The 57,065-nt window shown below is 41.1% G+C and carries 63 protein-coding genes (2 of these 63 running past the window's edge); 46 read left to right on the top strand and 17 right to left on the bottom strand.

All coding sequences use genetic code 11. The features are described from left to right. A protein-coding gene (locus tag AUO94_RS06335; protein ID WP_058386423.1) for an FAD-dependent oxidoreductase crosses the window boundary here: on the top strand, positions 1-329 show its final stretch. The gene continues 1,228 nt to the left of window position 1, outside the view; only the last 329 of its 1,557 coding nucleotides appear in the window; its start codon lies off the left edge, out of view; the stop codon is at positions 327-329. Positions 330-652: 323 nt separating this feature from the next. Here AUO94_RS06335 and AUO94_RS06330 read toward each other — a convergent pair whose 3' ends face one another. After that, on the bottom strand, positions 653-1,174 hold the full coding sequence (locus tag AUO94_RS06330) for a YceI family protein (protein ID WP_058386422.1): 522 nt from the start codon (positions 1,172-1,174) through the stop codon (positions 653-655). 201 nt (positions 1,175-1,375) lie between these two features. Here AUO94_RS06330 and murB point away from each other — a divergent pair, with 201 nt between their 5' ends. The 4 genes from murB (at position 1,376) to AUO94_RS06310 (ending at position 5,542) form a co-directional block, all read left to right on the top strand. Further along, on the top strand, positions 1,376-2,293 hold the full coding sequence (murB, locus tag AUO94_RS06325) for a UDP-N-acetylmuramate dehydrogenase (RefSeq protein WP_058386421.1): 918 nt from the start codon (positions 1,376-1,378) through the stop codon (positions 2,291-2,293). Between the two features lie 163 nt (positions 2,294-2,456). After that, on the top strand, positions 2,457-4,823 hold the full coding sequence (locus tag AUO94_RS06320) for a penicillin acylase family protein (RefSeq protein ID WP_058386420.1): 2,367 nt from the start codon (positions 2,457-2,459) through the stop codon (positions 4,821-4,823). A 36-nt stretch (positions 4,824-4,859) separates the two neighbouring features. Continuing rightward, positions 4,860-5,213, top strand: a complete 354-nt coding sequence (locus tag AUO94_RS06315) for a fluoride efflux transporter FluC (RefSeq protein WP_058386419.1) — start codon at positions 4,860-4,862, stop codon at positions 5,211-5,213. Beyond that, positions 5,210-5,542 carry a fluoride efflux transporter FluC gene (locus AUO94_RS06310; RefSeq protein WP_058386418.1) on the top strand — a complete coding sequence of 111 codons (333 nt, stop codon included), beginning with the start codon at positions 5,210-5,212 and terminating at the stop codon, positions 5,540-5,542. The genes AUO94_RS06315 and AUO94_RS06310 overlap by 4 nt, the downstream gene beginning before the upstream one ends. A 50-nt stretch (positions 5,543-5,592) precedes the next feature. On the opposite strand, the gene AUO94_RS06305 is transcribed toward AUO94_RS06310, so the two are convergent. Both AUO94_RS06305 and AUO94_RS06300 read right to left on the bottom strand, forming a co-directional pair. Continuing rightward, positions 5,593-6,012 (bottom strand): universal stress protein, encoded by a 420-nt coding sequence (locus AUO94_RS06305; RefSeq protein WP_058386417.1) that lies wholly within the window; start codon positions 6,010-6,012, stop codon positions 5,593-5,595. 12 nt (positions 6,013-6,024) lie between these two features. Beyond that, on the bottom strand, positions 6,025-7,491 hold the full coding sequence (locus AUO94_RS06300; protein WP_058386416.1) for a SulP family inorganic anion transporter: 1,467 nt from the start codon (positions 7,489-7,491) through the stop codon (positions 6,025-6,027). 321 nt (positions 7,492-7,812) lie between these two features. Between AUO94_RS06300 and AUO94_RS06295 the strand changes: the two genes are divergently transcribed. The 3 genes from AUO94_RS06295 to AUO94_RS06285 are packed head-to-tail and all read left to right on the top strand — an operon-like array spanning position 7,813 to position 11,371. After that, positions 7,813-8,169: an ArsR/SmtB family transcription factor gene (locus AUO94_RS06295; RefSeq protein WP_058386415.1), complete on the top strand. Its 357-nt coding sequence runs from the start codon at positions 7,813-7,815 to the stop codon at positions 8,167-8,169. Then, the gene (locus AUO94_RS06290; protein WP_058386414.1) at positions 8,162-10,231 is read left to right on the top strand and encodes a heavy metal translocating P-type ATPase; all 2,070 of its coding nucleotides are present in this window, start codon (positions 8,162-8,164) and stop codon (positions 10,229-10,231) included. Before AUO94_RS06295 ends, AUO94_RS06290 begins: the two co-directional genes overlap by 8 nt. A gap of 21 nt (positions 10,232-10,252) precedes the next feature. Further along, entirely contained in the window at positions 10,253-11,371 is a 1,119-nt protein-coding gene (locus AUO94_RS06285) for a GNAT family N-acetyltransferase (protein WP_058386413.1), read from the top strand. Between the two features lie 137 nt (positions 11,372-11,508). On the opposite strand, the gene AUO94_RS17235 is transcribed toward AUO94_RS06285, so the two are convergent. Next, entirely contained in the window at positions 11,509-11,664 is a 156-nt protein-coding gene (locus AUO94_RS17235) for a lmo0937 family membrane protein (RefSeq protein WP_143039509.1), read from the bottom strand. A gap of 172 nt (positions 11,665-11,836) precedes the next feature. Here AUO94_RS17235 and mntR point away from each other — a divergent pair, with 172 nt between their 5' ends. From mntR to AUO94_RS06260, 5 genes are all read left to right on the top strand, one after another. Next, on the top strand, positions 11,837-12,268 hold the full coding sequence (mntR, locus tag AUO94_RS06280) for a transcriptional regulator MntR (RefSeq protein WP_058386412.1): 432 nt from the start codon (positions 11,837-11,839) through the stop codon (positions 12,266-12,268). Positions 12,269-12,280: 12 nt separating this feature from the next. Then, positions 12,281-13,141, top strand: a complete 861-nt coding sequence (locus tag AUO94_RS06275; protein ID WP_058386411.1) for a CvfB family protein — start codon at positions 12,281-12,283, stop codon at positions 13,139-13,141. Positions 13,142-13,194: 53 nt separating this feature from the next. Further along, positions 13,195-14,082, top strand: coding sequence for a DUF1002 domain-containing protein (locus AUO94_RS06270; protein WP_058386410.1), 888 nt, complete (start codon positions 13,195-13,197; stop codon positions 14,080-14,082). A 366-nt stretch (positions 14,083-14,448) separates the two neighbouring features. Beyond that, complete coding sequence (locus AUO94_RS06265; protein WP_058386409.1) at positions 14,449-14,730, top strand: GNAT family N-acetyltransferase; 282 nt, start codon at positions 14,449-14,451, stop codon at positions 14,728-14,730. A gap of 388 nt (positions 14,731-15,118) precedes the next feature. Continuing rightward, positions 15,119-15,676 carry a DUF4064 domain-containing protein gene (locus tag AUO94_RS06260; RefSeq protein ID WP_058386408.1) on the top strand — a complete coding sequence of 186 codons (558 nt, stop codon included), beginning with the start codon at positions 15,119-15,121 and terminating at the stop codon, positions 15,674-15,676. 81 nt (positions 15,677-15,757) lie between these two features. On the opposite strand, the gene AUO94_RS06255 is transcribed toward AUO94_RS06260, so the two are convergent. After that, positions 15,758-16,249, bottom strand: coding sequence for a GNAT family N-acetyltransferase (locus AUO94_RS06255; RefSeq protein WP_058386407.1), 492 nt, complete (start codon positions 16,247-16,249; stop codon positions 15,758-15,760). 97 nt (positions 16,250-16,346) lie between these two features. Here AUO94_RS06255 and AUO94_RS06250 point away from each other — a divergent pair, with 97 nt between their 5' ends. Then, positions 16,347-16,793, top strand: coding sequence for a GNAT family N-acetyltransferase (locus AUO94_RS06250; protein WP_058386406.1), 447 nt, complete (start codon positions 16,347-16,349; stop codon positions 16,791-16,793). 93 nt (positions 16,794-16,886) lie between these two features. Next, positions 16,887-17,279 carry a hypothetical protein gene (locus AUO94_RS06245; RefSeq protein WP_058386405.1) on the top strand — a complete coding sequence of 131 codons (393 nt, stop codon included), beginning with the start codon at positions 16,887-16,889 and terminating at the stop codon, positions 17,277-17,279. Between the two features lie 152 nt (positions 17,280-17,431). Here the strand turns inward: AUO94_RS06245 and AUO94_RS06240 are convergent, their stop codons facing one another. After that, positions 17,432-18,559: an MFS transporter gene (locus AUO94_RS06240; RefSeq protein ID WP_058386404.1), complete on the bottom strand. Its 1,128-nt coding sequence runs from the start codon at positions 18,557-18,559 to the stop codon at positions 17,432-17,434. A gap of 103 nt (positions 18,560-18,662) precedes the next feature. On the opposite strand from AUO94_RS06240, the gene AUO94_RS06235 reads away from it, so the two are divergent. The 5 genes from AUO94_RS06235 to AUO94_RS06215 all read left to right on the top strand — a co-directional run bounded on the left by AUO94_RS06235 (position 18,663) and on the right by AUO94_RS06215 (position 23,130). Continuing rightward, positions 18,663-19,559, top strand: coding sequence for a diacylglycerol/lipid kinase family protein (locus AUO94_RS06235; protein WP_058386403.1), 897 nt, complete (start codon positions 18,663-18,665; stop codon positions 19,557-19,559). 339 nt (positions 19,560-19,898) lie between these two features. Next, the gene (locus AUO94_RS06230) at positions 19,899-20,684 is read left to right on the top strand and encodes an AraC family transcriptional regulator (protein WP_058386402.1); all 786 of its coding nucleotides are present in this window, start codon (positions 19,899-19,901) and stop codon (positions 20,682-20,684) included. 169 nt (positions 20,685-20,853) lie between these two features. Then, complete coding sequence (yidC, locus tag AUO94_RS06225; RefSeq protein ID WP_058386401.1) at positions 20,854-21,633, top strand: membrane protein insertase YidC; 780 nt, start codon at positions 20,854-20,856, stop codon at positions 21,631-21,633. A gap of 53 nt (positions 21,634-21,686) precedes the next feature. Further along, positions 21,687-21,932 (top strand): hypothetical protein, encoded by a 246-nt coding sequence (locus AUO94_RS06220; RefSeq protein WP_058386400.1) that lies wholly within the window; start codon positions 21,687-21,689, stop codon positions 21,930-21,932. Between the two features lie 400 nt (positions 21,933-22,332). Further along, positions 22,333-23,130, top strand: coding sequence for a M15 family metallopeptidase (locus AUO94_RS06215; RefSeq protein ID WP_058386399.1), 798 nt, complete (start codon positions 22,333-22,335; stop codon positions 23,128-23,130). 86 nt (positions 23,131-23,216) lie between these two features. Here AUO94_RS06215 and cls read toward each other — a convergent pair whose 3' ends face one another. From cls to AUO94_RS06190, 5 genes are all read right to left on the bottom strand, one after another. Then, positions 23,217-24,671, bottom strand: a complete 1,455-nt coding sequence (gene cls, locus AUO94_RS06210; protein WP_058386398.1) for a cardiolipin synthase — start codon at positions 24,669-24,671, stop codon at positions 23,217-23,219. Between the two features lie 153 nt (positions 24,672-24,824). Continuing rightward, positions 24,825-25,655: a squalene/phytoene synthase family protein gene (locus AUO94_RS06205; RefSeq protein WP_058386397.1), complete on the bottom strand. Its 831-nt coding sequence runs from the start codon at positions 25,653-25,655 to the stop codon at positions 24,825-24,827. Between the two features lie 182 nt (positions 25,656-25,837). Next, positions 25,838-26,557, bottom strand: coding sequence for an HAD-IIB family hydrolase (locus AUO94_RS06200; RefSeq protein ID WP_058386396.1), 720 nt, complete (start codon positions 26,555-26,557; stop codon positions 25,838-25,840). Next, the gene (locus tag AUO94_RS06195) at positions 26,502-27,764 is read right to left on the bottom strand and encodes a glycosyltransferase (RefSeq protein ID WP_058386395.1); all 1,263 of its coding nucleotides are present in this window, start codon (positions 27,762-27,764) and stop codon (positions 26,502-26,504) included. Before AUO94_RS06195 ends, AUO94_RS06200 begins: the two co-directional genes overlap by 56 nt. A 157-nt stretch (positions 27,765-27,921) precedes the next feature. Next, positions 27,922-28,767, bottom strand: coding sequence for an MBL fold metallo-hydrolase (locus AUO94_RS06190; protein WP_058386394.1), 846 nt, complete (start codon positions 28,765-28,767; stop codon positions 27,922-27,924). Positions 28,768-28,934: 167 nt separating this feature from the next. Here AUO94_RS06190 and AUO94_RS06185 point away from each other — a divergent pair, with 167 nt between their 5' ends. The 3 genes from AUO94_RS06185 to AUO94_RS17770 all read left to right on the top strand — a co-directional run bounded on the left by AUO94_RS06185 (position 28,935) and on the right by AUO94_RS17770 (position 32,158). After that, a complete protein-coding gene (locus tag AUO94_RS06185) occupies positions 28,935-30,050 on the top strand; it encodes an NAD(P)/FAD-dependent oxidoreductase (RefSeq protein WP_058386972.1) in 1,116 nt (371 codons plus the stop codon). Positions 30,051-30,066: 16 nt separating this feature from the next. Further along, the gene (locus AUO94_RS06180; RefSeq protein ID WP_058386393.1) at positions 30,067-31,623 is read left to right on the top strand and encodes a GNAT family N-acetyltransferase; all 1,557 of its coding nucleotides are present in this window, start codon (positions 30,067-30,069) and stop codon (positions 31,621-31,623) included. A gap of 214 nt (positions 31,624-31,837) precedes the next feature. Beyond that, positions 31,838-32,158: a DUF5658 family protein gene (locus tag AUO94_RS17770; RefSeq protein WP_223145202.1), complete on the top strand. Its 321-nt coding sequence runs from the start codon at positions 31,838-31,840 to the stop codon at positions 32,156-32,158. A 66-nt stretch (positions 32,159-32,224) separates the two neighbouring features. Here the strand turns inward: AUO94_RS17770 and AUO94_RS06175 are convergent, their stop codons facing one another. The 4 genes from AUO94_RS06175 to AUO94_RS06160 form a co-directional block, all read right to left on the bottom strand. Further along, complete coding sequence (locus AUO94_RS06175) at positions 32,225-33,406, bottom strand: MFS transporter (RefSeq protein WP_058386392.1); 1,182 nt, start codon at positions 33,404-33,406, stop codon at positions 32,225-32,227. A 114-nt stretch (positions 33,407-33,520) separates the two neighbouring features. Beyond that, positions 33,521-35,908: a heavy metal translocating P-type ATPase gene (locus tag AUO94_RS06170; RefSeq protein ID WP_058386391.1), complete on the bottom strand. Its 2,388-nt coding sequence runs from the start codon at positions 35,906-35,908 to the stop codon at positions 33,521-33,523. Positions 35,909-35,984: 76 nt separating this feature from the next. Next, positions 35,985-36,206: a copper chaperone CopZ gene (copZ, locus tag AUO94_RS06165; protein ID WP_058386390.1), complete on the bottom strand. Its 222-nt coding sequence runs from the start codon at positions 36,204-36,206 to the stop codon at positions 35,985-35,987. A 16-nt stretch (positions 36,207-36,222) separates the two neighbouring features. Further along, positions 36,223-36,546, bottom strand: a complete 324-nt coding sequence (locus AUO94_RS06160; RefSeq protein WP_058386389.1) for a metal-sensitive transcriptional regulator — start codon at positions 36,544-36,546, stop codon at positions 36,223-36,225. Positions 36,547-36,777: 231 nt separating this feature from the next. On the opposite strand from AUO94_RS06160, the gene AUO94_RS17370 reads away from it, so the two are divergent. Beyond that, positions 36,778-36,918 carry an Lmo0850 family protein gene (locus tag AUO94_RS17370; RefSeq protein WP_169793164.1) on the top strand — a complete coding sequence of 47 codons (141 nt, stop codon included), beginning with the start codon at positions 36,778-36,780 and terminating at the stop codon, positions 36,916-36,918. 27 nt (positions 36,919-36,945) lie between these two features. Here the strand turns inward: AUO94_RS17370 and AUO94_RS06155 are convergent, their stop codons facing one another. After that, positions 36,946-38,127 carry an FtsW/RodA/SpoVE family cell cycle protein gene (locus AUO94_RS06155; protein ID WP_058386388.1) on the bottom strand — a complete coding sequence of 394 codons (1,182 nt, stop codon included), beginning with the start codon at positions 38,125-38,127 and terminating at the stop codon, positions 36,946-36,948. Between the two features lie 160 nt (positions 38,128-38,287). On the opposite strand from AUO94_RS06155, the gene AUO94_RS06150 reads away from it, so the two are divergent. From AUO94_RS06150 to AUO94_RS06110, 9 genes are all read left to right on the top strand, one after another. Then, positions 38,288-39,058, top strand: coding sequence for a hypothetical protein (locus tag AUO94_RS06150; protein WP_058386387.1), 771 nt, complete (start codon positions 38,288-38,290; stop codon positions 39,056-39,058). A gap of 79 nt (positions 39,059-39,137) precedes the next feature. Further along, a complete protein-coding gene (gene sugE, locus AUO94_RS06145) occupies positions 39,138-39,485 on the top strand; it encodes a quaternary ammonium compound efflux SMR transporter SugE (RefSeq protein ID WP_058386386.1) in 348 nt (115 codons plus the stop codon). Beyond that, entirely contained in the window at positions 39,485-39,802 is a 318-nt protein-coding gene (locus tag AUO94_RS06140) for a DMT family transporter (RefSeq protein WP_058386971.1), read from the top strand. Before sugE ends, AUO94_RS06140 begins: the two co-directional genes overlap by 1 nt. 73 nt (positions 39,803-39,875) lie before the next feature. Next, positions 39,876-40,946 (top strand): D-alanine--D-alanine ligase, encoded by a 1,071-nt coding sequence (locus tag AUO94_RS06135; RefSeq protein WP_058386385.1) that lies wholly within the window; start codon positions 39,876-39,878, stop codon positions 40,944-40,946. Positions 40,947-40,959: 13 nt separating this feature from the next. Beyond that, positions 40,960-42,318, top strand: a complete 1,359-nt coding sequence (locus tag AUO94_RS06130; protein ID WP_058386384.1) for a UDP-N-acetylmuramoyl-tripeptide--D-alanyl-D-alanine ligase — start codon at positions 40,960-40,962, stop codon at positions 42,316-42,318. A 71-nt stretch (positions 42,319-42,389) separates the two neighbouring features. After that, on the top strand, positions 42,390-43,088 hold the full coding sequence (locus AUO94_RS06125; protein WP_058386383.1) for an alpha/beta hydrolase: 699 nt from the start codon (positions 42,390-42,392) through the stop codon (positions 43,086-43,088). 333 nt (positions 43,089-43,421) lie between these two features. Then, positions 43,422-44,945 carry a degradosome RNA helicase CshA gene (cshA, locus tag AUO94_RS06120; RefSeq protein WP_143039510.1) on the top strand — a complete coding sequence of 508 codons (1,524 nt, stop codon included), beginning with the start codon at positions 43,422-43,424 and terminating at the stop codon, positions 44,943-44,945. 144 nt (positions 44,946-45,089) lie between these two features. Further along, entirely contained in the window at positions 45,090-45,569 is a 480-nt protein-coding gene (locus AUO94_RS06115; RefSeq protein ID WP_058386381.1) for a PH domain-containing protein, read from the top strand. Continuing rightward, positions 45,562-47,073, top strand: a complete 1,512-nt coding sequence (locus AUO94_RS06110) for a PH domain-containing protein (RefSeq protein ID WP_058386970.1) — start codon at positions 45,562-45,564, stop codon at positions 47,071-47,073. The genes AUO94_RS06115 and AUO94_RS06110 overlap by 8 nt, the downstream gene beginning before the upstream one ends. Positions 47,074-47,116: 43 nt before the next feature. On the opposite strand, the gene AUO94_RS06105 is transcribed toward AUO94_RS06110, so the two are convergent. After that, positions 47,117-47,725: a rhomboid family intramembrane serine protease gene (locus tag AUO94_RS06105; protein WP_058386380.1), complete on the bottom strand. Its 609-nt coding sequence runs from the start codon at positions 47,723-47,725 to the stop codon at positions 47,117-47,119. A gap of 68 nt (positions 47,726-47,793) precedes the next feature. Between AUO94_RS06105 and acpS the strand changes: the two genes are divergently transcribed. From acpS to AUO94_RS06040, 13 genes are all read left to right on the top strand, one after another. Beyond that, positions 47,794-48,147: a holo-ACP synthase gene (acpS, locus tag AUO94_RS06100; RefSeq protein WP_058386379.1), complete on the top strand. Its 354-nt coding sequence runs from the start codon at positions 47,794-47,796 to the stop codon at positions 48,145-48,147. A 15-nt stretch (positions 48,148-48,162) separates the two neighbouring features. Then, positions 48,163-49,320 carry an alanine racemase gene (gene alr / locus AUO94_RS06095; protein ID WP_058386378.1) on the top strand — a complete coding sequence of 386 codons (1,158 nt, stop codon included), beginning with the start codon at positions 48,163-48,165 and terminating at the stop codon, positions 49,318-49,320. Between the two features lie 43 nt (positions 49,321-49,363). Further along, positions 49,364-49,648 (top strand): hypothetical protein, encoded by a 285-nt coding sequence (locus AUO94_RS06090; protein ID WP_058386377.1) that lies wholly within the window; start codon positions 49,364-49,366, stop codon positions 49,646-49,648. A gap of 4 nt (positions 49,649-49,652) precedes the next feature. Further along, entirely contained in the window at positions 49,653-50,003 is a 351-nt protein-coding gene (locus AUO94_RS06085; RefSeq protein WP_008432415.1) for a type II toxin-antitoxin system PemK/MazF family toxin, read from the top strand. A 167-nt stretch (positions 50,004-50,170) separates the two neighbouring features. Beyond that, positions 50,171-50,998 (top strand): RsbT co-antagonist protein RsbRA, encoded by an 828-nt coding sequence (locus AUO94_RS06080; RefSeq protein WP_058386376.1) that lies wholly within the window; start codon positions 50,171-50,173, stop codon positions 50,996-50,998. Continuing rightward, on the top strand, positions 50,998-51,360 hold the full coding sequence (locus AUO94_RS06075) for an STAS domain-containing protein (protein ID WP_006830185.1): 363 nt from the start codon (positions 50,998-51,000) through the stop codon (positions 51,358-51,360). Before AUO94_RS06080 ends, AUO94_RS06075 begins: the two co-directional genes overlap by 1 nt. Positions 51,361-51,362: 2 nt before the next feature. Then, positions 51,363-51,764 carry an anti-sigma regulatory factor gene (locus tag AUO94_RS06070; protein WP_058386375.1) on the top strand — a complete coding sequence of 134 codons (402 nt, stop codon included), beginning with the start codon at positions 51,363-51,365 and terminating at the stop codon, positions 51,762-51,764. 12 nt (positions 51,765-51,776) lie between these two features. After that, positions 51,777-52,778 carry a PP2C family protein-serine/threonine phosphatase gene (locus AUO94_RS06065; RefSeq protein WP_058386374.1) on the top strand — a complete coding sequence of 334 codons (1,002 nt, stop codon included), beginning with the start codon at positions 51,777-51,779 and terminating at the stop codon, positions 52,776-52,778. A gap of 96 nt (positions 52,779-52,874) precedes the next feature. After that, on the top strand, positions 52,875-53,204 hold the full coding sequence (locus AUO94_RS06060) for an anti-sigma factor antagonist (RefSeq protein ID WP_058386373.1): 330 nt from the start codon (positions 52,875-52,877) through the stop codon (positions 53,202-53,204). Between the two features lies 1 nt (position 53,205). Then, positions 53,206-53,676 (top strand): anti-sigma B factor RsbW, encoded by a 471-nt coding sequence (rsbW, locus tag AUO94_RS06055; RefSeq protein ID WP_058386372.1) that lies wholly within the window; start codon positions 53,206-53,208, stop codon positions 53,674-53,676. Further along, positions 53,654-54,436 carry an RNA polymerase sigma factor SigB gene (gene sigB, locus AUO94_RS06050; protein ID WP_058386371.1) on the top strand — a complete coding sequence of 261 codons (783 nt, stop codon included), beginning with the start codon at positions 53,654-53,656 and terminating at the stop codon, positions 54,434-54,436. The genes rsbW and sigB overlap by 23 nt, the downstream gene beginning before the upstream one ends. Next, a complete protein-coding gene (locus AUO94_RS06045; RefSeq protein WP_058386370.1) occupies positions 54,436-55,035 on the top strand; it encodes a PP2C family serine/threonine-protein phosphatase in 600 nt (199 codons plus the stop codon). The genes sigB and AUO94_RS06045 overlap by 1 nt, the downstream gene beginning before the upstream one ends. A gap of 107 nt (positions 55,036-55,142) precedes the next feature. Continuing rightward, on the top strand, positions 55,143-57,065 hold the 5' portion of the coding sequence (locus tag AUO94_RS06040) for a Tex family protein (RefSeq protein WP_058386369.1). The gene runs 243 nt beyond the window's last position; 1,923 of the gene's 2,166 nt are visible here — the first part of the coding sequence; it begins with the start codon at positions 55,143-55,145; the stop codon falls past the right edge of the window.

The raw sequence follows: 57,065 nt of genomic DNA, 5'->3' as shown, positions 1-57,065 counted from the left end.
ACGCCAAGAATTTTGCGAAAGATAACGCATCCGTTGCTAAGGCATTGGTTACAGGTAAGCTGAAAAGACCATCAAGAAAAGTTGAAGACTTAGGCAAAGACGAAGGGGCATTAGTGAAAGTCGGCAAGAAAAAAGCAGGCGGTTACCGGGACGAATTCGGTCAAGTCCATCTCGTCGATACCGCATGTACCCACATGGGATGTGATGTTGCTTGGAATGACGCCGAGCGTTCTTGGGACTGCCCATGTCACGGTTCGCGATTCTCCTATACCGGAGACGTACTAAACGGACCCGCGGTTAAACCATTGAAAAAGATCGAAGAAGTATAGAAAAGCACAAGCGCCCGTGTAGCACCGACAGGCATAAGACAGACTGGCAGAGCGGCGCATTTTGCCGCACAGCCGGGATGACTTATGACCCGAGGTGTTGGGCGCAGGAGCCTGGACAAAGAAAAGCACAAGCGCCCGTGTAGCACCGACAGGCATAAGACAGAATGGCAGAGCGGCGCATTTTGCCGCACAGCCGGGATGACTTATGACCCGAGGTGTTGGGCGCAGGAGCCTGGACAAAGAAAAGCACAAGCGCCCGTGTAGCACCAACACGTAAAAAGCAGTGAGAGGAAAAATCCTCTCACTGCTTTTTACTGGGCTTTTTAAGCGGGAGTGCCTTGTAATTCCAATGTGATTTTGATGTCTTCACCGACCATCACGCCACCTGCTTCAAGCGCCTGGTTCCACGTTAGACCGAAGTCTTGGCGATTTATTTTTCCGGCTACGGTAAATGCTACTATTTCGTTGCCCCATAAGTTGGTACCTTTGCCGCCGTACGCTACTTTGAAAGTAGTTGGTCGTGTGATGTTTTTCATGGTGAAGTCACCAGTTAATTCATAATCGTTGTCTTTTTTTACAATGTCATTAGCGGTAAATGTGATGTGTGGAAATTGCTCAGCGTTGAAAAAGTCAGCGGAAAGAAGATGTTGGTCGCGGTCTGAGTTATTGGTGTTGATGCTGGCGACATCGATTTTAAAGTCGATTGATGCACCCTGCAAATTTTCTTCATTGGCTTCAACGTTTGCTTCATAAGAAGTGAAAGAACCTTTTATATTCGAGATCATCATGTGTTTTACAGAAAAGCTAATTTCTGAATGTGTTGCGTCGATCGTCCACTTTTTCAAATCAACTACCTCCTGGTCCGACTTACAACCCTAAATATAGCCTCATCAAATTTCAAAGTCAATCGTTTTTGATGAACAAGTCTCAGATTCGAGAGAATGTTTAATTGGACTTTTGACCTGAACTTTGTTATATTGCTTGTCAAATCAGGCTGAAAATTAGATACTAGTAGAAGCTATAAGTTTAGAAGGGATTTGCTTTAGATGACGAAAGAACAATGGTTGGTAGATTTGCGTGTTTTTTTAGCAGATGATCACGTTAAAATGGATGAACCGCTACACCTTCATACATTAACTAAAATGGGTGGGCCAGCTGATATCTTTGTGGCACCAACGACTGAAGATGAAACTGCATTTACAGTGAAATACGCATATACAAATAATATCCCTTTATTACTTCTTGGAAATGGATCAAATATGGTCGTTCGAGATGGAGGGTTTCGTGGCATCGTTCTAACTTTAAAGAGTTTACAAACGATCCATATAGAAGGTACGAAAGTTTATGCTCAAGGTGGAGCAAATATTAAACAGGTATCAAAAACCGCTGCAGCAAAACAACTGACAGGATTTGAATTTGCTTGTGGAATCCCAGGTTCTATCGGTGGAGCCATGGCGATGAATGCCGGTGCTTATGGCGGAGAAATTAAAGATATTATCGTTCAAGCAACAGTTCTTTCGAAAGAAGGAGAAAAACGGGTGTTGTCTAAGGACGATTTAGGTCTTGGTTATCGAAAGAGCATTATTACAAAAGAAGGATTTTACGTGTTGTCTGCTGAATTTGAATTAGAGGTGGGTAAACAAACGGTTATTGATGCCAAAATGAGTGAATTGACGTATCAGCGTGAAACGAAACAACCGTTGGAATTTCCTTCCGCAGGCAGTGTCTTTAAACGACCGCCTGGTAATTTTGCAGGAAAGTTAATTCAAGATAGCGGCTTGCAAGGACGAGGGTTTGGCGGTGCGGAAGTTTCTACTAAACATGCAGGGTTTATTGTTAATAAAGACAATGCCTCAGCCAACGATTATATCCAGACAATTGAGATGGTTAAAACAACTGTTATGGAAAAATTCGGTATTGATTTAGAACTTGAAGTGAAGATTGTAGGAGAAGATCGAACTTGATTTGTCGGATGTCCCTTAAAAGGGGCATTTTTTTTAGGTGTAAAATACAAGAAAGACTTCGCAGCCTCTTTAGAGCGGGTAACTGAGCGCAGGATTTTTTAGAAAAAAGGTATTTTTCCTTCGCTAGTCGAATGAAGTACGATAAGAAAGAGGAGGAAAGTTAATGGAGAAAAAAGTGAAAAGAAAGACGTGGCTTAAATGGCTTTTAGGTGTTCTGGGTGTTCTTGTCACAGTGGCGGTAGCAGCACTCATATTTGTAAACGTTTACATAACCAAGTCTAAGCCTGTTATTGAAGGACAAGTGGCAGTAGCTATATTGGATACCGATGCAACAGTTACACGCGATGAAATTGGAGTTCCTCATATACAGGCAGACACAGACGCAGATCTTTACCGGGCGCAAGGGTATGTGCAGGCGCAGGACCGGATGTTCCAAATGGATTTATCGCGCAGACAAGCGAGTGGGCAATTGGCAGAAGTAATCGGAGCAGATGCAGTCGATACCGATAAGTTTTTCCGAACTTTTAGTTTGCGAGATGCTGCTGAAAAATCTTGGGAAGGCTACGATGCAGAAGCTAAGCAAGTACTAGAATGGTATACAGAAGGCGTCAATGCTTATATGGAAGAGGCAAAAGAAAATGGTGATTTGAGTTTTGAATTTGCGCTTCTCGGTTATGAACCTACCGAGTGGACAACAGTAGATTCGCTGACAATCGGCAAATTCATGGCTTATGATCTTGGAGGACATTGGAACACACTTGCTGTTCGCCACTGGGCATTGAACGAATTTCCAGAAGACAAAGCACGCGAGTTATTTATCCAATACCCTGAAAACGCACCGGCAATTTTGGCGGCAAATAAACAACAGTCAGTCAAAGTAGCCGGTGAATTCGACACTTCTGTGATTCCACCTGAATTTAACGGTAGCAACAACTGGGTGGTGTCAGGTGACAAAACAGCGAGTGGTAAACCTTTGCTCGCAGATGATCCGCATCTTGGTCTTAGTACTCCGTCTATTTGGTACCAGATGCATTTAGAATCACCTAAACAAAATGTAAGTGGAGTTATTTTTGCTGGTATTCCGGGAATTATTCTTGGTCACAATGAAGAAATTGCTTGGGGTGTTACTAATGTTGGACCGGATGTCCAGGACCTTTATATCGAAACACCCAATCCTGAAAATCCGACACAGTTTCGTTATGAAGGAGCATGGGAACAAGCAGAAGTAAGGAAAGAGCCCATCAAGGTGAAAGACGGAGAAACGGAAGACTTTGAAGTGTTGGTGACAAGGCATGGTCCTGTTGTTTCGAATATACTGTACGATAAAGAACAGGCAGGAGCGGTCTTTTCCATGCAGTGGACAGCTCTTGAGCCGACACTTGAATTACAAGCAGTACTAAATTTCAATAAAGCATCCAATTGGGAAGAATTCGAACTGGCGCTAGAAGATTTTCAAGCACCTGCGCAAAACTTTGTCTTCGCTTCCACAGATGGAACAATCGCCTATAAAGCAAATGGTCGGATTCCTATCCGAAAATCAGGAGATGGACAATTGCCAGTTCCGGGAGATTCAGCTGACTACGGCTGGGAAGGCTATATACCTTTTGATGAGCTGCCACGATCGGTCAATCCAGAAGAAGGGTTTATTGCGACAGCGAATAATGAAGTGATTGACAATGCTTATCCTTATCACATTACTGATTTCTGGGCGCAACCGTATCGTTATGAACGGATTGCGGAGGTGCTAGAAGCATCAGATGAATTGACAGCACAGGATATGATGGATTTGCAGATGGACCAGAAGAATTTATACGCCGCTGAATTTTTAGCGGATATGATTGCTACGGTACGTAGTAAAACGGATGACTACGATGAAGTATTGACAATGCTCGAAGAGTGGGACCAAGTTGATAGTAAAGAACAGGCTGCGCCTTTAGTATTCCATAAATGGATTAAGCAATTACCGGAGACTTTGCTTGCCGAAGAGTTTCCGAAAGACGTTTTTAAAATGTTGGATGGAAAAAATCACATCACGGATGAAATGATGCGCAATGCATTTGCTGGGAAAGAAGGCGTTTGGGTAACGGAATACGGCGGTGTGGAAAAATGGCTTGTGGATTCATTAGAGACAGCGGTTACTGAAATTGAAGATGAACAAGGGACGGACTTGGCTGATTGGAACTGGGGAGAGCAACATCAATTAACTTTCCCACATCCACTAGCAAGTGCATCTCCAATTTTTGCTGAATTTCTTAATCCAGATCCCGTGCCAATTGGAGGTTCTAATATTACCGTGCAAGCTGCGGCATCTACGCCAGAAGGTAATGTTGATCACGGAGCATCGTGGCGTTTTGTAGCAGATCTTGCGGATTTATCGAGCGCTTATCATATTGTAGGTCCTGGACTGAGTGGGCATTTGAAATCGGATTACTTCCATAACCAAGTGGACGATTGGGCTGAAGGGGATTTCCACGAAACCGAAATCATCGATGACGTGGAAGGATCGATATTAATATTAAAAGCTGAATAAGTTATACTGGAAGAAAACAGATGCGAGGCGGTTGAAATGAAAAGAATACTGGCGGTAGGGCTTGGCGGAATGATCGGATCGCTTTTGCGTGCAAGCATATACATGGCGGTCGCAGAAGGATTGGGTCTTTGGCTTGTCAATATAGCGGGTAGCTTTTTAATTGGACTAGCGGCTGTTCGATTAACTCGGAAATCGGCAGAGCTGAGGTTATTGATATCAACCGGGTTGTTAGGGTCGTTTACGACGTTTTCAGCATTTTCAGCTGACTGGTTCCACCAGCTAGAGTCGTCTATCTGGTGGGGCTTGGTTTTTGCTATGACGATGACAGTTGCATGCATTGCAGCAGCAGGAGCAGGTCTGTGGACTGGTCGAAAAGGAGTACCGTCATGATCGGTATCGCAATTGGTGGATTTTTAGGAGCAATCACGCGTTACGTATTTTACTTATTGGTTGAAAGTCGATTATGGCAGCCAAAAGTCGCAACTTGGCTAGTTAACACTATTGGTTCATTGGTACTTGGTCTATTTATAGGCAGCGGCAATTTGTCGGTTTTTTGGATTACTGGATTTCTTGGAGCTTTTACAACGTTTTCAACGATGGCTTTGGATGTTGTAAAAGATTTAGAGGACGGCAAATGGTTAACAGGCGGCGGCTACGTTTTACTCACTGTAGTCAGTGGAGTTGTGCTGTTTAGCTTAGGCTATGGTTACATGCTTTAAAAGATCCCTTTGCGAAAATCGCAAAGGGATCTTTTATTAAGTAGCTAAATTTATTTGACGATAATAACGGGTGCCTCAACGCGTTTAGCCACTTTATGGCTGACGCTGCCAAGTACCATTTCTTGCAATGTGTTTAATCCGCGGCTGCCGATCAAGACGACATCGTAACCAGTCTCATTAGCATGTTTGACGATGGTTGGTCCAGGAACACCGTGAAGCGTCTTCGTTTCAAAGTTAATACCAGCAGACCGGAAGATTTCTTCGAGTGGTACTAGATGCTTACGACGTTCCAAATGAACTTCGTCGCTGCTTTGGCCATGAAGAATTTCTGTCCGTGCTTTTTCGTAATCGATGACATAAAGCAAAGTGACAAAAGCCTGTGGATTAGTTTTGGCCATTCTGACGGCTTCATGAGCAGCTCGTTTTGAATGATCCGAGCCATCTGCTGCCACTAAAATTTTCTCATACATAAAGCATCCTCCTTATGATGTGCCTTTACTTGCAGTACTGAAGGTTGCTAGTTTGTCTACAAGCTTTTGACTTGAAGCATTTAACCCGACAATCTCAACAGACTGTCCTTGTGCTTGCAGTTTGTTCATGACCCGGTCGATTGCTCCAACGCCTGAGTCGTCCCATACTGTTGCATCCGAAAAGTCCAATACAACTTGTTCAGAAGCTTCAACTTTGTCGAATGCAGAAACAAAATCTTGTGAAGAAGCGAAAAATAATTGTCCATGTATGGTATATCTATTCGACACATTGGATTCTAATCCTTCTTTACGCACTTCGACCTTAGAAATTTTAGCGGCAAACAACATAGCGCTTAAAATAACACCGGCAAATACACCTTTTGATAAATCATGTGTATAAACAACAACAACAACTGTTAACAACATAACGATGGCATCCGCTTTTGGAGCTGTCGCTAAATACTTGAACGAACTCCAGTCAAAAGTACCGATGCAAACCATTACCATAATGCCAGCTAGAACAGGCATTGGAATTTGGACAACCCAATTGCCCAAAACGATAATGAGGAACATTAGGAAGGCCCCAGCAACAAAGCTTGACAATCGTCCACGTCCTCCAGACTGAACGTTAATGCCTGATTGTCCGATCATCGCACAACCTGCCATTCCACCGAAAAAGCCAGTAATAATGTTTGCAATGCCTTGTCCCCGTGCTTCTTGGTTTTTATCAGATCCAGTTTCTGTTGCATCATCAATAATCGACGCAGTTAATAAAGACTCGAGCAAACCGATAACGGAAAGTGCCAATGCAGTTGGGAAAATAATTTGTAAAGTTTCGAAATTAAATGGTACGCTCGGGATAAAGAAGCTTGGCAATGTTTGTGAAATGGTACCAAGACTACCGACATTTTGCATATCGATTCCACTGTATATAACAACACCTGTCAAGACAAGAATTGCAATCAAAGGTGCTGGAATAGCTGTGAAAAAACGAGGCAAAATATAAACAATCGCCAACGTAACGCCAACAAAAACGTAAGTCAACGCATTAATGCCGAAAATAAACGGTACTTGTGCCATGAAAATCAAAATCGCTAACGAGTTGACAAAACCAATCATGACAGCCCGTGGGATAAATTTCATAAAACGGGCAACTTTTAAAAGACCAAAAATTAACTGCAACACACCCGTCAGCACGGTGGCGGCTAGTAAATAGTCCAGACCATGATCACGAACTAGCAAGACCATAGCGAGTGCCATAGCTCCCGTTGCTGCCGAAATCATACCTGGCCGTCCACCGACAAAAGCGATGATGACGGAAATTGAAAACGAAGCGTATAAACCAACCATCGGATCGACACCCGCGATGATTGAGAAAGCAATCGCTTCCGGAATAAGTGCAAGTGCGACAACAATTCCGGCCAAAACGTCTCCGCGGATATTGCCGAACCATTGTTCTTTATAAGATAGTGTATTCAAAAATGTTCACTTCCTTCTATTATAATTTTCCTTGATCCAGGCTGTTGAAAATCAACTGTTTCTATTAAAAGTCTTAGTGGGTTGACTCCATACCTCATCTTTTTTATGAAAACTAATGAGAAATCACTCATTATCTAACAGCTTTAGAACGGGTAGCAACGTAGTAGTTAGTGAATTTGTTCACTAACAGGCTATAAAACTGTATCACCTTTTTTTTAGTATGTAAATACAATTCATTCAAATGAACGTTTGACTGTCGCTGCTAGAGCGAATATACTGAAAGAAACAATCAAACATTTATTTGAATGAAAGAGGTGCCGTATGAAAGAATTGTGTGAAGTGACGAAGGTCCATCCAGAAGTTGTTGATCGTGTACAAGAAAGTATGACCGACCTGAGCGATGTAGCGAACTTATTTAAAGCGCTGGCGGATGAAACAAGACTGAGTATCGCATACGCCTTAACAATAGAAGAGGAAATGTGCGTCTGTGATATTGCAGCGGTCATTGGGTCCTCTACAGCAACAGCTTCTCATCATTTGCGTTACTTAAGAGAAAGAGCATTGGCGAAATCTGAGCGCAAAGGAAAACAAATTTACTATTCCTTGTCTGATGATCATGTTCGTCAATTGGTGACAATTGCTCACGAACACACGAAAGAAGGTGTGGAGATTGGTTAAAACCTATCGTCTGGAAAATTTATCGTGTACTAGCTGTGCAGCTAAATTTGAAAAAAATGTCTTGAATTTGCCTGAAATCAAAAATGTTAATTTGAATTTTGGTGCGTCTAAACTAACGATTGATGGGAATGTAACGATCGAAGCGCTTGAAAAAGCAGGTGCTTTCGATCATATCCGTGTCTATCCTGAAAAACAAAAGATCAAGCATGTTCCTTTCTACCAACGACGCCAGACGATAGAGACCGTTCTATCACTACTGCTATTGATCGCTGGAATTATCGTATCGTTTCAACTAGACGAAACGCATCCTTGGTCGATTGCGTTATTTGCGGGTTCTATGGCAATAGGTGGTTATCATATGTTTTGGACTGGGCTGAAAAATCTCAGTGGCTTCCAGTTCGATATGAAAACCTTAATGACGATTGCAATCATTGGTGCCGTCATTATTGGTGAATGGCGTGAAGGTGCTGTAGTGGTCTTTTTGTTCGCTGTCAGTGAAGCGTTAGAATCGTTCTCTATGAACAAAGCTCGTCAGTCGATTCGCAGTTTAATGGATTTAGCGCCAGCGCGTGCATTCATTCAACGCGGCGGCGAACTGATGGAGTTGGATACAGAAGATATTCGCATAGGAGACGTGCTAATTGTTAAACCGGGACAAAAGATCGCCATGGATGGAACTGTTCTACGCGGACAATCCGCCGTTAATCAGGCAGCGATTACAGGAGAGTCAATTCCTGCAGTCAAAACAGTCGGAGATGAAGTTTTTGCAGGCACGATGAATGAAGAAGGAGCACTTGAAGTCACGGTTACAAAACGTGTCGAAGATACTACCATCGCCAAAATCATTCATCTTGTCGAAGAAGCACAAGCTGAAAAAGCACCGACTCAGAAATTTATCGATCAGTTTGCAAAGTACTACACACCAGCAGTCATTGTCATCGCTTTTTTAGTCGCATTAGTTCCAGGATTTCTAACGGGTAACTGGGAAATTTGGGTGTATCAAGGATTAGCCGTACTTGTAGTAGGATGTCCGTGCGCATTGGTTGTCTCTACGCCCGTTGCGATAGTGACAGCTATCGGCAATGCTGCACGCCAAGGAGTACTCATTAAAGGCGGTATTCATTTAGAGGAAACCGGACGGATTAATGCCGTTGCTTTTGACAAAACGGGAACGTTAACGAAAGGGTATCCTGAAGTGACGGATGTTTTAGTGCAAGACGCAATTGAACGACAAGAGTTGTTGAAGCTTGCAGCATCCGTAGAAGCAATGTCGCAGCATCCGTTAGCTAGAGCTATCACAAAACAAGCAGCAAGCACATATCCTTCTGAAAACTTCAATTCCGTTACAGGTAAAGGTGCATATGCCACTGTTAATGAAACAGTTCTTTACGTCGGCAGTTTAAATTGGGCTGAAGAAAAAGGCTTACGTATTCCTGAAAAAGCGCGTAAACTGCAAGAGAGTGGAAAATCTGTGACAGCTGTATTTTCAGAAACGGTATTGCTCGGCATTATCGCGGTAGCCGACGCTATTCGTACAGAAAGCCCTTCGATTATCGAAAAACTAAAAGGAATGGGCATCAACCAAATTATCATGCTGACTGGAGATCATCCAGCAACAGCAACAGCTATTGCAGCAGAAATCGGCGTCACAGATGTCCGAGCAGGATTAATGCCAGAAGACAAATTATCAGCAATTAAAGAACTGCAAAAACAGTATGGGCGAGTAGCAATGGTCGGAGATGGCATTAACGATGCACCGGCTTTAGCGGCTTCAAGTATTGGTATTGCAATGGGTGGAGCAGGAACAGATGCTGCACTTGAAACAGCGGACATCGCATTGATGGCGGACGATTTGGAAAAACTTCCTTACACGATTCGACTCAGCCGAAAGACATTGCGTATAATAAAAGAAAACATCGTCTTTGCGTTAGGACTCAAGATTATTGCATTGCTGTTAATTATTCCAGGCTGGTTAACTTTGTGGATTGCTATTTTTGCAGACATGGGTGCCACGCTATTGGTTATTTTGAATGCGTTACGTCTTGTGAAAGTTCAGAAGTGAGGTACGTTTGGAGGTTTTGTATTGAAGTTAACAGAGTGGACAATGGAAGAGCAGGAACAGCTAATTCATTTTATGACAACAAATTCGTGGCCTTTTCATGGTCATGAACATCCAGTCCGGGCTTTGATTGAAAAAACAATTGAAGAAGGCGGTTATAAGTCAGATCAAGTAACGACGTTTTGGATTGAAGACGAAGAAAACCAACAAGTCGGCTTAGTGAAAATATTTGATTTGCAAGACGACATTCCCCTTTTTGATTTGCGAATTGCGGATCCTTACCGTAACAAGGGCTATGGTCCAAAAGCATTAAAAATGATTGCAGATTTTGTTTTTTCATTATCAGAAAAGAAAATTCGTCTAGAAGGTAATACGCGCCACGATAATTTTGCGATGCGTAAAGCTTTTGAACGAACAGGCTTTGTCAAAGAAGCTCATTTGCGGCAAGCGTGGTTTTCTCCACGGGAAAACCGCTACTACGATGCAGTGACCTATGGCATGACCCGTGAAGACTGGCAGGCAGGAATTACCACGCCGGTCTTGTGGGACGATACCGTAATCGAGACGCAAGAATCACCTTTCAATCCGGTCCTACTCGATTTTCCTGACGAGTTTGAGTCGGAGCGATTGCTAATACGGGCACCTAGAAGAGAAGATGCACAAGCTAGTTACGAAGCTGTTATGCACTCTCTAGAAGCATTCCGACCTTGGTTGCCATTTGCGCAACAAAAGCCCGACCTGGCACAAACCGAAGCAACGTTAATTGAAGCTGCCGCAGATTTTAAATTGCGTAAAGATTTGCGATTGCATTTTTTCTTGAAGGAAACTGGGCAATTTATTGGTTCTACGGGACTTCACCGGATTGACTGGGAAGTGCGGAAATTTGAAATTGGCTATTGGGTCGATAGCCGTTTTGAGGGGAAAGGGTTTGTTACAGAGGCAGTAGAGCGCATTACGCGATTTGCTTTTGAGGAACTGGGCGCTAATCGTGTCGAAATTCGCTGTGATCCTGACAATGTTCGAAGCCGTGCAGTAGCACACCGGTTAAATTTCGAATTAGAAGGCATTTTGCGCAACGATACGATTTCCCGTGTAGGAAACAAGCTTCGCGATACGTGTGTTTATGCTAAAATCCGCCAATAAGCTTTAAAAAAGCAGGTAAGGAGAATGTTCTCTCCCCCTGCTTTTGCTATTAGACGAATAAACAAAAAAGAGTTGCCACCAAAAGTCAGGTAAGATGACTTTTGAGACAACTCTTTTGTTTGTGATAAATAAGGCGGTTATAAGCCCTTACGTCCGGTAATTAAGTTGATAACTAGAATGATTGCAGCAATAACTAAAAGAATGTGTATGAGTCCGCCACCAACTTGCATTAAGAATCCGATAAGCCATACTACAATAATAACTGCAAGAATAATCCAAAGAATACGTGCCATTTTTTTTCACCTAACCTTTCTACTTAATATTTATTATACTAAGTAATTACCCCTAAGATAATTGCCTTAAACCTTTCTGAAAAATGAATCGTTTTACGGTGAACTCAGTCCAGTTGTTTCAATGATGGCGGTATAGTAAACTGAACATAGCTACGTGAGGGAGGAAAGAATTTTGCCTACTCCAAGTATGGAAGACCACATTGAAATCATTTATTCTTTAATTGAGCAAAAAGGCTATGCGCGTGTATCGGATATCGCGGAGGCCTTATCCGTGTTACCTTCATCTGTAACTAAGATGGTACAGAAGCTGGATAAAGATGGCTACTTGATATACGAACGCTATAGAGGCCTTGTGTTAACGCCTAGAGGCCAGAAACTTGGCAAACGGTTATTGGAACGACATGGCTTGCTCGAGCAATTTCTCCAATTGATCGGTGTAGATGAAGAACGAATCTATGAAGATGTTGAAGGCATTGAACACCACTTGAGCTGGAATTCAATCGATCGGATTACCGATTTGGTCCAACTACTTGAAGAAAGCCCGGATTTTAGGGACAAACTGGAACAGTTAAAAAAAGAAGGAAAAGATAGTGAACAGAAATAGGAGGAGCTAATTATGGCGTTACACCCAGGATTAAAAGCATTACTACAAGTGAAAGATCGTTCGACATCGCAATGGATTTTATCAGATGGCTCAGGCGATGAAGTAATGATGAACGAATCAGAAATAGAAGAAGGCCAGGAAATTGGAGAAGAAATTGAAGTTTTTCTTTACCGCAATCGACAAGGTGGCGTTTCAGCAACTCCGATGATTCCGCATATTCTGCCAAGTGAGTATGGCTGGGCTAAAGTATTAAAAGTATCTCAGCGTGAAGGTGCAGTAGTGGATATTGGCACGACACGTGAAGTGTATTTGTTGCCTGCGGACCTTCCACAAATTTTGGAGTTGTGGCCAAAACAAGGTGATCATATTTTTATGACACTTCGAACAGATCGTCACGGTGATTTGTACGGACGTCTAGCAACCGAAGAAAAAGTACTAGAATTGATGCAACCAGCTCCGGAAACAGTTTTCAACCAAAATTTACAGGCACGTGCTTATCGATTATTGCCAGTCGGTACGTTTATGCTATCTGTACCTGATATGCACCGAATTTTCATCCATGAAACTGAACGTCAAGAAGAGCCGCGTTTAGGAGAAGAAAAAACAGTTCGTATTATTGGCGTAAAAGATGATGGAACATTGAATGGTTCTTTATTGCCGCGCAAACAAGAACGCTTACTGGACGATTCTGAACAAATTATGCGTTATCTAGAAGAGTCAGGCGGACAAATGCCATTTACCGACAAGTCTTCTCCAGACGAAATTCAAGAAATTTTCGGCATGAGCAAAGCTGCTTTTAAGCGTGCTATTGGTAAATTGTATAAAAATCGGCAGATCATCCAAGAAGAAGGATGGACTAAGTCAACTAAGTAAAGGAACCTTTTCAAGTTAATTTCGTATTAATTTGAAGAAAGGGGCAAGTTAACATGAAAAAAATAATGACTGTCATAGCATTACTGTTTACACTGTCTGTCGTATTGCCGTCATACAGTTCGGCAAATGTCGGCATTAACGAGAAATTTGGTCTGCCAATCGTCGTCTATGGAGGGAATTTATCAGCTGATGAAAAAGCATCTGTAGCTGACAGCCTAGATGTCGCAGAAGAAGTAGACGTAGAAGAAATTGAAGTGACCGGTGAAGATTTGATCAAGTACATTAAAGACGGAGATTCCCGTGCCAATATGTATTCATCTGCTAAAATTACTCGTAAAGATGAAGGCGCAGGATTAGTCATTAACATCGTGACACCAGAAAACATCACACAAGTGACTTCTGAAATGTATGGAAATGCTATGCTGACAGCGGGTATCGAAAACGCTACAGTAGAAGTTGCGGCACCAAAAGCGGTAACTGGCCATTCGGCACTTGTTGGAATCTACAAAGCCTATGAAGTGAATGGTGAAAAGTTGGATCCAGAACGGACAGACGTCGCCAATGATGAGTTAACTGTGGCAACTGAACTTGCAGATGGCGGGATAGAAGATGCTAAAGTCAGTGAGTTATTAACTGAAATCAAAAAACAAATTGCTGAAAAAAATCCTGCATCACGCGAAGAAGTAGAACAAATTGTTGAAGAACAATTGAGCAAACTTCAAATTGAGTTGAGTCCGGAAGACCGTCAATTATTAGTAGATTTGATGGATCGCATTCGTCAATTGGATATTGACTTTTCAAAGTGGTCAACGCAATTGGAAGACTTGAGTAAGACGATTGAGGATAAGCTTACGACAATCGTTAATGACGAAGGCTTCTGGGAAAGTGTGAAATCTTTCTTTAAAAAAATAGCCGATACAGTTAGCGGTTGGATAAACTAATTTGAAGCAGACATACTCTCCTTTCGAGAATGTGTCTGTTTTTTTTGTTGAATCAAATGGTTTGCAGGAAATAAAAGTGAATGATAGGATAAGTTTGTTATCTTGAATTCGAGATAAGAACAATTTCATAAATCGGGGTACATGCCGTTAATTTGGATTTCTAACGTAAGTGAAAAAATCAAAGAATAGCTACTCTGTAAAGAAGAGCAAGCTATTTAGGTGTTTTTAACAGGAGATGAAGGTCTGCTTGGCGAAATACATATAAACAAACGTTCGTAAATTTCGATATTTTAGTAACAGAACATATTGAAATTGACGTGTTTTTATCTGTTGAAGAGGAATTAGTGAATAGGAGGAGACTGAAAAATGGATTTTAAATTGGTTGAATTAGGCAGTGATGAATTTGCTTACCGTCTGGAAGTAGAAGGCATTATGAAAGCAGAGATTGCGTGGACGAAGTTAGCTGACGTGATGGTGATTGAACATACTTTTGTCGATGAATCAATGCGCAACAAAGGTCTGGCTAAAAAATTATTAGACCAGGCGGTGAACTTTGCTCGTAAAAATAATTTTAAAGTAGAGCCCGTGTGTTCTTATGCAGTAACTGCTTTTGATCGTTACAAAGAATACGAGGATGTGAAAATATAGAAATTTATACCCTGTTCTATTAGCTATACCAACAAAAAGGCATACAAAAAGCAATCCTCTTTCAATTGAGTGGATTGCTTTTTGTTAATAGTCTGCTATGTAGTTTTCCATTCATTACCTCCATTTAAATGCTGGTTATAAAAAGAACGATGGCTGTCAAGACTGATGCTCCACCAACTCCGTACATGAAATCTGCTTGACTAAAAATTAGATTTTTTTCCATTTTTTAGAACTCCTTTCAAATCTTTGTTATTAATAAAATACCCAGAAGAGAGCTGTTTAAACAGGTTTTATTAATTTAATTAAGGGAAAAGCATAAAGTAAGCAACTAAACTCTGCAATTATTACGTATACTAGCTTAAGAACTCAAAAGAAAGAGGTGAATCGCATGATTCAGAACACCGTGAATCGAGCGGGTGAGAAAGTATTAGGTATTATTGGAATTGTTTTTAACATTTTAGCAATGGCTTTAATCGGTTTTGCGATGGTCAGTTATTCGACTATGCCAGAGATGCGACAATTCATGGAGGAGGAAATGTTAGCAGATCCGACAATAACAAATCCAGAGGATGTACAGTTAATGCTAGATATGATGTCTTCAGGTTTTAATGTTGTGGGATGGGTAACGATTGCATTATTGGCGCTAAGTACAATTTTGGCGATTGTGGCGCTAATCAATCTTCGTAAAAAAGGGAAAGCATCGATTGCTGGCGTATTCTTTATTATTGCAGGATTGTTTGCAGGATTGTTGTCATTAACGTCTATTCTGTTTTACATCGCTGCCATTATGTGTTTTGTCCGAAAACCTCGGATAGAGTCAAATCAGAATTTACGTGGTGATGATTTTAAATACCAAGAAGATCAGTTGCACCGCAAAGAAGATTCATTACGTAACGACGATACAAAAATACGTAATGATGATGACACCCCTTACCGTCCGCTATAGGAGTGTTCCACAAATAAAAAAGACGTTCAGGCTGAAATCGCCTGAACGTCTTTTTTATTGAATTTATAAAAACAGCCACCTCTACAAGGCGGCTGTTTTTAAGTAGTAAACGTATTTGGCAGTTTGCAAAGGATGTCCTTCGAATAATTCTTCGAATTCCTCCAAAAACTTAAAGCCGTTCGTTTCATAGAAGTTGCGACCCTTTGTATTTTCACTTTCAACGTAGACAAATAACTGATGGCCATTGGTAAGATGACTTAAGCCACTGTCAAATAATTGCTTACCGTAACCGGAACGTTGAAATTCTGGTTTCATGTAAATAGCGATTAGCTCAGCATCGCCATCCTCATCGACTTTCGTGAAGTTGGCAAAACCGACAGGCTGCCCTTCGTGTTCTGCCAGTAATAAAATGGTTCTTTTTAAACGCATCTCCATCATCGGAGTAGAATAGGATTTATCGAGAAAACTTTCTTGAACAGTAGAGGGAATGATTCCTGCATACGTATCATTCCAACTCACTTTGGCGATCTCTTGAACAGATGAGATATCTGCAGATGTACCGGTACGAATCATGTAATCACCTCTGAAATTCTTTCTGCAATCATATCAAAAATAAAGGTGAATAGCCACTAATGTGGAATAATAGAAGTAAAGGGGTGACTATTAAGATATGGATTTTAAAATCTATCAGTTTGATGATTTATCAGCACGCACATTATATGATGTGCTAAAGTTGCGAGTTGATGTATTTGTAGTTGAACAAAACTGTCCTTATCCAGAAATAGATGGTTTAGACCAGCAAGCTATTCATTTACTTTACAGTGAAAATGACGCGATATTGGCCTATGCGCGATTAGTTCCGGCTGGTCTCAAGTATGAGTTTCCGTCAATTGGTCGAGTTATCGTTCACAAAGAGGCAAGAGGACGCGGGTTAGCCAAACAATTGATCGAGAAGAGCATCGACTATATTTCGGAACAATGGCAGGCGCAGGCAATTCAATTGCAAGGACAAGTATACTTGCAAGAGTTCTATCAATCTTTTGGATTCCAGCCTACTTCAGAAAGCTATGACGAAGATGGAATTCCGCACGTTGACATGAAGTGGACGCGTAATTAACTGTAATACTTTTGACATCTAATTTAGGATTAGCTTTGTGAAAAGCGGGGTAAATAGTAAGTAATGAAAAAAACGGATAAAGGAGTGCTGTAAATGGCAAGAGGAAGAGGTCTCTTATTAGCAGGTTTAGCTGCTGGAGCATATGCATATTTTAAAAATCCTGAAAATCGTGAAAAAGCCACTAAGGCTTTTAATGATACGAAAGTGAAGGTGAATTCTTACATGGAATCACAAAATTTGAACAAAAACGATCATTCAACTGCAAATGATGATAATGTCTCACACACTACAGAAGATCGAGAAGAAAAAATGGTTGCAGAAGGTGGAGCAGCCGCAAGCATCCAGTACTACAACGAACAACAACAAAAAAAGAAAGACAACGAAACTAGTGATGTGAAGTTGTCATCAAACGACGCTGGTAGCGAAAAGGCTGAAAACACGAAGTCAGCTACTCCAGAAACCAAAATTAATACAGATAATTTATAAAGATAAGAGGCTTTCACGTACGTTTCTGAAACCAAAATTAGTGGAGAAAACATACCTAATCTTCTCCAGCTGTTCTTGCAACAAAAAGACAAAAGGGCTGTCGCCAAAAGTCATGTTTCATGACTTTTTGGGACAGCCCCTTTTACTACCGATTATTTCTTTAAAGTCAGCACATTAAGTAAAGCAGAAGCAACTAATAAAGAGCCACTGACAATAAATCCTTGATTGGGATTGAGGGCTAAAGCCCCTGTAATACCAGAACCGACAACGACACCAGCGGAGAAAAAGGCGTAAAAGTAACCATAGGATCTTCCGCGAGACGAAGTGCTGGTCGAATCGATTAAAATGGAATTGATGGACGGAAACAGCAAAGCAAATCCAAGTCCATAAAAACACATACCCACATAAAGCAACAGTTCGGTTGACACCAAACTTACAAAGAATAATGAAACTCCCATGATGGTAAATCCAGCGATTAAAGTATAAATGGGTTTAACGATGTCAAAAATTCGGTTGGTTGGGAGCAGAAATACTAAGATTGCAGAAATTCCGAAGGTGCTCAACAACAAGCCGCTAAGTTGAGAATCGAATCCAAGGCTATCAACTTTAAGTGGCAACATATAAGCCAGCACACCTTGTGAGAACATCAGGAAAAAGGCACCTGAAAAAGAACGAATCAATCCGATATTTTTTAGAATATCTATCAAAGACGCAGAGTTTTTGATAGTTTTGTGTTTTGTTACGGCGGTTCGACGCAAGGCTAAAAAGGCCGCTACGCCAACAAGGAAAATCATCGTTCCGGTTAGAAGCATCGTTTCAGGAACATTGTTTCGACTTGTATAGACAGCGCCGTAAGCTGGCCCGACAATCGCAGCTAAACCGATAAAGGCGCCTGATATGGCTGCTCCTTTTCCACGCTTAGCTGTTTCTGTTCGATTGGCTAAGTACGTGAAGGCCGCGGGAACTACAAGTCCAGCTGCTAAGCCGTGCAGAAATCGCACTGCGAGTAAACTATAGGGCCCATCAATTAAGGAGTAGGTGAGTAATGTGGTACTTGTCGACAAGAGTCCAACGACTAAAATTGCAAATGGGCCTTTTCGATCGGAAAAAATGCCCGAAATAATATTTCCGAACGTATTCGATAATGAATACATACCAACTGCTAATCCGGCGATAAAAGGACTAGCGCCTAAAGACACCGCATACGTACTCATGATAGGTAGCTGGGCGAACAAGTCGAAGAAAGAAAAAAAGATAATCACATAAATGAAAATACGCAAGACGGTTCCTACTTTCCTTAACAATTACAGTTTGTAGAATTTGTCTGCCCAGACATAAGGCACATGACAACTATAAGTGTATTATACCATTGGAGGTCTGATGATGAAAAAAGCAATGTTTATATTAAATCCATCTTCCGGAAAAGAACAAGCTTCTGAATACCGCGACCAAGTTGAAAAGACACTCGTCTCAATGGGATACGAAGTAGATACAAGAGAAACTAAAAAAGCAAAAGATGCTACCCATTTTGCAGCAGAAGCCTGTGAGAAAGAATACGATTTCATCGTGGCGATGGGCGGAGATGGTACGATTAACGAGGCGGTATCAGGAATAGCTGAACAGTCTCATGAGCCACTTTTTTCGCTGATTCCACTTGGTACGGTCAACGATTTTGCGCGAGCTTTGGGAATTTCCTTGGACCCACCGTCCGCTATTGAAGCGCTTAAAACGGGTTACGAAAAGCGTGTAGATATTGCTAAAGTCGGAGAACAGTTCTTTATGAATATACTGGCAATTGGTGCCATTGCCGAGTCCACTTATGATATCGATCCAGCAAAAAAAACCAAATTGGGGGCGTTGGCCTATTTTATTGAAGGGGTAAAGGCCATTGCGGCTGACTCAGAAACCTATTTCGAAGTTGAACATGATAATGGGCTATGGTCTGGAGAAGCGAAATTAGTGCTCGTCGCTTTAACGAATTCAGTAGGTGGATTTGAAAAACTAGCGCCTGACGCCTTAACAGATGATGGTCTACTGCATCTATATATTGTGAAAAATGCTGCTTTGCCAGCTTTTGTCCGCATTGCAACTTCAGTACTTAGAGGAAAGTTAGAAGAAGATCCAGCAGTAGAAGTCATTCATACAACAAAAGTATCGATTAAAACAAATGAACCGTTATCTAGTAATATTGATGGAGATGAAGGCTGCGCAACTCCATTTATCATTGAAGTATTACCGCGCCATATCCGTGCGTTAATTCCACCAAACGAGGATGAATAACAGCGGAATTTGTATTCTGCTAGTTAAAATATAATGGCACAACAGATATGACTACCACACAGGAATTTACAGTAAGTCTGATTTCTATAGATTACTCTGGATTCCTGTTAAAATTAAGTTTTGTGAGTAAAAATGAAACTTATTAAGAGTAAAATCGTCTTATATAGTATAAAAATTGTATTAAAGCATTACTGAAGGCACAAGAGAAAGAATTCACATATAGAGCAAATTACATAAATAAAATACAAAAATAGCAGCTTCACTCTATTATTTTAGTTTATTTCAGTATATAGTTGAGATAATGCCGCAAAAACTTGTACAAAGAAAGACGGGGAAACGATGAATATTATCACAGCACCATCCATTCAAGAAACTATTTCAAAGATCTTTATGAATGAAACAGAAAGTTTAAACCAAATTGATGGATTGGATAAATTTTTTGAGATTGAAACACAGCTAATGTATGAAATTCACCACCTTGAAAAAGAGCGTGCTAAAGAAACATTAAGAGAATTAATTGACATGCTTTCACTTCGTTCCGAAAAAGATATTATCCGATCGATCCGTAATTATTACATCATCCTGTCTTCTGTTATGGCACGAAAATTGTATGAAATGCGTGTGCCGCCTAAAAAAGCATTTGCATTTAACTCTGCCTGTGTGGAATTGGTCGACAAACATATGAATGATTCAGAGTTCATGTTCGTAGCTGATGAGTTAATTGAGTTTTTTGTATCCATTATCTCTGAGCGCAAACAGCCTTCTTTTGGGCATCAAACAGTCAACAAAGTTGTTATTTACATTAATGATGAAGTAGAACGCGATTTATCGGTTGAAGACATTGCCAAACACTTTAGTATTTCAACAAGCCATTTGTCACGTATATTTAGAGAACATGCGGGTATTACACTAGTTGAATATTTGAACGTTCGTCGTGTAGAAGAGTCTCAATACTATCTTCGTCACTCCGATAAAGGCATTTCAGAAATTTCTAAGCAGTTTCATTTTTGCAATCAAAGTTACTTCACGCGAATTTTTAAGAAGTACACGGAAGTTACACCAAAGCAATTTCGTGATAGCCAGCACATTCCATATTTCCGCTATACGTTGCCAAATGCCAAGTAAGGAGAAGAAATTCTCCTTTTTTTCTTGCCATTAAAATGAATTTAGCAAATGGAATGCCGTAATTTTGTCACAAAAATTAAAAATTACACGAGTGTTCTGTTCATGGATTGAATTTTGTTGTGCTTATCGTTATACTTCAAGGTAGTTAAAAAAGGTGAAGGTGACTAATTTGAAAAAGAAAATTACATTATTAATGATGATGGCGTTCGCTGTTGTTTTATTGAGTGGATGTTCGGCGGTAGAAAACAAAGAAGGTATGTTTTATACGGTTTTTGTTAAACCGTTTGACGTGTCGTTGAATTATTTGGGTGACTTGTTTGGTGGAAGTTACGGGTTGGCAATTGTTGTGATTACGGTTATTATTCGTTTAGTATTAATGCCGTTTATGCTGCGGACATACAAACGCCAGCAGGGAATGAAAGTGAAAATGGATGCTATGCGTCCTGAAATGGAAGACATTCAAAAGCGCTTGAAAGAAACGAAAGACAAGGAAGAACAGATGAAATTGCAACAGGAAATGATGGGGCTTTACAAAAAACACGAAGTAAACCCGTTAAACATGGGATGCTTGCCTGTCGTTATCCAAATGCCAATCATCATGGGTCTGTACTTTGCTATCCTGCATTCGCCGGATGTTCAAGCCCACGAATTCTTATGGTTTAGTCTAGGTTCGCCGGACGTTATTATGACTTTGATTGCCGGAGCGGTCTATTTCTTCCAGGCAAAAGTATCTTTATGGACTATGCCTGAACAACAACAAAAACAAATGAAATTGTTCGTCTACATTTCTCCAATTATGATCATGTTCATTTCATTCACATCGATGGCAGCTTTACCGGTATACTGGACAGTCGGCGGGATTCTCCTGATTATCCAAACCTTTATTGGTCGTAAGTTCTACTCGAATCATCCAGAAAAAGCACTGGAAGCAGTAGAAGAGAAAAAATAATAATAAAGAGAGCCGGCAACTATTGTCGGCTTTCTTTTTTGGGAGATACTTATATGAATATGAAACTTGTACAAGGAATAGCAATTGGACTTTTGAGTGTCACGGCATTGACTTTTCTCCTGTTCGGCTATTTAGAAGTAGCTGTGCTGTTCATGACTTTGCTCTTCGTTCTAACAAACAGCTTTCGCTATCGTCATATGAAAGCGCAAGGAATGCACCGGGAAGCTAAATGGATGCTTGGCATGTCCGTCGTGTTCGGCCTATTGTTCTTTGTCGTTCTAGGGACGATCTTATTATAAAAAAAGCACAATCTCACTAACGAGATTGTGCTTTTTTTGTATAATCATATTTTTCTTTCATGCGTTCTTCAAGTAGTGTATCTAATTGATTCATCAATGCCTGGATATCATGTTCTGATAGTTGATCCAATGCTTCCAGCTCCTTAAGTGTTTATAAATAGTTATTCGAAAAGAGGTAAAAACTTAAGGGGGTCTTTTTGTTGATATTAATGAGGTCTTTTTTTGTCTAATAAATCCATTTAAAACTCAAGTAAAGTAAAGTTTTCAGAAGACATTGTCACATCTTCTGGAAGTAAATCGTTATTTTTAAAAAACAAAGAGAAAAAGCGACTTGTTAACGAAGAATTTCGTCAGTAAGAATGATAGAATAAAATAGAAATCGACAGAAGGAAGGCTTAGTATGAAATTTATCAATCGCGTAAATCAAAAAAATAAAAAGTTCTCTATCAAATGGGTGGTGATTGGTGTGTCAGCAATTATGGCTGCATTAGCGGCAGTATGGTTATATATGCACGACTTAGATGTCGAGCAAAGCATGAAAGCATTGACAGACGCTGTATCGACGGAAGAGTCTGCTGTAGAAACACCGAAAGATGAAGTTGCAAAACCAACTGAACCTGAAAAACCTGAAGAAGCGCCAGATGCTACGATTTATCCAGAAGACATTGAATTACCGAAAGCGCCAACCATTATTAACGGTGTGCTATTGGCAAACAAGCAGCATCCGTTACCCGAAACTTATGCACCTGGAGAAGTACCAGAAGCACGATCGGCTTTTGAGACAATGAAAGCAGCAGCGGCTGAAGCGGGTCTCAATCTGCACGGATTTAGTACATATCGTGATTTTGCGCGACAAAAGCAATTGTACGATAGCTATGTAGCGAAGGATGGTCAACAAGCAGCAGATCGATACAGTGCACGTCCCGGCTATTCGGAGCATCAAACAGGTCTGACGTTTGATATTGGAGAAGCTGGAAAAGAACAGCACTGGGCTTCGGCATCGTTTGGTGATACGGAAGGCGGCAAGTGGCTAGCGAGTAACGCACATCAGTATGGATTTATTCTGCGCTATCCAGAAGGCAGCGAACACATCACGGGCTATATGCATGAATCTTGGCATTTCCGATATGTGGGTAAAGACATTGCGACTGAAATCTATCAACAAGACATTACATTAGAAGAATATTTAGGGATTTAAGAAAGTAAAAAACGTCTCCTTTTTTCGGAGACGTTTTTTTATGAGCCAATTTAGATTCGTAAAAGTTATAAAAAGAATCACTTTTATCATAAAATAGGTGCTAACAGGCGGGCAATCGATTCTTTGGTTTTAATCATTCGTGTACGATCCAAATACATTTCATAAGTCAATTCAGTCGAGAGCTTCATATCACGATGGAAGAGTTCCGCAAGGTCAGTCGATATCTTTTCGTCGTAAATAAAAGCATTCACTTCAAAATTCAATTTAAAGCTTCGGACATCAATATTGGCGGTGCCAACAGTAGACGCCTTATTGTCTGTGACAATCATTTTTGTATGCAAAAAGCCATTGTCGTAAGTGAAAACACGTGCGCCAGCTCTTAGCATTTGTCCAACATAAGAGTAAGTTGCCCAGTAAACAAATGGATGATCTGGTTTATTTGGAATCATAATGCGGACATCGATACCTGATAAAGCTGCGATGCGAATCGCATCGTAGAAAGTAGCATCTGGTATAAAATAAGGTGTTTGTACGTAAACATAATCTTTAGCCAAGTTGATTAACTTTACGTACCCGTCTTTTATCTGTTCCCAATCTTCGTCAGGACCACTAGAAACGATTTGCATAGACGTATTTCCTTGCGCTGGTTTAACAGGAAAGAAAAATTCATCGTATGCAATGTCATGATGTACAGATGCCTGATTCCAATCACGGATAAAGCGTGTTTGCAAAGGATGCAGGGCACTGCCTTCAATACGCAAATGAGTGTCACGCCAGTACCCAAATTTTCGGCTTAATCCAATGTACTCATCGCCCACGTTAAAGCCACCGAGATATCCAACTTGGCCATCGATTACGACAATTTTTCGGTGATTGCGATAATTTAACCGCGGATTGATGATAGGTAAAATTGAAGGGAAGAAAGTTTCGACTTCTCCTCCAGCTGCTAATAATTCTTTGAAATGCCGTTTTCTTAAACTACGTGAACCCATATCGTCATAAAGTAAACGCACTTTCACGCCTTCTTTTGCTTTAGCAGTTAAAGCATCGACAATCCGAGTGCCTAGTTCATCTAATCTGAAAATGTAGTATTGGATATGAATATGGTTTTTGGCAGTTGCGATGTCCTTGAGTAGTGAATCAAATTTTTCACGACCATCATTAAAAATTTGAACACTGTTGTCTTGAGTCAGCAAAGCACCATTATTTCTTAAATGTAAGTAAATTAAATCGGAATACTTTTTTGTGTTGGGATCTTTAAATTCAAACTCGTGATCGTGCAATTCGTTCATTTGATGAGCAATTAGGCTTTCGATACCGATTCGTTTGTTGCCTTCCCACTTGAAAAGTGTCTTTTTTCTCAAGCGTCTGCCCAAAAACAAATAAATGAAGAAACCAAAAATCGGAATAAAAAATAAGACCAGTAGCCAAGCCCATGTAGAAGAGGCATCTCGTCGTTCAAGAAATACGAGCGCTGCTGCAAGCATAATGTTTAATACAAAAATGGCTGCCGTGAGAACACTAATAATGGTTACTGTCATTGGAATTCTCCTAACTTTAAAAACTTGCACAAGTAAATGCAACAATTTTTTAATCCCTGTGTCTAAAAATACGCAATTAAAAGAAAAACAGGCTTTTCCATAGCCGCGGATTCAAAAAATCCAGCCTCTTTAGAAACAGCAGGCTGGAGCAGGCTAGCTTAAATGTTCTTCTTGTTTTAACTGTTCTACAATGCCTTCGACTTCCATCCGGCTCATCTTTTCTTTTCCGGACTTCAACGCTTTTAGCGTACTATGTGCTAAAGCTAACGGAACTTTGCAGAACATGAGAATTCGCTTGTTTTTTATGGGTTTGACATACTGGTCAGCTTTAGCCAAGTTATTTTTGGCGTAATTGAACATGTCTTCACGTGTCCAACCTTCCGGCACAAACGTCACACCTCGTTCGAAATCTTCATCGTAATTTCGCAACATGTTGACGGCCTGTAATCCTCGGCCAAAAGCGATAGCGTGATCTGGGTCTGTTATTGTTCCGTCATGCCAGTACCAGATGTCTGAAAGCATTGTGCCAACGAGTCCAGCCACATAGTACGTATACTCATCTAAATCTTCTTTTGTTTTAATGACCCAATCTTTTTCTACCCATTTGGACATGCCACCAGCCATAATGGCTGTAGATTCCATTACTTTCCCTCGTATCTCCTCAGGACAAACACTAATCCAGTCAGCTAAACGCATAGTAACGGGAGGAAGAAAATTTTCATAGGGAGCAACAAGCTCCAAGTATTTGGACTCATTAAAATCTGTTTCCAGCATTTGTTGAATGGTGCTCAGTAACTGAATTTTAATCTGATCTTCTAGTTCGGGATGATCCTCAATTTCATCAATCGCGCGCATACAAAGGTAGGCTGAGCCAACAGTTTTCTTCAACGTAGGTTCTAAAAAGCTGATTGGGATGAAAAAGGTCCGGCTTGTTTCTTTTAGCATAGCCAAGGACTCTTTTTGTAAATTCGAAACTTTGCTCATCTCAATTTCCTCCTGTTGTGTGGTTTGACATTCACAGACTTTAAATATGGCAAACCTTCTGATTACAAAATGATCTCCTACTAAATATAAACCATATAGGTAAAAAAACAAACCTTTACCCTAGAACCTTAAATTTCGAAGAAAAAACCCCTTCAAACAAATTTCTGCTCAAAGGGAAAAGGTCAATCTGTATAAAAATAGCGCCAAGCTTCATGAATGCCGCCTGCAAATTCTTGTTTGGCCCGGTAAATAGACGGGTGCTCAGTTTGTTTGAGTAGTTCAGGCTGTGCATTGCCAACGATGACTGAAGGAAAACCCAGTGTCAACATTTCTACGTCATTTCCAGAATCACCGGCCACTAACAATTTAGCTGTATTTAGCTTGTACTTATCCAAAATGTATTGAAGAGCCTGTCCTTTGCCGCTACCGGATGGCAGGATATCGACATCACGACCGCCACTGTAAATGAGCTTGTGAGGAATGCCGGCTTTATTTAGTTGTGAACGAAAAGCTTCTACAATGGCTAAGTCTGAAGCGAAGTAAGAACAGCGTGTAGTAATTGGCAAATTTTGCGAAACCAAACCTGGAATCACTCTTGCAATCGCATCTATTTGTTGGGGCATCCAAGACTTTTCCAAGAATGCAGACCATTCAAGGTCTGGCTTTAATGAATCGCCTATGTAAATGCCGGTTCCCACGTCTGTAATAAGCACGTGGGGAACCGGTAAATTTTGTTCTGTCATGAGAGATAGGGCAGATTGGTAATGACGCCCGGTAATATAGATTAACGAAACTGTATAAGTTTGGGCATTATAAAAATCCAACAATTTTTTTAAACTATTGCGATCACCGACGAGCGTTCCGTCTAAATCTGTTGCCAACAAATGCGTTGCTCTGTTCATCGATAATCACCTCGTACAATGTATTTATGCGTTTGGAAATAGAGTCCCAGTCAAAATCTTTGCGCGCAATTTGCACGGCTTGACGACTTAATCGTTCAGTTAATAATGCGTTTGCTGACAAGACCTCCATCGCAATCGCCAAGTCAATTTCATTTTTTGTTTCGACTAACAGACCGGTAATACCGTCTTGAACAACGTTTTTCAATCCGCCAATATCTGAAGCAATAACGGGACTGCCACAGGCCTGGGCTTCTGCGGCGACCATTCCGAATGATTCATAAAAGCTTGGTACAATTGTAGCTGTAGCTGAGTTAAATAATAATGCCAGCTCTTCTTGAGACTGCGAACCTAAGAACTCGATGCGATGTTCAATCCCGCGAACGGCTTCACGCAGTTTTTTGTCTTTAGGTAAATTTGTTTCCAAATCGATAGATTCAGCATCTCCACCAGCAATAATCAAATAAGGTGTATCGGTAGGACCCGTTTTTTCTACTAGTAATTGAAAAGCTTTTAGCAGCGTAAAAATTCCTTTAGTTACTTCCAGTCTTCCGGCAAAAACAAAGAGAGGGTTGTGGTAACCGAATTTTTTGCGTAAATGTGATCGGTTTCCACGTACTTTAAATGCTCGGTCTACACCGATGGGGATAACTTTGATGGGAGAAGGAGAGTTGACAAAAGTTTGGATCAATTGTTTTTCGTTATTAGTAGTAGCAAGTACATAGTCTGCATTTTTTAAAATAGCTCCTTCTGCATTTATCCGGCGCTGATCATGAACTCCTGTTGCTTTTTCTTTTGCCCATGCGAGTGAGTGAGCGGTGTGTACATAAGGCAATCCAAAGTCTTTCTTCAATTTTTTACCGATTAAACCAGATAACCAATAATGAGTATGGACAATATCATAGGATTCCAGATTTACTGTGCTTTTTAGCTCTTCATAAAAGGCAGGAAGCATTGTGTACATCTCATCTTTTGACACGAATCCTTTATGTCCAGATTCCAGTCTGATTACTCGACATGCTGTCCCGAACGTTTCTATTTGAGGTGCTGAAGAATCGCACCAATGAGTTGCGACGTCTACTTGCCATCCTTTGTTTTCTAATGCGAGTGCTAATTGCTTTACGTAATTATTTTGGCCACCCGCTTGTTTGCCACCGAGTTCAGCTAATGGATCGCCATGATCCGAAATAAATAATGCTTTCTTACTCATAAAAGCTCAACTCCTTTTCGTGTTATTGGTCGTTTAGTAAAATAGGTTATCATAGTTATTTACCCACACTACAAAATTCTAAACATTGTATTTTGAATTGTCATTCTTTTTGGAAATCATCAGGAACGAGAAAGCTGTTTCTGCTGATAAATGGTAGTTATTTTGTGTGGACGTATTTACCGTGAGCAGGCACCGCGGTTTTTTGAAAATTCTCTGCCAAATCAACCAATCCTTTAGCGAGAGCTGCACCAGTCATTGGTTTGCCGTGACCTGTTGCAGCGATTGAAGGCTTAAGGTCAGCCAGTTTGCAGACAGACTCCCAAGCGGCACGCCAATCTGTTGTGAAATAAACAGGTGGACCGTGTATTTCTTTTTTCTGTCGCAGAACTTTATACAACGAATCTTGTTTCACCGTAACAAAAGCATCGCCCGCAATGAGAAGACGATCTTGTTCGCGGAACAGTGAGACATGACCCGCTGAATGTCCTGGTGTATGAATCGATTGCCACCCCGGCATTGTTGGGACGCTACCATCTGAGGGTAGTTCATGGAGATGCGCAGAAATATCAATTGCTTTGGCTGGGAAAATGCTTGACATTTTTGCCAACAGTCCGCCTTCGACTGTCGTATCAGGCTTTGGATAATCAGTGATGCCTTTTAAGTAAGAAAATTCAAGAGGGTGCGCATAAACCGGCACTTTGTATTGTTCTAAAATATCAATGAGACTACCCACATGATCAAAATGACCATGTGTTAGAATGATGGCTTTGAGCTGATGCTCAGGTCCAAAGCGTTTTTCTGCGGCCTCGAGGATTTTATTCGCATTATGTGGCATGCCTGCATCAATTAATACCCACTCGTTACTGGTAGCGGGATTGCCGATAAAGAAAACATTGGCTACTTGGACGGTATAGCAGTATACATCGGGAGCTATCTCGACTCCAGACCCGCTATGAATAGAAGTTATGGGCAATAGGTTTTCAGTTGATTGACTTCTTTCCATAAGATTAGTTCCTCCTCTGGTAAACTTCTGCTGACATTACTACTAATAGCTTTACCCGAAATTCTAAATTTGAATCCGTATCAGGCTAAATCTATGAAATGGATTTGAGTCTCTTGGCTGACTGGATTAGAATGAAGACACAAGACTTTTGGAAACTGGGTGTTTACATGAAATCATTAATTATTATTGGTTCAGGAATTTTAGGAGCCTCTACTGCCTACCATGCAGCCAAAGCTGGAGCGTCAGTTACTTTAATAGATAGAGGCGATAAAGGACAAGCAACGGGAGCGGCAGCGGGTATCGTTTGTCCATGGATTTCGCAGCGAAGAAACAAAGCATGGTACGGACTAGCGAAAAGCGGTGCCAAGTATTATCCTGAATTGATTCGTGAGCTTGAAGCTTTAGGTGAAACCGATACGGGTTACAAACAAGTCGGCATCGTTAGCATCCATGAAGAGAGCAAACTAGATAAGATGGAGCAAAAAGCATATGAACGAAGAGTGGATGCACCTGAAATGGGAGACATCAAGAGACTGTCATCAAAAGAAACAATAGCCCTTTTTCCGTATGCGACAGAGGAATATGGAGCGCTTTGGGTCAGCGGAGCGGCTCGAGTGGATGGAAAAGCCATTCGAGACGCTTTGATTTCTTCGGCTGTAAAACTTGGAGCAGAGCGTTTAACCGGCGATGCTGAATTGTTTGTAGAAAACTCACAAGTGGTTGGCGTTCTAGTAGAAGGACAAAAAATCTATGCAGACCGAGTCATCTCGACAGGAGGCGCATGGGCTGCAGATTTGTTCAAACCCTTGGAATTAGATTTAGATATTGTGCCACAAAAAGCGCAAATTCTTCAGTTGCAAGCAGATGAACAGAGTACAGGTGATTGGCCAGTTGCTATGGTTCCTTACGGTCAATACATTGTGCCTTTTGCGAACGGTAGAATTGTTGCTGGAGCTACCCATGAAAACGGAGTAGGCTTTGATGACAAATTAACAGCGGGCGGTATTCACCACATTCTAGATAAAACATTAGAAGCAGCACCTGGGCTTGGACAAACGGAAATGGCGGGTGCTGCTACCGGATTTCGTCCAGCTACCACAAGTGCATTGCCATTTATTGGTCAAGTTCCGGGCTACGAAAACTTCTATGTGGCAAACGGACTTGGCGCTTCAGGTCTGACTGCAGGTCCTTATTTGGGAGGGCAACTAGCAAAACTCGCACTTGGGGAACTTGTTGATATCGATTTGAGTCTTTATCAAGTAGAAGATGCATTTAGAAGCTGAAGGGAGGCGGAAGATCATGTATTGGTGCAAAGTTGCTCGAACCGAGGCGGAATTTAAGGACATTGCGCGTTTAAACTACGAAACCTTTGTGGAAGAAATTCCTCAACACCAAGCAAATGACAGTGGGACGCGCACGGATCTATTTCATAAACAGAATACCTACTTAATTGTGTTGTCAGGAGTGGAGGTAGTTGGAATGATTGCGCTACGTTCTGAACGTCCTTTTTCGTTGGATCTCAAAATTGGATCTATTGAAGAGTTCCTACCAGATGCCGGTAAGGTTTGTGAAATCCGTTTGCTGGCCGTTCGAAAAGAACATCGGAATGGGCGTGTTTTTTTCCTTTTAGCACGCGCCCTGTCCGATTATTGTCTCGAGCAAGGGTTTGACTCGGCAGTGATTTCCGGAACAGTCCGTCAGATGAAACTGTATGGACAGCTGGGCTTTCGAGCATTTGCGGAACCAATGGGGACAGGCGCAGCTGTCTTTGTTCCAATGGTCACGACACGTCATCAGTACAATGATTCTGTCGCAGCGAGGTTACAAGCAAAGCGCCGCTTATTTTTACCTGGTCCTGTGGCGTTAACTGCGGAACTCGCTACTCCTTTTCAAGAAGCACCTATTTCTCACAGGTCCGCGGCTTTTCGTGAAGTTCGACAAGAAGTAGACCGCATGCTCGAAGAAATGACGGAAATGATTCCACATCTGCTTTCAGGGAGTGGCACTTTAGCAAACGAAGCAATGCTTGGGCAAATCAAGCGGCTAAACTCCAAAGGGCTGATTTTAGTAAATGGCGAATTTGGCAAACGGTTAGTCCAACAAGCACAGCGATTAAGCATGGAATTTGAGGTAGTTGAAGAAGCGTGGGGTCAAGCTTTTCAAATGGAAAAAATAGCGCGTCAGCTGGAACAAGAGAATGTCAGTTGGGTTTTGATGGCTCATGGCGAAACGTCTACTGGTCAATTAAATGATTTTCGTATACTAGCTGATACATGTAAACAGCGAAATGTGAAATTGTGTTTAGATTGCATTAGCAGTTTTGGTGCCGTACCGTTGTCATTGGAAAATGTGTGGCTTGCGACAGCAACGAGTGGCAAAGCACTTGGAACATTAAGTGGAGTCGCTATCGTTTTTAGTAGCCATAAAATTGATCCAGACGACAACTTGCCAAGTTATTTGGATTTGGGGCTTTATGCAACAGATGTACCGTTTACGTTTTCTGCAAGTTTATTAGAAAGCATGCATCGCGCATTAAAAGCGTATCCTGCGCGATATGAACGATTAAAACAACGGTTTATACAAATGAAAGAAGATACGAAAGACTGGCCAAACTTGGCTACTGGCTACCCGACGTCTCGCACATTTAAAATAATAGAAGAGACTCGATTTTTAGTCGAAGATGCTCATCTTTCAGGATTTGAGTTACATTGTGCCAGCAGTTATTTGAAAGTGCGTCAGTTGTTCCAAGTTTCTTGCATCCAACCCGAGTTCGAAAAGGATTGGCAGCATTTTCTCGAGTTTCACGACGTCTATCAGCGCTATCATACAAAAGAAAAAGCCTATCATGAAGAGTGATGGGCTTTTTTGCGAGTTTGTTGTCGTCAAGTTCTTGGTAAATCAATGACATGGGGCATGCATAGTAGCTTTCTCGGTTTTAATAGAATCGATCGGTTATTCCTAGGTGTATAAAAAATATATGAACAAATACCTGTTTTTATTGTCTGAAAATTAAGAAATAAGGGTAACCCATTACTAAGGTCATGTATTTCTAGTAAATGGGGTGTAAAGCATGAGGTCTGATCAGCAAAGTAACCCGTTAAAAAAATATGTCTGGTGCTTAGTCATTTTGAATTTTTTTGATGGGATGTTGACCTACATAGGTCTCTCATTTGGTGTTATAAACGAAGCCAATCCATTGTTAGTGTCATTATCTCCCTTAGCTCTCCTCGGCATCAAAATCTTATTGTCTTGTTGTCTCTTCAGCTTCCTCTTTACACCATTCATCGAGATTCAATCCCGCACATGGCGTTATACACTTTTTTTCGCAAACTTGCTTTATTCAGGCGTTCTCCTACTTCATCTAATGTGGCTAATCATTTTGTTTGTGTAGCTAGAAGAAATTCGGCTACAAAAAAGCACCGCTAGCAGCGATGCTTATGCTAAGTAGAAACGCCAATTACGCAGAAGCATTGGCTTTGTTTGTTGTGGCTAAAGATTTAGTAGAAGCTTTAAACAGTAGGATGAGCAAGATGCTAGCTAGTGCCAGCGCTGCAGATAAATAATAAATTCCCCCTGCTTGCATGGTGAGCAGCCACGTAAATGCCAAAGGACCAATAATGCGACCTAGGTTGTCCATTGAATAAGTCAATCCAGCAGCTGTACCGTACTTACCCCCTGATTCTTTTGACGTCAGTGATACCAATGCAGTACGAGAAAGGGCATTCCCAGCAGTAAAGATGCTTAGTGCAACACCTGCGAAAATCAAACTGTTGGTAAAGGGGAGAATAACCAAGCCGAGAGCTGTAACGACTTGTGCACCAATGATCCATTTTGTTTCAGCACCATCTTTTATGCGGCGGACGACGCCACCTTGAATCGCGGCATCAACCAGTCCGCTAGCGATGAACAAATAACCAAGCTGAAGTGGAGTAATGCTAATTTGGTCAATTTGAAACAATTGAAAAGTTGATTCTAACCCCGCTAGTAAGATGGTAACCATAAAGGACATTAAAAATAAATAGCGGATACGGAATTGCCAGAGTGTGCTAGAGCCTTTTGGCAAAAGCGCACGTTTTGTTGCTTCACCTTTACGAACAGGCTCTTTTAAGACGAGGCTTGCATAGCCCATCAATAGCAGAACCAGTACTGCAGAAACCGTGAACGGTAACGAAAGAGACACAGAGCCGAGCAAGCCTCCGATTGCAGGTCCAAAAATAAACCCAAGACCGATCGACATGCCAAGAAAGCCCATATATTTATTGCGATCTTCATTTGTGGTGATATCTGCTACATAGCCTGTGACAGCCGTGTAAAGTGCACCAGAGAATAAACCACCGACAATACGTGAAAAGTACAATAACATTAAATGATCTAGAAATAGTGAAAATAAGAAAAAACTCAAGCTAAAGCCGGCTAAACCGACAAGGATCAGTTTCTTGCGCCCGGTTCGATCAGAAAGTCTTCCCCATAGTGGTGCAGTGAAAAAAGAAGATAGGGCATAGATCGTGATGAGTCCACCGACATGGATTTCTGAATAACCTTGTTGAACGATTACTTCGGGTAAAATTGGGATAATAATGCCGAAACCTAAGTAAACAAAAAACTGAACGGACATCAATAGTAAGATGGTTTTTTTCATAATAAGAAATTCCCGCTTTCTGAAAAGAATGTGTCCTTATTTTACCCTTGTTTCTTCTATAGAACAATGATCGAAAAAAAGAGAGCCAGAAATGGCTCTCTCAAAAATGAATAATTATTTATTTAGTTTTACACGTTGAAGTCGCAACGCATTCATCACAACTGATACGGAACTGAAAGCCATCGCTGCACCAGCAAGCCAAGGAGCTAAGAAGCCAGCTGCTGCAATTGGAATGCCGATTGTGTTATAGGCGAGTGCCCAAAACAGATTCTGTTTAATATTGCGGACAGTTAAGCGACTCATTCGAATCGCGTCGACCACTCTCAGCAAATCACCTTGCATTAATGTGATGTCGGCGGCTTCCATCGCAATCGCTGTTCCAGTGCCCATTGCCATACCAACATCAGCAGTAGCTAAAGCAGGTGCATCGTTCAATCCATCTCCAGCCATCGCAACGCGTCGGCCTTGTTCTTGAAGTTTTAAAATAACATCTGCTTTTTCGGCAGGTAAAACGCCTGCAAATACTTCATCAATGCCGACTTGTTTAGCAATCGCCATTGCTGTTTGTTCTTGATCTCCGGTTAGCATGACGACATGTAGACCCATATCGCGCATTTCCTGAATTGCCTGTTTGGCATTTTCTTTAACCGTGTCAGCTACTGCAACAAGTCCACCATACTGGCCATCGACTGCGATGAACATAACGGTTTTGCCGTCTCGTTCAAAGATTTCTGCTTGAGATTCGTCAATTGCGATTCCTTCCATCAAGCGTCGATTGCCCATTACGATTTGGCGATTTGCTACTGTTGCGCGGATGCCGTGTCCTGGTATCGCTTCAAACGAACTAACGTTTAGGTTAGCGTCACCAAAATCAGAGATGGCTTGCGCCACAGGGTGTTCAGATTGACTTTCTGCGCTAGCCGCCAAATTTTTCAAATCCGTTAAGTCAAAATTAGCTACTGGAATAAAGTCTGTTACAACAGGATGCCCATTGGTGATCGTTCCTGTTTTATCCAAGACAATCGTATCGATATGTTTGGTGTTTTCTAGTGACTCAGCTGTTTTAAAAAGAACACCTTGTTCAGCAGCACGTCCAGACCCTGCCATAATGGAAGTCGGTGTAGCCAGACCAAGTGCACAAGGGCAGGCAATAACGAGTACTGCAATGGTACTTTCGAGAGCAGCTGGAAAATTTCCTGGTGACACTAGGAAATACCAGATGATAAACGTAATGACTGCGATTCCTACGACAACAGGAACAAAAATACTGGAAATTTGGTCAGCGAGCCGCTGAATCGGCGCCTTAGATCCTTGTGCTTGTTCGACGACGCGAATAATATTCGATAAGACGGTATCTTTACCAATCTTGTCAGCCTGCACGCGAAGTGAGCCGTTAGAATTGACGGTCGCTGCAAACACAGCGTCGCCTGCTTCTTTATCAACCGGCAAACTTTCACCCGTTAGCATGGATTCATCAACGGCTGAATTGCCCGAAAGAACAGCAGCATCAACAGGAATCGATGCTCCTGGTTTAATCAATAGAATATCGCCTGTTTTAACTTCTGAGATGGGCAAGCTAACGAATTCGTCTCCGCGCTCGACCAATGCATGTTGAGGCTGAAGCTTCATCAGTTTTTTTATGGCATCTGAAGAACGCCCCTTGGCTCTTGCTTCAAATACTTTTCCTAAAATAATCAGCGTGATTAAGACCGCACTCGTTTCGAAGTATAACCCCATATTATGGCTCATATTCCAATTGGCAAGAACTAAATAGACGCTGTAAAAGTAAGCGGCCGATGTGCCGAGTGCGACCAAAACGTCCATATTAGCTGATTTGTTTTTCAAAGAAAAATAGGCACCTTTATAGAAAGAAGCGCCAATCCAAAATTGAACAGGTGTTGCGAGTCCCCACTGGACGAGTGGATTCATCAAAATATCAGGTACATACATCCAGGAAGTGAAAGAGAAGTGGCTAAACATAGTCCACAGTAAAGGGAAGGAAAATGCGGCTGATATCCAGAACAAACGAGTTTTCTTTTTGATTTCCTGTTGTTTGTAGTCGGCGGCTTCATCGCTTTCCTGATTAAGAATCGCATCATAACCGAGTGATTGAATCCGTTTGATAAAATCCTCAGGCTTGACAGCGTTGGGATTATACGAAATGTGCCCCGTTTCCATGGCTAGATTGACATTGGCTAATTGAACACCTTCCATTTTACCCAATACTTTTTCAATACGCGCCGAACAATTGGCACACGTCATCCCTTGGATAGAAAAGTCGATTTCTTCTTGTCGCACTCCGTATCCTAATTGTTCTATCTTATGTTGCATTGCCGATGCAGAGGCTTGCTCATCGTCATAGACGACCGAAGCTTTTTCGGTGGCAAAGTTGACTGTAGCTTGTGAAACGCCCGGCAATTTTTGAAGACCTTTTTCGACGCGATTCGCACACGCTGCACAGGTCATTCCAGTAATCGCCACTTCAGTTTTTTTTGTGCTCATAATTCTCCCACCCTTCCTGAAATTATATACCTATTGGGGGTATAATGTTTTGAAAAAAATAACTGCGTTTCCGCAGTTACTCACTTAAAGCTGCAACATCGTATCCTTGATCTTCAATGGCTTCCGCAATTTGAGCCACATCAATAGTTGAGGCGTCATAAGCTACATCAACAGAAGCGTTTTCTAAAGAGACCTCTACTTTGTCGACTCCTGGTAAAGCCATAACACTTTCTGTTACAGATTTCACACAATGTTGGCACGACATGCCGCCTACTTGTAAATTAATTTGTTCTTTCATCATAATTTCCTCCTTGTTATTTCCGCATCATTTTTTGGATGGTTATAAGTAGTTCATCTAATACTTCTTCTTCACCATTTTCGAGACGATCTTTAACGCACCCTTTTAAATGGCCTTCTAACAAAACTTTAGTAACGCTGTTTAGTGCAGACTGAGTAGCCGCAAGTTGTGTGATGATGTCATCGCAATAAACATCTTTCTCCACCATACCTTTTATACCCCGGACTTGTCCTTCCACGCGGTTCAGACGGTTGGTCAAATCCCTTTTAACGGAGAGGGGATGGTGGCTTTTTCGACAAGAGTTATCCAGTGCAAAGGGTTTTTCAATTAATTCGCTCATCTGAAGATTCTCCTCTCCTAAATCTGCTTATATTATACCTCTATGGGGTATATAAATCAAAGGATTTACATTTTCTTCGCAATTGTCATCAAAATGATAAGTTTAAAATTCTGAAATGATGGTATTATATACATAGACACAGAAAAGTCAACGATTTGCATCTTGCTTATGAAACGTAGCAAGTTTACATACGTCCTTATAGGTAACGAAAAATACAAAGAGGTGATCTGGATGGCGAAAAACGTAGACGTTCGCAACATTGTTTCAAATTTATCGAAACTAGGAATCCAAGCAAAAATCACAAAATCCCGAGTCGAGTTAATAAAAGCAATTGCCTTGCCGCAACCAATCCAAGCGCAATCTCAACAATAAAAACTCCGGCGCACTGCGCCGGAGTTTTTATTTTTTGTTTTTATCGAACATATAGTTCTTGTGATGAAATTTCATACTAAAGACAATTCCGAGTGCTAGCATATTCCCGATCAACGAACTACCTCCGTAACTAATGAAGGGAAGCGGAATCCCCGTAATTGGCAAAAGTTGAATCGTCATGCCGATGTTCTGGAATACGTGAAATGTAATCATCGCAATAATTCCTGCACACACATAAGTGCTGAACATATCTTTGAATTGCAGTGTTATCTTGGTCAAATGATAGATAAGCATGAAAAACAAGATGATAACAGTACTCGCTCCGACAAATCCGAAATCTTCTGAGATCACAGTAAAGATAAAATCTGTATGGTTTTCCGGCACGTAAACCTGTCGTCCTTGATAACCTTTGCCGAATACTTCTCCTGATCCGATAGCATTCAATGCCGCAATTAAATTATATCCGCCAGATTCTGCGTAGGAATACGGGTCAAGCCACGTATAAATACGCTCGAACATATATGGTTTTAATCCAAAAGCGCTAGACAGAAAATCTTGGGCATTAATAGTCATCCATAGCAAGACGCTGCCAACAACAGCGACGCCACCAAAACTCGGCGCAATAATCTTCCAAGAAATTCCTGACACAACCACAACGGCTAAAGTGATAGCAATAAAAACAAGAGCAGTTCCTAAATCAGGTTGAAGCAGGATAAAGCCAAGAGGGATAGCCAGACAAAGACCAATTTTTCCAAGAAGAAAAAAATCGGATTTGATGGATTTTATCAAATTTTGTTCGTGGTGGGTAGAAATCATTTTTGCCAGCGCTAATATATAGAAAGTTTTCATAAACTCAGCGGGCTGAATGTTGACAAATGGTGTGTGAAACCAAGCTTTGGCACCGTTGACTGGCTCAGCTATCTGACCAACACCGTCAGGCGAAATCATAAGTAGAATCAGCAAGAAAATGCCGAAACCATATAAGTAATAAGCCATCTTTTTGTATTGTTCAGGATCAAAATACATCAAAACCCCAATCATTACGACAGAAACAACATAAAATAAAGCTTGTCTTGGAACAAAGTTCGTTAAATACTGACCAGAAGTCTGAGCAGAAGAAATGGCCACTAGACTGATGATGAAGAATAGAAATAAGATGAAAGCTAGCGACCAGTCGATTCGATCGGTAAAGCTTTTGTTAGTTTGCATGGTATTTTCACCTGTACTTTTTATTATTGTGAGTCGAAAACTATTATAACGTATATAACTGCAATATGCGCATGATAAAAGTAATGACGCTTTCGAAGCAGGTATGTTTCATATTTCTTCTTTTTGGACGTATAATAAGAAACGGAATGGAGTGGAGGAAATGGAGAGAAAACCGTTGAACGCGGACGTCTACATACAGCATTTATATATATACTTGAACGAATCTGATCAATTTGCCTTATTCAGCGGACTGACTTTTGCCCATTTTTTGGATGCCATGAAATTGCCTAAAAATCTTCTGTTGTTAAAGCATCCCTATGAAGATGCATCTTTTAATATGCATACCCATATGGAGTTTGCTACACAAGAAGAGTTTGGTCAGTTGAGAAGAGCGCGTGCAAATAAGAAAAGTGAATTTTGTTGGATTGATTTTAGGAGTGAAAAGCAATTAAATTCTTTGACGCCTCAGGAACAAGCCGAATTGCTGTATATTGGCCACAAAAAAGAGCCGCTCAAGACACCGTTTTATTCAACTCTTCAAAATGAATTTGTCTATTTATCGAGTGAAGAAGAAGAAACCACAAAAATTTACTTCCGCAAATTAGAGCGCCTGAATGAGCTGGTCGGAAATTACTTTACGTATTTAATTCGGCGAGAAGAGAACGGGCAAAACTTTTGGCGACGTAAAGCAAAAGACTTAATCCCAGAGTTGCCTGCTGAAATTCTTCAATCCTTGAAAAAGAATTATCGTGAAGGCGTACTCATTTCATTGGCAGACCCCGAAAAAACGAAAAACACGATTGAATTGCACATTCGTCCAGTAGAAGAGATTTCATTTTTGGATGAATTTTGGTCCGACATTGAAGAATATACAAAACAAGGGGTTTCACGTAAGATTATCTACGATAGAAAACAAAAAACGTGGAAATGATACCTGGCAGCAGGTATCATTTTTTTGGATCGATGCTCTACTCCAACAGAGCAAGTGTGAAAAGAAAGAAGGGAATTACATGGCCTGGATTTATCTCATGATTGCGGGAATTACAGAAATTGTGTGGGCAATTGGCTTGAAGTTTGCTGAAGGCTTTACGAACTTAGTTCCTTCACTTATAACATTTGTTTTTATCGTCATCAGCTTTATGCTGTTTGCGATTGCGATGAAAACAATTCCAATCGGTACGGCTTATGCAGTATTTACTGGTATTGGTGCTGCAGGTACAGCCATTTTAGGTATCTTTTTATTTAATGAAAACGCTAGTTTAGAAAAACTGTTCTTTTTAAGTTTATTGCTAATTGGGATAATTGGGTTAAAAGTTTTAGACGGAAAAGAAACTTCGAGTAAGGGCGTGCAGTCATGATGGATTGGCTGATATTAGTAATTGCGGGATTGTTTGAAGTGGCGTTTGTCACTACTATGAAACTATCCAATGGCTTTAAAATAAAACGGTACACAGCGCTAACGATTTTGTCCGGCGCGCTTAGCTTTTATTTGCTGTCACTGGCGTTAACAACAATTGCGCTTGGAACAGGCTATGCTGTATGGACAGGCATCGGTGCTGCAGGAAGCGTTCTAGTCGGTATGATATTTTTCAAAGAAAGCAAGCAACTGGCAAAAATATTTTTTCTATCCTGTATTTTAGCAGGAGTCATTGGCCTGAAAATTTTCGGTGGCTGACATGAAAAAAATATTAGTCACTGCAGGTTCGTGATAAACTAAGAAATATGGATAACGAAATGAGGTCTCTTGGATGAAAAAACGAGTCGGTTTATTATATGGAGGCAAATCGGCAGAGCATGAAGTTTCTCTGTCTACAGCCTTAGCAGTTACAAATGCAATAGATTTTGAAGCATATGAAATTTACCCAATTTATATCACGCAAGACGGCGAGTGGAGAAAAGGGCATCGTCTTGAAGGTGCAGTAAAAACAATTGAACAGCTTCAATTGCCTGGAGAATCTTCGAAACCCAATGATATTTCTGGATTTCTTCCATCACAAAGTAGTGACGTGCTGGACGTTATTATTCCCTTGTTGCATGGACCAAATGGCGAAGATGGAACGGTTCAAGGTCTTCTTGAAGTGATGAATATCCCATATGTTGGGAATGGTGTACTGGCATCTTCTGCAGGTATGGACAAAGTCGTAATGAAGCAATTATTTGAGCAGGCAGGTTTAAAACAAACGCCTTATGTGTATTTTATAAGAAGAGACTGGGATCAGAACCAAAGTTTTTGGTTGGATAAAATAGAATCAGAACTTGTATGGCCGCTTTTTGTGAAACCTGCTAATTTAGGATCAAGTGTAGGAATCAGCAAGGCTGACAATCGCGAAGAACTAATTTTAGCCGTAAAAGAAGCATTGAAATTTGATCGCAAAATCGTCATTGAACAAGGAGTGGACGCTCGTGAAATCGAAGTTGGCGTTCTCGGAAATGACGAACCAGCTTGTTCAGTAGCAGGTGAAATTAAGCCGTTAAAAGCTTTTTATGATTACCAGGCGAAGTACAAAGACGGCAATACAGCCATGATTATTCCGGCTGAATTAGACGAATCGGTTTATGCAAGACTAGAAACAGATGCTAAGAAAGCCTTTAAAATACTGGACTGTTCTGGGCTTGTCCGAGCAGATTTTTTTGTCACAGCGGATAGTGAAATTCTGATTAACGAAGTGAATACATTACCAGGCTTTACACCTTACAGTATGTTCCCGTTACTGTGGGAACATACAGGTTTGCCTTATCCGGAGTTAATTGAACGCCTTATCGTTTTAGCAATCGAACGGCACGAAGAAAAACAATTACTGCAAGTTAAAATAGACTGAGTGGAGAAACCAAATGAAAAAAAAGATTGAACAAGTAGCCAAATGGCTAGACATCAAAACTAATTTAAAGGGCTTCGACGTTACAGGGGTCTCGATTAACACGAGAACGCTCGAGCCGGGTGATTTGTTCATCCCTTTTCGTGGAGAAAAAGTAAATGGACATAAGTACGTCCGTTCGGCTATCGAATTAGGTGCGGTAGCTTCTTTATGGCAGCGCGACGAGCCAGGAGCACCAGAAGATTTACCGTTGCTATTTGTGGACGATTGCGAAGTAGCTTTGCAAGAGATGGCTCGCACGTACCGCGATGAATTGTCAGCGATTGTGATTGGAATCACCGGTTCAAATGGTAAAACTTCGACAAAGGATCTGGTAGCAAGCGTCTTAAAGCCTTATTTTAAAGTGCAGAAAACGCCAGGTAACTTTAATAATCAGCTAGGTTTGCCTCTAACCATTTTGTCTCTAGAAGAAGACACGAAAGTTGCTGTCCTCGAAATGGGCATGAGCGGCAAAGGGCAAATTGAGTTTTTGTCAGAATTAGCGCGTCCCGATTATGCCATTATCACCAACATAGGCGAAGCACATTTGCAAGACCTTGGATCTCGTGAAGCTATCGCCGAAGCGAAATTCGAAATTACTGCAGGTCTACAACAGCATGGCAAGCTTTTCTATGATGGCGATGAGCCTCTATTGCAACCCTTTATGGAAACTTTTCCACAAGGTGTTTCTTTTGGGTTCGACGACAACAATGAGTTGACGGTGACAGATATTAAAGCTACTGAAGATGGCAGCAGCTTTATGGTTAGCGGGATTATAGACGCTGCATTCACTATTCCAGTTTTAGGGGAGCATCAAGTGAAAAATACGCTTGCCGCTATTTTGGTAGCGCTCGAAGCAGGCTTATCGGAAGAGCAAATCCGTAAATCTTTAAAAGATGCAGCACTGACCGATATGCGGATGCAGATGATTCAAGCAGATAACGGTGCGATGTTTATTAACGACGCTTACAATGCAGCTCCGTCATCAATGACTGCAGCGCTAAATTTTATTCGTGAAACGACAATGAAAGATAAAAAGTGGGTAGTGCTAGGGGATATGCTTGAACTTGGAGACAATGAGCAAAACTATCACGAAGCACTTAGTAAGTACATTTCGGATAATTTAGCAGGCGTTTGTCTATATGGTCCTCGTATGAAGTGGCTTTACGATAAGTTGCAGCCGAGTTATGCAGGCAAGCTATTATGGAGCGAAACGGAATATGAACCGATTATCGAGCTGTTGCAAACTTATACAAATAAAGACTCCGTTATCTTGGTAAAAGGTTCTCGGGGGATGGCTTTAGAAAACATTATCGAACCTTTCGTCACAGCGTAGTTGTGGAAAAGTGCAATTGACGGTGATGTTTGAAATACCACGCTGTTAAGTGGTGAGAAGAGGCGAGTGGATTGAAAACCGGTGTTCTTTGTATACACGGCTTTACAGGAGGACCGTTTGAAGTTGAGCCTTTTGTTGATTTTTTAAACGAACAAACCGACTGGATTGTAGAAATACCGACACTGCCAGGGCATGGTGAAAAACTAGCGCTAAAGAGAATGTCGGCAGAAAGTTGGATGATGGAAGCTGAATTAGCCTTAAAAAGGCTGAAAAAATCAGCGGATCGCATCATTGTTGTCGGATTTTCGATGGGTGGTTTGATCGCTATGTATTTGGCCATGCGCTATAAGATCGACCGGCTTGTACTATTAAGTGCTGCTGCTAAATACATTAGCCCAGCACAGATTCTTAAAGAAGTGCAAGAGGCATTAAAAGATATAGTATCTGGAAAAATAGCAGAAAATGCACCTTTGCATCTTTACCAATACAAACTGACGAATACACCTGTCAGCTCGGCTATTGAATTTTTGCGAGTAGTCAAAATGGTAGAACCTTATTATTCTAAGATTACTGTGCCTGTTTGTATTGTCCAAGGTAACAGGGATAGCATCGTGCCTGCTTCGGCCGCGGACTTTATCTATAACCATATTGGGGCAGTTGAAAAACAGATGATTCGTTCGGAGCTTGGCAAACATTTAATCTGCTATAGCGAAGATCGAGAAGAGTGGTTCGAGGACGTTTTTGAGTTTATGAACAGAGGACTAGAGTAAACTGATTATTGGAACCTTTGCGTATTGATTGCAAATAAAAAAAATACATGTTATTCTTTTGAAAGCAATGGATACATTTTTGAGAAACTCTTCCCCGTGAAGAGTATTTTTTTGAGCAAAACGGTTTGTTCTATAGATAGGGTATCAAACGCCCGCCGATCAGACCGCTCGGCAAAGCCCGAGCTTTTCCTGTTCACACATCCCCTCTGACTTAAAACTACAGAGTATGATTTTCGACGTGAAACTTCCTCATAAAGGCTCGCCCTTGTCACGAATTCATCTAAAATGTACACCATTTGTAAATCAGATGAAGACAAAAGGAGATTGAAAAATTTGGTAAAATTTTCAGAGTTAAATATTAGCGAAACAACTTTAAAGTCCGTAAAACGTATGGGGTTTGAAGAAGCAACACCAATTCAAGAGGGAACGATCCGTCTTGGAATGGAAGGTAAAGACATTATTGGACAAGCGCAAACTGGTACTGGTAAAACTACGGCTTTCGGAATTCCTTTGATTGAAAAAATCGACACTAAAGACGGTAATGTTCAAGGATTAATCATCGCACCAACACGCGAATTGGCAATCCAGGTTTCTGAAGAACTTTACAGATTGGGACAAGATAAAAACGTACGTATTCTTTCAGTATACGGCGGCCAAGAAATTAGCCGACAAATCCGTGCACTTAAAAACCGTCCGCAAATTATCGTTGGTACTCCAGGACGTCTATTAGACCATATCAACCGTCGTACGCTTAAATTGGACAATGTCAACACATTAATCCTTGATGAAGCAGACGAAATGTTGAACATGGGCTTTATCGAAGACATTCAAACAATTATGGCAAGTGTTCCTGATACTCGTCAGACATTGTTGTTCTCAGCAACTATGCCGGATGCAATCCGTCGCATTGCAGAGAAATTCATGAAAACTCCAGAAATCGTTAAAATCAAATCAAAAGAAATGACTGTTGAAAACATTGAGCAGTTCTACGTGAAGTCTGTAGAGCGCGAGAAATTTGATTTCCTTTCACGTCTTTTGAATGTTCAACAACCGGAACTTGCGATCGTTTTCGGACGCACAAAACGCCGTGTTGATGAATTAGCTAAAGCTTTGAATATCCGCGGCTACCTTGCTGAAGGAATTCATGGTGACTTGAGCCAAGCAAAACGTATGTCTGTTTTAAAGCAGTTTAAAGCCGGCAAAATCGATATCTTGGTAGCAACAGATGTAGCAGCTCGCGGACTTGATATCTCAGGCGTGTCACACGTATACAACTTTGATATTCCACAAGATCCTGAAAGCTATGTTCACCGTATCGGCCGTACGGGTCGTGCAGGTAAAAAAGGAGTCGCAGTAACGTTTGTAACACCACGTGAAATGGGCTACTTGGGCATTGTTGAACGCACTACGAAGAAAAAGATGGAAGCTTTAATTCCTCCAACTGCGAACGAGGCTGTACTTGGTCAAAAACGAGTTGCGATGGAACAATTGTTTGAAATGACAGAGAAAAACAATCTTGGCGATTACCGTGAATTCGCGGCGCAAATGCTTGAAAAGCATGATGCGGTTGACTTGATTGCAGCAGCTCTTAAAACAATGACTAAAGAACCGGAAGATGTTCCAGTATCAATTTCCGAAGAACGTCCTTTGCCATCACGCGGAGGCGGCGGATATAAAGGTAAAGGCGGCGGCGGACGCAGTTCTGGAGGCGGCGGTTACAAAGGTAATCGTTCATCAGGTTCAGCTCGTCCATCATCAAGCCGTGGAGCAAGCTCAGGCGCAAGCCGTCGTCGTGAAGGCGGAAGTGCAACTGGCGGCGGACGTCCAGGACGTACGACTCGTCGTAGCGAATCTTAATACCGATTAATTCAAAGGACGTATGCCGAACAGGAAACTGTTTGGCGTACGTTCTTTTTTGCTGTCTACATATCATGTACAATGGAATGAAACGTCTGAATGAGTAACTCGTATACTGATAAAGAAGCGATTGGAGAGAAATAGATGGAAAATCAGCCCAAAAATCAAATTTCAAGAAAAGGCTTAACGGTTTGGCGCGTTTACGGCAGTATGGAAACTACGGTTATTGCACTGGTTGCTATTGGGGCAGGTGTGTTAACGTATTTCTTTGATTGGCCACAATGGTTATATGCTGTTTATGGCGCGGTTATTTTGCTGTTTGGCTTTTTGCTCATTTACTTATTTCCGAAGATTCGTTGGCAGCGCTGGCGTTATGAAGTGCGAGAACAGGAAATTGAATTACAGCATGGCTTGTTCATTGTGACCCGTACATTAGTACCAATGGTTCGTGTCCAGCACGTAGATACTGAGCAAGGACCAATTTTACGAAAATATGATTTGGCACAAATTTCGATTTCGACAGCGGCAACCACTCATACAATTCCGGCATTGATAACGGCGGAGGCTGATGAACTAAGAGCTAGAATTTCTGGTTTAGCAAGGGTGGCGGAAGATGATGTCTAAAGAACGCTATAAATTGCATCCCATTTCGGCTTTTTTAAATTTCATTAAAGGATTAAAGGAATTAATCCTACCGTTCATTATTATTTTTGGAGTCAATCTATTCAGAGACGGTGGAATTAGCTCGATGTTCAATCAAGGATGGCAGGGGTTAATTCCGGTATTAATAGGAAGCGTTGTGCTAATTTTTCTGTTAGTTGGTGGAATTATTAAGTGGAAGCGTTTTGTGTATTGGTTCGAGGATGGAGAATTACGAATTGAGTATGGCCTATTTGTAAAGAAAAAGAGGTATATTCCGTTCGAACGGATTCAAAGTCTAAATTATACAGAAGGAATTTTTCATCGGCCATTTGGGTTAGTAAAAGTGAAAGTAGAAACAGCAGGCTCAGGAAAAGTGGGGCAGGCCGAAGCTGAACTAACAGCAATTTCGCGAGAAGATGCAGATCGTATCGAAAATGAAATAGAAAAAGCTAAGCAACACCCTACAGAAGCAGTTTTTTCAGAAATGGGACCGCTAGAATATGTGGAAGTCCCTGCTAAAAAAGTGACTACAGAACTTTATCGCATGTCTATGAAAGAATTAATGATTCTTGCAACGACTTCCGGCGGAATTGGCGTAGTCATTTCAGCAGTCGCAATTTTTCTTTCCCAATTTTCTGAGTTTATACCGTATGATGCCATTTATGAAGAAGTCATGCTATTTTTGCGTTTTGGTGTATTGATTGTTGCGTTAACACTCTTTTTTATCTTATTGATTGCATGGATTATTTCCGTAATTATGACAATTGTAGCAAATTACCAATTTAGCCTTCAACGCGATGAAGACCATATTTATATTACTAGAGGATTATTAGAGAAAAAGAAAATTTCAGTTCCGTTAAAGCGAGTTCAAGGAATTAAAGTGAGTCAGAATCCTTTGCGTGAGCTTTTTGGATATGCGACGGTCGTAGTTGAAAGTGCAGGTGGCTCAGTTGGCGATAAGGATGAAAAAATTCGTCTGTTTCCGTTAGTGAAAGTGAGTCGGATGCGACCTATACTAACAGAGCTGTTTCCGGAACTGCAATGGACACCGGAATTGGTTAAGGCGCCGAAACGCAGCATTCACTTTTTCTATCGCCTGAATTTAGTTTGGCTGTTTCCTGGGATTGTCGCTTTAGGTTATTTTTTCTATCCATATGGATTGCTAACGTTGTTTGTTGTGCCGATTATTGTCATCTCTGGAGTTTGGCAGCACAGGACGGTCGGCTATTCGTTAGCTGAAAAGCAACTAACGATGCAATTTAGAGGTCTTAGTAAAAATCGCTATTATATTTTGAAAAAAAGGATTCAAGTTATTCAAGTGACGCAAAGCTATTTCCAGCGTCGTAAAGGAATTGCATCGATTCATGCAACGATTAAAGCGGGTATGGCAGGAGCTACTGCAACGATTGCCCATATGGAAAAAGAAGACGCAAGTCGGATTTTGTCTTGGTATGAACCATCTGGAACAAAAGAGGTTGAAGAGTAAAAAAGTCCAAAAAAACAGCCGGAATGTAATATTCCGGCTGTTTTTATTTTTTAGCTCGCCAGCTAACAATTCGTTTAGGGTGGAAGTAGCTGAGTCCAATAAGGAACCCGGTAATCATTCCGGCGATGTGGGCTGTTACGTTAACGTTTGGCGTCAGGAAAGTCATGACTATACTAATGACGATAATAGGGAGTATAATTTGTTTGAGTTGCGGTAAAGCACGTCCTCCGTAATACACCAATGCGCCAAATGCACCAAAGACTCCAAAAATCGCACCACTCGCTCCGACATGTGCGTAATCGAGCGGCTGTAAAAAGTAAGTAGCCGAAGAAGCGAAAAATCCTGCCAACAGGTAGATCGTAATAAAACGAACTTTTCCAGTCAAACGTTCTAATTCAGGTCCGAACAAGAACAAGGAGAACATGTTAAACAGGAGATGCATCAATCCTCCATGTAAAAACATGGGTGTAATGAATCGCCACCACTGACCTTCAGCAATGTAAAAGTTGGATCCAACGCCATAAAAGTAAAGCCAATCACCGAGTAAAGGCAATAAACCCAGTACATAGACCAATAAATTAAGCGCGATCAAAGTAGAAACGACCGGATATAGCCGCAAGTATTGCTTAAAGCTTTCTGTTCGAATAAACATTTTGTCACCTCTATTTCATACATTTAATTATACCTGTTACTGGTTTGTGATTGAAAGGAGAAACATTTATGATTACAGGAATTGGGATAGATATCGTTGAATTGTCGCGAATTCGACGAATAGATGCCAAGTCACCAAAATTTCGCGAACGTGTATTAACTGAATTTGAACAGGCTGAATACAGTCGATTAACAGAAACGAGAAAAGCAGAGTTTTTAGCAGGGCGCTTTGCGGCTAAAGAAGCATTTTCTAAAGCTAAAGGCACTGGAATTGGTGGTGCCTGTTCTTTTCAAGATATTGAAATTAGAAAAGACGCTAAAGGCAAGCCGTCTATTTATTTCAAGCATATGGAAACGGGTCTAGTATCGATTACTCATTCCAAAGAATTTGCAGCGGCACAAGTTCTTCTACAAACAATTTAACTGGGTGGTGTCAACATGACAGAACAGTATCGACCGACAAAAGCGGTCATTAGTCTAGAAGCAATCAAAAAAAATTTAACCGTGTTTCAAGAAAAAAGTGGAGATGCGAAAGTGATTGCAGTGGTAAAAGCAGATGCTTACGGACATGGGGTTTTAGCGGTGGCAAAGGCAGTTATCGAAACGGGTGTCGATATGCTAGCAGTTGCAACACCAGACGAAGCTCTTTTCCTGCGCGACCAAGGCATTGAAACGGAGTTACTGGTACTAGGTGCGACACCTGCCAAATTTATTCGGGTTGCGCAACAGCGCAATATTATTGTGACAGCTATTTCTCTTGATTGGTTATCGATGGCTGCGAGTCATTTGGAAGAGAAGTTAGAGATGCTAAAAATTCACTTGAAAGTCGATACCGGGATGAGACGCATTGGTATTCAACTGGATGAAGTAGATCAGGCGCTAGGCATTATTGCGGATCACGACTTTAGTTTTAACGGGATCTTTACGCATTTCGCAACTGCAGACGAAGAGGATTCTTCTCTATTTAACCAACAGGTTCACGCCATGAACAGTGTCATTAAACAATTGGAAGACCCATCTGTGATGGTCCATGTATCCAATAGTGCAGCCGCCATCATGCATCCAGAGTTGACGAGTGACGCGGTGCGCGTAGGAATTTCGTTGTACGGCATTGCGCCTTCTCCGTACGTCGGTCAGGAAATGGAATTTCATTTGTATCCTGCACTGAGCCTAGAAACAGAAATTGTTCATGTGAAAAAAGTAAAAGCTGGAGAAGCGTTAAGTTACGGAGCGACTTACCGTGCGGCACGAGACGAGTGGGTTGGAACGATTCCAATTGGTTATGCAGATGGCATGTTGCGAGGACTACAAGGGCAGGATGTGTTAGTAAACGGACAACGTACTCCGATTATTGGGCGGATTTGTATGGATCAATGTATGATTCGACTTTCTAAAAAGGTGCCTGTGGGTGAAAAAGTCCAGTTGATTGGACGTCAAGGAGAGCAGCAAATTTTTATTGATGAGTGGGCTGATAGACTGGAGACAATTCCATATGAAATTCCTTGTATCTTAACAAAACGAGTACCGCGTGTTTACTCCGAAAGCGCGGAGGTTTCCGATTTGTCTTTTCACAAGCTTGATAAAATGGTAAGATGAAGCAGACGAAGACAGAAGAACGGGATTTTCGGAGGTGTCGGCTGTGTACGAGAAGTCAAAGACAAAAGAAGTGGTTGTGAAAATGCCAAAGCAATTTATTTCAGAGTTGACAACTCATTCAAATGAGCATGTCCAAGAAAGTGGAGATTATATTTATGTTTCCACAAGCCGGGTGACAAAAAATCTGTATGACTCATATCATATTCGAGAAGCGATGATCAAAGGCTACGTGGAGATGTCTCAAATCAATCTATCGATTGCTTGTGAATGTTCTCACGCTGAGTATGAAGCGGAGCATATGACTGTCCGACTCGTAAGCGGAGGGTGACAACTTGATTGTAAAACGCGGAGATGTTTTTTTTGCGGAATTATCGCCAGTCGTCGGGTCTGAGCAGGGTGGGACCCGACCTGTACTGGTGATTCAAAACGATATAGGGAATCGTTTTAGTCCCACTGTTATTATTGCAGCAATCACGGCGCAAATTCAAAAAGCCAAATTACCGACTCATGTAGAAATCAACGCCAAGAAATACGGCTTTGAGCGCGATTCCGTTATTTTGCTAGAACAATTGCGAACCATTGACAAGTCGCGACTGACCGACAAAATTACGCAGCTTGACGACACTTTGATGGAAAAAGTAGACGAAGCATTAGAAATCAGCGTAGGTCTTGTTAAATTTTAAGCATACATATTCTTTTAAAGGCACCTCGAGAATCTTTCTCGAGGTGTTTTTTTAAAGAAGTAACCTTACTGACAAAAAAGATGTGAAAAAAACGAATTTCCGATACAATAAAGAGTAGCAGATAAAATTAGCGATACATAGTGTCACAGGGAGGGTTTTCAATCTATATGAATAAACAAATGGCTCAATATATACAGGGCAACTTAACCGAAATCGTTTCAAAATGGCAAGAAAAAATGAAAGATGAAAAAAATGAACGTTCTTTTCAGTTGATGCCTGAAGAACTAATGAATCAAACGAGCCAAGAATTCGCAGAACTAATGATTTCTAATTTACTGGAAAGCCATCAAGCTTATGAAAGTCGTGTAAACGATTTTGCTGAGAAAGTTGTGCGTCTCGGTTGGTCTATCACATTTGTTACGAAGGCAATCAATCATTTTGCTGAAATTGTTTACGAAGACTTAACAAAAGAACAAATCATCCATGAAGGTAATCTGGCTGCTTATATAGAAGAATTCTCTAAGTGGATATCACCAATTCGTGAAAGTACTATTCAAGCCTACTCTAAAACATGGGAACGTACGGTAAGCTTGCAAAAAATTGCGTTGCAAGAATTGTCGGCATCATTAATTCCGGTGTTCGATAAAGTGTCAGTCATGCCGCTAGTAGGCACAATAGATACAGAGCGAGCAAAGTTGATTATGGAGAACTTATTGGAAGGTGTCGTGAAGCATCGTGCAGAAGTTGTATTGCTCGATATTACTGGCGTTCCAGTAGTAGACACCATGGTCGCACATCATATTATTCAAGCAGCAGATGCTGTTCGTTTAGTAGGCGCGAAATGTATGCTCGTCGGAATTCGTCCTGAAATTGCCCAGACAATTGTTACACTCGGCATTAATTTGAACGACTTTACGACAACGAGTACTTTACAGCGAGGCGTAGAACAGGCGTTAGCTTGGACGAATCGAAAAATTGTGGAGGTTGAAGACTGATGAATTTTAGAATTCCGATTTTAAAGTTAAGAGATACATTAATTGTCTCGATTCAATGGGAACTTGATGACCAAACGGCTCTTCAATTTCAAGAAGACTTATTGGCGAAATTACATGAAACAAGTGCACGTGGTGTCGTCATCGATTTGACGTCGATTGATTTTATCGACTCATTTATTGCGAAAGTTCTGGGGGATGTCATCAGTATGTCGAGTTTGATGGGGGCCAGAGTAGTTATTACCGGTATCCAACCAGCAGTTGCTATCACTTTAATCGAGTTGGGAATTCGACTTGAAGATGTTATGACAGCGCTAGATTTAGAAAATGGTTTGGATAAACTTCAATTGGAATTGGAGGCTTAACAATGAACGGTGAGTCCTCAGTTGAAATTTTAACAGAATGGGATATTGTTGCTGCACGACAACTCGGACGCAATGTAGCGAAAGAGCTTGGCTTTGGCACGGTTGACCAGGCCCGTATTACGACGGCTATCAGCGAGCTTGCGCGCAATATTTATTTATATGCTGGAAAAGGCAGGATCGAAATTCAACAGTTAACCCAAAATGGCCTTAAAGGCATTTTGATTATTGCTGCAGACAATGGTCCAGGGATTCCGGATATCCGTCAAGTGATGGAAGATGGTTTTACAACTTCTGGCGGATTGGGAGCAGGACTTCCAGGCGTTAAGCGGTTAATGGATGATTTTAAAATCGAAACTAGTATAGGTGAAGGCACAGATATACGAGCTACTAAGTGGCTTCGTTAGGGGGAACACCCAATGGTTCAGGAAATCGAGAATCAATATAAAGAGATTTTAAATGAATACATGAAAAAACAAACAGAACAAAATTTGTATGTCGGCCAAAATTTTAGCCGACAGCTCATCTTGGAGAATATCGCTCCTGAAGAAGTGATCAGCATGCATAAAGTAGCAATTCAAGAGCTTTATGGTGAATTGCCAGATATAGTCTGGCATTCATTTGATTTTTTGATTGAAATGATGATCAATTACGGATTGGCACTTCAAGAACGACAAAGTCTTATCAAACAACAGGAAGAGCTAAAAGTAGAAATGGATTTGGCAGCAAATGTCCAAGAAACCTTGCTGAAAACTAAATTACCTTTATTAGAAGGTTTGGATATCGGCCTTCTTTCTATCCCTGCGCGAAAAATGAATGGGGATTATATTTATTTTGTTAGTGACCAAGAAGGCTATGCTGGGGTGGCAGTTGCGGATGTAATCGGCAAAGGCCTTCCGGCTGCTCTTTGCATGTCTATGATTAAATTTGGTATGGATAGTTTGAACAGTGCACATGCGCTACCCAAAGACGTATTAAGTGTCATTAATCGAATTGTTGAAAAAAGTATTGATGACTCGATGTTCGTTTCTATGTTTTATGGGAACTACGATGCTAAACGAGCGCGTTTAACTTATGGCTCAGCAGGACATGAACCTGCTATTTTATATCGTGCAAAAGACAATAAATTTACGGAGTTATATGCAAAAGGTCTACTGTTAGGGGTATCCCCCGCCGCGGTCTATGAAGAACATACAGTCGATTTAGAAAATGGTGACTTGGTCATCATGATGACAGACGGAGTAACTGAAGGCCGAAATGAAGAAGGGTTTATCGAACGCGAAGTTATTTATGAGTTAATTGAGCATAAAAAAACAGAACCGGCACAAGCCATTGTGCAATATGTTTACGACGAGCTTGAACGAATGCAAAATGCGCAATTCCAAGACGATTTCACGCTAGTAATTTATAAAAAAGTTTAACAACAGGTTTAACTGCCAACTAATTGTGGTATTAATGCTTTAGAATAGACTTTTTTAGTGAAATTGAATTTTAAAAAAACGGGGTGTCAAATCACAATGAATATTCAAGTAGATTTAACTGAATCGGATAATGTTCTTGAAGGATTTATCGGCGGAGAAATTGATGCGCACACTGCACCAGTTTTACGTGGAAAATTAGAAACTTACCAGAATCACCAAGGATTAAAAGCAGAGTTGGATCTTTCCGACGTTAATTATATGGACAGTACAGGACTTGGAGTTTTTGTCGCTTTTTATAAATCAATTAATTCAAATGGTGGACATGTAAAGTTAAAAGGACTTTCAGCACGACTAAAACGACTGTTCGACATTACAGGTCTCGGTGACATTATGGATATCGAATCTGCAGAGAAGGGTGGGAACTAGCATGCGTCCTTTTGATTACGTAGAAATGCGCGTTCCTGCCAAATCACAGTATGTTGGAGTTGCACGACTTACCATTTCAGGTTTAGCCAGCCGTGTTGGTTTTTCTTTTGACGATATTGAAGATTTAAAAATCGCTTCAAGTGAAGCCGTAACAAATGCAGTTCAGCATGCTTATGCAGAAGATGAGCAAGGTGAAGTAGTTATCGGATGTGCACTGTATGAAGATAAAATTGAGATTATGGTAGCAGATCACGGCAAAAGCTTTAATTTTGAAGAAACAAAAGCAAAAGTCGGTCCGTATCACGACCAAGAAGAAGGTGCTTTTCTCCGTGAAGGAGGCCTCGGCTTGTATTTAATCGAAACATTAATGGATGAAGTTAAAGTTCATCATCAAGAAGGAGTTACAATCTTTATGACAAAGCATGTTGAAGGAGAGCAGGTGGAGAAGGATGTCGAAACAGTCTCATCCTAATCAACCTACTAAAGAGCAGGTGCTTGATTGGATTGAAGCTTACCAAAAGACAGAAGATGAAGAAGCCCAAACAAACTTGGTGCTAAATTATAAACGCCTTGTTGAATCCATTGCGCGAAAATACTCAAATGGGAAATCGTATCACGAAGATATTGCGCAAGTAGGTATGCTTGGACTTTTAGGGGCTATCAGACGGTACGATCCATCATTTGGTCGTAGCTTTGAGGCTTTTGCTGTGCCTACAATTATCGGAGAAATTAAACGATTTTTGCGTGATAAGACTTGGGCAATCCATGTTCCACGACGGATAAAAGAATTAGGGCCCCGTATTAAAGCGACGGTTGAAGTGTTAACAAGAGAGCTTCAACGTTCGCCACAAGTGTGGGAAATTGCCGAATACCTGGATGTTGAAGAAGATGACATTTTAGAAGCAATGGAAATGGGTAAAAGCTATCAAGCACTTTCCATGGACCACTCTTTAGAGGCGGATTCAGACGGTAGTACCGTCACATTATTTGATGTAGTAGGTCAGGAAGACGATGGTTACGAGAAAGTGGATCAGCGGATGCTTGTAGCTGAAGCGATGAACGTGCTTTCTGAGCGAGAAAAGCAAATCATCCAATTCACTTACATAGAGCAGCTGAGCCAAAAACAAGCCGGAGACAAGCTTGGTATTTCTCAAATGCACGTTTCCCGGTTACAGAGAAAAGCTATTAAAAAACTCCAAGAAGCTATTTTAGCAGCGGGCGGAGTTTTGTAGTGGAGAGCATTCAGCATAATCTTGTGAATGCTTTTATTTTCAACGAAGCAAAAAAAGGGAATTATGAATCTGGTGACAGTTACCATACGGTCTTAACAGATGATTATTTTATTTGCTCCGTAGCTGATGGATTAGGGAGTGGGCCAATTGCGCGGGAGTCGTCTCAGGTCATCCCTCAGATTTTAAGAGAGTTTCATCATGAAACGATCGATCAATTGATGTATCGTTTTAATGGATTAATGCTTCAAAAGCGTGGTGCTGCCGTTGCTATTTTTAAAGTTGATTTCAAGAAAAAAACGCTTGAATATAGCTGCGTCGGCAATATTCGGTTTTATGTATACCGCAAAGCAACAGATGAAATTATCTATCCATTGCCAGTGATGGGTTATCTGTCAGGACGTCCGCAAAAATTACGTACTCAACTGTATACGTATGTAGAGAACGATCTGTTCTTGATTCACTCTGATGGGGTGGATTTAAGAAACCCAAAAGCTATGATGCGAAAAGCTTCAGTTCCAGAGCAATTGTATCGTGATATTCTAGAATCCATCCAAACGGGTGATGATGCTACATTCATAACAGGAAGCCTACTCAAATGAGTTGGCTTCTTTTTTATATGGACAATCTTGAACAAGGAATAGGGACGTCGTGGGCTGCTCTTTTCTGAATGTGTTAAAATAAGAAAGAAATGAAGGGGAGTGTCTAGATGGAAGCGCAACAAATTCATACATTGATCGCAAAAGAAACGGGCGTGCGAAACAATCAAGTCGCGCAAGTTATCGCATTAATCGAAGATGGCAACACCGTACCTTTTATCGCACGTTACCGAAAAGAAGCAACCGGATCTTTGGATGAAGTCCAAATTAAAGCGATTGATGACCGTTATACATACATTCAGAATTTAGAGCAACGGAAAATAGAAGTGATTCGTTCGATATCAGAACAGGAAAAACTAACAGAAGAACTGGAAAAAGCGATTCACAATGCCACTGTGTTGCAGCGGCTAGAAGATTTATATCGACCATACAAACAAAAGCGTCGGACAAAAGCGATTATCGCAAAAGAAAAAGGGTTGCAGCCGTTAGCGGATTGGTTACTAGAGCCTGGCGATGAAACAGTGACTGAAAAGGCTAAGGAATTTGTCGGTGTACAGGCAGATGTCGTTTCGACTGAAGATGCAATTCAAGGAGCACAGGATATTCTAGCGGAATTATTTGCGGACGACCCAGATGTTCGAGAGAAAATTCGTTATATGACTCGAAAAGATGGAACCATTGCCACCGTAGCCAAAAAAAATCACGAAGACGAAAAACAAGTCTTCCAAATGTATTACGAATACGAAGAAGCTATCCAAAAAATTGTTCCGCATCGAATTTTAGCGATTAATCGAGGAGAAAAAGAAGACGTTCTAAAAGTTTCCATTAATCCGCCTGTGGATCGCATCGTCACTTTGATGAAAAATAATTGGATAAAGCAAACGCATTCAACAACAGATGTGATAGCCGAAGCGATTGAAGACAGCTACAAACGATTGATCCAACCATCAGTGGAACGGGAAATTCGAACTGAACTAAGTGAAAAAGGAGAAACGCAAGCCATTCATATTTTTTCGGAAAATCTGCGGAATCTTTTACTGCAACCACCGATGAAAAACAAAATGGTTTTAGGAGTGGACCCAGCTTACCGGACAGGCTGCAAGCTTGCAGTCATTGATGAAACAGGCAAGCTGTTAGAAGTGGCAGTGATTTATCCGCATCCACCCAAATCAGATCTAGCCGGCTCGAAGAAAATTATGGAACGCTTAACAGCTAAATACCCAATTGAAATTATGGCAATTGGTAATGGTACTGCATCACGAGAAACAGAACAGTTTGTTGCGGACTTTTTGTCGGAAACTTCGGCAGATATCTCTTACGTGATTGTAAATGAAGCAGGAGCTAGTGTTTATTCGGCATCTGACATTGCGCGAGCAGAGTTTCCAGACTTAAAAGTGGAAGAGCGGAGTGCGGCTTCGATTGCACGCCGTCTACAAGATCCACTCTCGGAGTTGGTAAAGATTGATCCAAAAGCGGTGGGGGTTGGACAATACCAGCACGATGTTTCTCAAAAGAAATTAGCGGACCAGTTAACTTTTGTTGTTGAGACGGCGGTTAACCAAGTTGGGGTCAATGTCAATTCAGCATCTGCTTCGTTATTGCATTATGTGGCAGGGTTAAGTAAAACTGTAGCGGAAAATGTGATTAAAGTGCGTGATGAAAATGGCCGATTTACTACACGTGCGCAGTTGAAAAAAATTCCGCGTCTAGGAGCCAAGACTTATGAGCAGGCAATCGGATTTTTACGGATTCCTGAAGGCAAGAACCTATTAGACGCAACAGGGATTCATCCTGAGAGTTATGACATTGCAGAAAAACTGCTGAAACTAGTAGGCGAAGACAAAAAATCTGTTGGAAAAGCAGGGCTCTCTGAAAAACTTGAAGCACTCGAGCTAAGCGAGTTAAGTGCAGGGTGGGGTGTCGGAGAAATTACGTTGAAAGATATTGTGGATGCGTTGAAAAAACCATTCCGTGATCCGCGTGATGAATTCCCACAACCTTTATTGAAAAATGATATTTTGAAAATGGAAGAT

This window comes from Planococcus kocurii (assembly GCF_001465835.2).
GTDB lineage: Bacteria > Bacillota > Bacilli > Bacillales_A > Planococcaceae > Planococcus > Planococcus kocurii.
Note: the sequence above shows the minus strand (reverse complement) of the source record. Positions and strands in the feature narration are given on the sequence as shown.

What these genes read in the sequence shown, in the direction of transcription:
- AUO94_RS06245 (WP_058386405.1), top strand. Translation starts at nt 16,887, where the DNA reads ATGGCAAGAGGAAGAGGTCTCTTATTAGCAGGTTTAGCTGCTGGAGCA.
- AUO94_RS06310 (WP_058386418.1), top strand. Translation starts at nt 5,210, where the DNA reads ATGATCGGTATCGCAATTGGTGGATTTTTAGGAGCAATCACGCGTTAC.
- AUO94_RS06235 (WP_058386403.1), top strand. Translation starts at nt 18,663, where the DNA reads ATGAAAAAAGCAATGTTTATATTAAATCCATCTTCCGGAAAAGAACAA.
- AUO94_RS06075 (WP_006830185.1), top strand. Translation starts at nt 50,998, where the DNA reads ATGAATTTTAGAATTCCGATTTTAAAGTTAAGAGATACATTAATTGTC.
- AUO94_RS06320 (WP_058386420.1), top strand. Translation starts at nt 2,457, where the DNA reads ATGGAGAAAAAAGTGAAAAGAAAGACGTGGCTTAAATGGCTTTTAGGT.
- rsbW (WP_058386372.1), top strand. Translation starts at nt 53,206, where the DNA reads ATGCGTCCTTTTGATTACGTAGAAATGCGCGTTCCTGCCAAATCACAG.
- AUO94_RS06060 (WP_058386373.1), top strand. Translation starts at nt 52,875, where the DNA reads ATGAATATTCAAGTAGATTTAACTGAATCGGATAATGTTCTTGAAGGA.
- AUO94_RS17770 (WP_223145202.1), top strand. Translation starts at nt 31,838, where the DNA reads ATGAGGTCTGATCAGCAAAGTAACCCGTTAAAAAAATATGTCTGGTGC.
- AUO94_RS06220 (WP_058386400.1), top strand. Translation starts at nt 21,687, where the DNA reads ATGAATATGAAACTTGTACAAGGAATAGCAATTGGACTTTTGAGTGTC.
- sigB (WP_058386371.1), top strand. Translation starts at nt 53,654, where the DNA reads ATGTCGAAACAGTCTCATCCTAATCAACCTACTAAAGAGCAGGTGCTT.
- copZ (WP_058386390.1), bottom strand. Translation starts at nt 36,206, where the DNA reads ATGAAAGAACAAATTAATTTACAAGTAGGCGGCATGTCGTGCCAACAT.
- AUO94_RS06155 (WP_058386388.1), bottom strand. Translation starts at nt 38,127, where the DNA reads ATGCAAACTAACAAAAGCTTTACCGATCGAATCGACTGGTCGCTAGCT.
- cls (WP_058386398.1), bottom strand. Translation starts at nt 24,671, where the DNA reads ATGACAGTAACCATTATTAGTGTTCTCACGGCAGCCATTTTTGTATTA.
- AUO94_RS06260 (WP_058386408.1), top strand. Translation starts at nt 15,119, where the DNA reads ATGATTCAGAACACCGTGAATCGAGCGGGTGAGAAAGTATTAGGTATT.
- AUO94_RS06195 (WP_058386395.1), bottom strand. Translation starts at nt 27,764, where the DNA reads ATGAGTAAGAAAGCATTATTTATTTCGGATCATGGCGATCCATTAGCT.
- AUO94_RS06160 (WP_058386389.1), bottom strand. Translation starts at nt 36,546, where the DNA reads ATGAGCGAATTAATTGAAAAACCCTTTGCACTGGATAACTCTTGTCGA.
- AUO94_RS06185 (WP_058386972.1), top strand. Translation starts at nt 28,935, where the DNA reads ATGAAATCATTAATTATTATTGGTTCAGGAATTTTAGGAGCCTCTACT.
- AUO94_RS06305 (WP_058386417.1), bottom strand. Translation starts at nt 6,012, where the DNA reads ATGTATGAGAAAATTTTAGTGGCAGCAGATGGCTCGGATCATTCAAAA.
- AUO94_RS06200 (WP_058386396.1), bottom strand. Translation starts at nt 26,557, where the DNA reads ATGAACAGAGCAACGCATTTGTTGGCAACAGATTTAGACGGAACGCTC.
- AUO94_RS06175 (WP_058386392.1), bottom strand. Translation starts at nt 33,406, where the DNA reads ATGAAAAAAACCATCTTACTATTGATGTCCGTTCAGTTTTTTGTTTAC.
- AUO94_RS06265 (WP_058386409.1), top strand. Translation starts at nt 14,449, where the DNA reads ATGGATTTTAAATTGGTTGAATTAGGCAGTGATGAATTTGCTTACCGT.
- AUO94_RS06315 (WP_058386419.1), top strand. Translation starts at nt 4,860, where the DNA reads ATGAAAAGAATACTGGCGGTAGGGCTTGGCGGAATGATCGGATCGCTT.
- AUO94_RS06070 (WP_058386375.1), top strand. Translation starts at nt 51,363, where the DNA reads ATGAACGGTGAGTCCTCAGTTGAAATTTTAACAGAATGGGATATTGTT.
- AUO94_RS06135 (WP_058386385.1), top strand. Translation starts at nt 39,876, where the DNA reads ATGAAAAAACGAGTCGGTTTATTATATGGAGGCAAATCGGCAGAGCAT.
- sugE (WP_058386386.1), top strand. Translation starts at nt 39,138, where the DNA reads ATGGCCTGGATTTATCTCATGATTGCGGGAATTACAGAAATTGTGTGG.
- AUO94_RS06140 (WP_058386971.1), top strand. Translation starts at nt 39,485, where the DNA reads ATGGATTGGCTGATATTAGTAATTGCGGGATTGTTTGAAGTGGCGTTT.
- AUO94_RS06255 (WP_058386407.1), bottom strand. Translation starts at nt 16,249, where the DNA reads ATGATTCGTACCGGTACATCTGCAGATATCTCATCTGTTCAAGAGATC.
- AUO94_RS06295 (WP_058386415.1), top strand. Translation starts at nt 7,813, where the DNA reads ATGAAAGAATTGTGTGAAGTGACGAAGGTCCATCCAGAAGTTGTTGAT.
- AUO94_RS17235 (WP_143039509.1), bottom strand. Translation starts at nt 11,664, where the DNA reads ATGGCACGTATTCTTTGGATTATTCTTGCAGTTATTATTGTAGTATGG.
- AUO94_RS06180 (WP_058386393.1), top strand. Translation starts at nt 30,067, where the DNA reads ATGTATTGGTGCAAAGTTGCTCGAACCGAGGCGGAATTTAAGGACATT.
- AUO94_RS06110 (WP_058386970.1), top strand. Translation starts at nt 45,562, where the DNA reads ATGTCTAAAGAACGCTATAAATTGCATCCCATTTCGGCTTTTTTAAAT.
- AUO94_RS06205 (WP_058386397.1), bottom strand. Translation starts at nt 25,655, where the DNA reads ATGAGCAAAGTTTCGAATTTACAAAAAGAGTCCTTGGCTATGCTAAAA.
- AUO94_RS17370 (WP_169793164.1), top strand. Translation starts at nt 36,778, where the DNA reads ATGGCGAAAAACGTAGACGTTCGCAACATTGTTTCAAATTTATCGAAA.
- AUO94_RS06250 (WP_058386406.1), top strand. Translation starts at nt 16,347, where the DNA reads ATGGATTTTAAAATCTATCAGTTTGATGATTTATCAGCACGCACATTA.
- AUO94_RS06270 (WP_058386410.1), top strand. Translation starts at nt 13,195, where the DNA reads ATGAAAAAAATAATGACTGTCATAGCATTACTGTTTACACTGTCTGTC.
- acpS (WP_058386379.1), top strand. Translation starts at nt 47,794, where the DNA reads ATGATTACAGGAATTGGGATAGATATCGTTGAATTGTCGCGAATTCGA.
- alr (WP_058386378.1), top strand. Translation starts at nt 48,163, where the DNA reads ATGACAGAACAGTATCGACCGACAAAAGCGGTCATTAGTCTAGAAGCA.
- AUO94_RS06190 (WP_058386394.1), bottom strand. Translation starts at nt 28,767, where the DNA reads ATGGAAAGAAGTCAATCAACTGAAAACCTATTGCCCATAACTTCTATT.
- AUO94_RS06275 (WP_058386411.1), top strand. Translation starts at nt 12,281, where the DNA reads ATGGCGTTACACCCAGGATTAAAAGCATTACTACAAGTGAAAGATCGT.
- AUO94_RS06115 (WP_058386381.1), top strand. Translation starts at nt 45,090, where the DNA reads ATGGAAAATCAGCCCAAAAATCAAATTTCAAGAAAAGGCTTAACGGTT.
- AUO94_RS06105 (WP_058386380.1), bottom strand. Translation starts at nt 47,725, where the DNA reads ATGTTTATTCGAACAGAAAGCTTTAAGCAATACTTGCGGCTATATCCG.
- AUO94_RS06080 (WP_058386376.1), top strand. Translation starts at nt 50,171, where the DNA reads ATGAATAAACAAATGGCTCAATATATACAGGGCAACTTAACCGAAATC.
- AUO94_RS06130 (WP_058386384.1), top strand. Translation starts at nt 40,960, where the DNA reads ATGAAAAAAAAGATTGAACAAGTAGCCAAATGGCTAGACATCAAAACT.
- AUO94_RS06065 (WP_058386374.1), top strand. Translation starts at nt 51,777, where the DNA reads ATGGTTCAGGAAATCGAGAATCAATATAAAGAGATTTTAAATGAATAC.
- AUO94_RS06150 (WP_058386387.1), top strand. Translation starts at nt 38,288, where the DNA reads ATGGAGAGAAAACCGTTGAACGCGGACGTCTACATACAGCATTTATAT.
- AUO94_RS06230 (WP_058386402.1), top strand. Translation starts at nt 19,899, where the DNA reads ATGAATATTATCACAGCACCATCCATTCAAGAAACTATTTCAAAGATC.
- AUO94_RS06215 (WP_058386399.1), top strand. Translation starts at nt 22,333, where the DNA reads ATGAAATTTATCAATCGCGTAAATCAAAAAAATAAAAAGTTCTCTATC.
- AUO94_RS06170 (WP_058386391.1), bottom strand. Translation starts at nt 35,908, where the DNA reads ATGAGCACAAAAAAAACTGAAGTGGCGATTACTGGAATGACCTGTGCA.
- murB (WP_058386421.1), top strand. Translation starts at nt 1,376, where the DNA reads ATGACGAAAGAACAATGGTTGGTAGATTTGCGTGTTTTTTTAGCAGAT.